The organism is Nocardia sp. NPDC059154 (assembly GCF_042755705.1).
Classification (GTDB): Bacteria; Actinomycetota; Actinomycetes; order Mycobacteriales; family Mycobacteriaceae; genus Nocardia.
Genome location: NZ_JBHZCS010000059.1, coordinates 1 through 56563 on the forward strand (window position 1 = coordinate 1; position 56563 = coordinate 56563).

53 protein-coding genes, 4 tRNA genes and 1 pseudogene (1 of these 58 cut by a window edge) are annotated in these 56563 nt (G+C 67.8%); 31 read left to right on the top strand and 27 right to left on the bottom strand.

The window, feature by feature from the left end:
- Positions 1-262 precede the first annotated feature (262 nt).
- The 3 genes from ACFXN1_RS37410 (at position 263) to ACFXN1_RS37420 (ending at position 2040) form a co-directional block, all read left to right on the top strand.
- Positions 263-391: a hypothetical protein gene (locus ACFXN1_RS37410; RefSeq protein WP_379437202.1), complete on the top strand. Its 129-nt coding sequence runs from the start codon at positions 263-265 to the stop codon at positions 389-391.
- Between the two features lie 421 nt (positions 392-812).
- Entirely contained in the window at positions 813-1556 is a 744-nt protein-coding gene (locus ACFXN1_RS37415) for a DUF2637 domain-containing protein (protein WP_379437242.1), read from the top strand.
- A 58-nt stretch (positions 1557-1614) separates the two neighbouring features.
- Entirely contained in the window at positions 1615-2040 is a 426-nt protein-coding gene (locus tag ACFXN1_RS37420) for a hypothetical protein (RefSeq protein ID WP_379387585.1), read from the top strand.
- Between the two features lie 154 nt (positions 2041-2194).
- Here the strand turns inward: ACFXN1_RS37420 and ACFXN1_RS37425 are convergent, their stop codons facing one another.
- On the bottom strand, positions 2195-3604 hold the full coding sequence (locus tag ACFXN1_RS37425) for a wax ester/triacylglycerol synthase domain-containing protein (protein WP_379463814.1): 1410 nt from the start codon (positions 3602-3604) through the stop codon (positions 2195-2197).
- A 97-nt stretch (positions 3605-3701) separates the two neighbouring features.
- On the opposite strand from ACFXN1_RS37425, the gene ACFXN1_RS37430 reads away from it, so the two are divergent.
- A complete protein-coding gene (locus ACFXN1_RS37430) occupies positions 3702-5321 on the top strand; it encodes a cytochrome bc complex cytochrome b subunit (RefSeq protein ID WP_379437205.1) in 1620 nt (539 codons plus the stop codon).
- Between the two features lie 99 nt (positions 5322-5420).
- On the opposite strand, the gene ACFXN1_RS37435 is transcribed toward ACFXN1_RS37430, so the two are convergent.
- A complete protein-coding gene (locus ACFXN1_RS37435; RefSeq protein ID WP_354838731.1) occupies positions 5421-5630 on the bottom strand; it encodes a DUF397 domain-containing protein in 210 nt (69 codons plus the stop codon).
- A gap of 394 nt (positions 5631-6024) precedes the next feature.
- Here ACFXN1_RS37435 and ACFXN1_RS37440 point away from each other — a divergent pair, with 394 nt between their 5' ends.
- The 3 genes from ACFXN1_RS37440 (at position 6025) to ACFXN1_RS37450 (ending at position 8464) form a co-directional block, all read left to right on the top strand.
- Complete coding sequence (locus ACFXN1_RS37440) at positions 6025-6522, top strand: DUF309 domain-containing protein (protein ID WP_379393215.1); 498 nt, start codon at positions 6025-6027, stop codon at positions 6520-6522.
- A 173-nt stretch (positions 6523-6695) separates the two neighbouring features.
- Positions 6696-7601, top strand: coding sequence for a tRNA glutamyl-Q(34) synthetase GluQRS (gene gluQRS / locus ACFXN1_RS37445; RefSeq protein ID WP_379437243.1), 906 nt, complete (start codon positions 6696-6698; stop codon positions 7599-7601).
- 50 nt (positions 7602-7651) lie between these two features.
- Entirely contained in the window at positions 7652-8464 is an 813-nt protein-coding gene (locus tag ACFXN1_RS37450) for an RDD family protein (RefSeq protein WP_379437207.1), read from the top strand.
- A gap of 148 nt (positions 8465-8612) precedes the next feature.
- On the opposite strand, the gene ACFXN1_RS37455 is transcribed toward ACFXN1_RS37450, so the two are convergent.
- Complete coding sequence (locus ACFXN1_RS37455; RefSeq protein WP_379437208.1) at positions 8613-9158, bottom strand: DUF4190 domain-containing protein; 546 nt, start codon at positions 9156-9158, stop codon at positions 8613-8615.
- A gap of 72 nt (positions 9159-9230) precedes the next feature.
- Here ACFXN1_RS37455 and ACFXN1_RS37460 point away from each other — a divergent pair, with 72 nt between their 5' ends.
- Positions 9231-10010: a queuosine precursor transporter gene (locus ACFXN1_RS37460; protein ID WP_379437245.1), complete on the top strand. Its 780-nt coding sequence runs from the start codon at positions 9231-9233 to the stop codon at positions 10008-10010.
- Positions 10011-10046: 36 nt separating this feature from the next.
- Here ACFXN1_RS37460 and tgt read toward each other — a convergent pair whose 3' ends face one another.
- From tgt to ACFXN1_RS37485, 5 genes are all read right to left on the bottom strand, one after another.
- Positions 10047-11297: a tRNA guanosine(34) transglycosylase Tgt gene (gene tgt / locus ACFXN1_RS37465; RefSeq protein WP_379421224.1), complete on the bottom strand. Its 1251-nt coding sequence runs from the start codon at positions 11295-11297 to the stop codon at positions 10047-10049.
- Between the two features lie 98 nt (positions 11298-11395).
- A complete protein-coding gene (locus tag ACFXN1_RS37470) occupies positions 11396-13363 on the bottom strand; it encodes an ABC transporter ATP-binding protein (RefSeq protein WP_379437210.1) in 1968 nt (655 codons plus the stop codon).
- Positions 13360-15093 (bottom strand): ABC transporter ATP-binding protein, encoded by a 1734-nt coding sequence (locus ACFXN1_RS37475; RefSeq protein ID WP_379393205.1) that lies wholly within the window; start codon positions 15091-15093, stop codon positions 13360-13362. Before ACFXN1_RS37475 ends, ACFXN1_RS37470 begins: the two co-directional genes overlap by 4 nt.
- A 108-nt stretch (positions 15094-15201) precedes the next feature.
- The gene (locus ACFXN1_RS37480) at positions 15202-15762 is read right to left on the bottom strand and encodes an RrF2 family transcriptional regulator (RefSeq protein ID WP_379393203.1); all 561 of its coding nucleotides are present in this window, start codon (positions 15760-15762) and stop codon (positions 15202-15204) included.
- A gap of 37 nt (positions 15763-15799) precedes the next feature.
- Positions 15800-16387, bottom strand: coding sequence for a TetR/AcrR family transcriptional regulator (locus tag ACFXN1_RS37485; RefSeq protein WP_379437211.1), 588 nt, complete (start codon positions 16385-16387; stop codon positions 15800-15802).
- Between the two features lie 222 nt (positions 16388-16609).
- Between ACFXN1_RS37485 and ACFXN1_RS37490 the strand changes: the two genes are divergently transcribed.
- Positions 16610-18937, top strand: coding sequence for an MMPL family transporter (locus ACFXN1_RS37490; protein WP_379393199.1), 2328 nt, complete (start codon positions 16610-16612; stop codon positions 18935-18937).
- Positions 18938-19012: 75 nt separating this feature from the next.
- On the opposite strand, the gene ACFXN1_RS37495 is transcribed toward ACFXN1_RS37490, so the two are convergent.
- The gene (locus ACFXN1_RS37495) at positions 19013-20122 is read right to left on the bottom strand and encodes an FAD-dependent monooxygenase (protein ID WP_379437213.1); all 1110 of its coding nucleotides are present in this window, start codon (positions 20120-20122) and stop codon (positions 19013-19015) included.
- Positions 20123-20210: 88 nt separating this feature from the next.
- On the opposite strand from ACFXN1_RS37495, the gene ACFXN1_RS37500 reads away from it, so the two are divergent.
- Positions 20211-20777, top strand: coding sequence for a TetR/AcrR family transcriptional regulator (locus ACFXN1_RS37500; protein ID WP_379393195.1), 567 nt, complete (start codon positions 20211-20213; stop codon positions 20775-20777).
- A 215-nt stretch (positions 20778-20992) separates the two neighbouring features.
- Here the strand turns inward: ACFXN1_RS37500 and ACFXN1_RS37505 are convergent.
- The 3 genes from ACFXN1_RS37505 to ACFXN1_RS37515 form a co-directional block, all read right to left on the bottom strand.
- Positions 20993-21080: transfer RNA gene (locus ACFXN1_RS37505), tRNA-Ser, on the bottom strand.
- A gap of 54 nt (positions 21081-21134) precedes the next feature.
- Entirely contained in the window at positions 21135-21572 is a 438-nt protein-coding gene (locus tag ACFXN1_RS37510; RefSeq protein ID WP_364624918.1) for a nucleoside deaminase, read from the bottom strand.
- 26 nt (positions 21573-21598) lie between these two features.
- On the bottom strand, positions 21599-22138 hold the full coding sequence (locus ACFXN1_RS37515; protein WP_379437215.1) for a tRNA adenosine deaminase-associated protein: 540 nt from the start codon (positions 22136-22138) through the stop codon (positions 21599-21601).
- Positions 22139-22196: 58 nt separating this feature from the next.
- Here ACFXN1_RS37515 and ACFXN1_RS37520 point away from each other — a divergent pair, with 58 nt between their 5' ends.
- Complete coding sequence (locus ACFXN1_RS37520; protein ID WP_379437216.1) at positions 22197-23147, top strand: prephenate dehydrogenase; 951 nt, start codon at positions 22197-22199, stop codon at positions 23145-23147.
- A gap of 16 nt (positions 23148-23163) precedes the next feature.
- Here ACFXN1_RS37520 and ACFXN1_RS37525 read toward each other — a convergent pair whose 3' ends face one another.
- Positions 23164-23766, bottom strand: coding sequence for a putative glycolipid-binding domain-containing protein (locus tag ACFXN1_RS37525; protein ID WP_354838690.1), 603 nt, complete (start codon positions 23764-23766; stop codon positions 23164-23166).
- A 275-nt stretch (positions 23767-24041) separates the two neighbouring features.
- On the opposite strand from ACFXN1_RS37525, the gene ACFXN1_RS37530 reads away from it, so the two are divergent.
- From ACFXN1_RS37530 to ACFXN1_RS37550, 5 genes are all read left to right on the top strand, one after another.
- Positions 24042-25184 carry a DNA cytosine methyltransferase gene (locus tag ACFXN1_RS37530; protein ID WP_379393608.1) on the top strand — a complete coding sequence of 381 codons (1143 nt, stop codon included), beginning with the start codon at positions 24042-24044 and terminating at the stop codon, positions 25182-25184.
- 50 nt (positions 25185-25234) lie between these two features.
- The gene (locus tag ACFXN1_RS37535; RefSeq protein ID WP_379437218.1) at positions 25235-25657 is read left to right on the top strand and encodes a very short patch repair endonuclease; all 423 of its coding nucleotides are present in this window, start codon (positions 25235-25237) and stop codon (positions 25655-25657) included.
- Between the two features lie 122 nt (positions 25658-25779).
- On the top strand, positions 25780-26541 hold the full coding sequence (locus ACFXN1_RS37540) for a DUF998 domain-containing protein (RefSeq protein WP_379437219.1): 762 nt from the start codon (positions 25780-25782) through the stop codon (positions 26539-26541).
- A gap of 27 nt (positions 26542-26568) precedes the next feature.
- Positions 26569-27282, top strand: coding sequence for a maleylpyruvate isomerase family mycothiol-dependent enzyme (locus ACFXN1_RS37545; RefSeq protein ID WP_379437221.1), 714 nt, complete (start codon positions 26569-26571; stop codon positions 27280-27282).
- A gap of 455 nt (positions 27283-27737) precedes the next feature.
- A complete protein-coding gene (locus ACFXN1_RS37550) occupies positions 27738-27869 on the top strand; it encodes a hypothetical protein (protein WP_379437223.1) in 132 nt (43 codons plus the stop codon).
- Positions 27870-27935: 66 nt separating this feature from the next.
- Here the strand turns inward: ACFXN1_RS37550 and ACFXN1_RS37555 are convergent.
- The 3 genes from ACFXN1_RS37555 to ACFXN1_RS37565 form a co-directional block, all read right to left on the bottom strand.
- Positions 27936-28008, bottom strand: a tRNA-Arg gene (locus ACFXN1_RS37555).
- A gap of 36 nt (positions 28009-28044) precedes the next feature.
- Positions 28045-28134 (bottom strand) — tRNA-Ser (locus tag ACFXN1_RS37560).
- Positions 28135-28222: 88 nt separating this feature from the next.
- Positions 28223-28912 carry a dienelactone hydrolase family protein gene (locus ACFXN1_RS37565; protein WP_379393182.1) on the bottom strand — a complete coding sequence of 230 codons (690 nt, stop codon included), beginning with the start codon at positions 28910-28912 and terminating at the stop codon, positions 28223-28225.
- A gap of 166 nt (positions 28913-29078) precedes the next feature.
- Here ACFXN1_RS37565 and hisC point away from each other — a divergent pair, with 166 nt between their 5' ends.
- Positions 29079-30158 carry a histidinol-phosphate transaminase gene (gene hisC, locus ACFXN1_RS37570; RefSeq protein ID WP_379437224.1) on the top strand — a complete coding sequence of 360 codons (1080 nt, stop codon included), beginning with the start codon at positions 29079-29081 and terminating at the stop codon, positions 30156-30158.
- Between the two features lie 8 nt (positions 30159-30166).
- On the opposite strand, the gene ACFXN1_RS37575 is transcribed toward hisC, so the two are convergent.
- The 5 genes and pseudogenes from ACFXN1_RS37575 to ACFXN1_RS37595 form a co-directional block, all read right to left on the bottom strand.
- Complete coding sequence (locus ACFXN1_RS37575; RefSeq protein ID WP_379437226.1) at positions 30167-31216, bottom strand: alpha/beta hydrolase; 1050 nt, start codon at positions 31214-31216, stop codon at positions 30167-30169.
- A 120-nt stretch (positions 31217-31336) separates the two neighbouring features.
- Positions 31337-31441 (bottom strand): annotated as a pseudogene (locus ACFXN1_RS37580) (HoxN/HupN/NixA family nickel/cobalt transporter); the annotation flags it as partial.
- 77 nt (positions 31442-31518) lie between these two features.
- Positions 31519-31603: transfer RNA gene (locus ACFXN1_RS37585), tRNA-Ser, on the bottom strand.
- A gap of 64 nt (positions 31604-31667) precedes the next feature.
- Complete coding sequence (locus ACFXN1_RS37590) at positions 31668-32102, bottom strand: MarR family winged helix-turn-helix transcriptional regulator (RefSeq protein WP_379387693.1); 435 nt, start codon at positions 32100-32102, stop codon at positions 31668-31670.
- Positions 32103-32274: 172 nt separating this feature from the next.
- Positions 32275-33453 (bottom strand): lactate 2-monooxygenase, encoded by a 1179-nt coding sequence (locus ACFXN1_RS37595; RefSeq protein ID WP_379437227.1) that lies wholly within the window; start codon positions 33451-33453, stop codon positions 32275-32277.
- A gap of 348 nt (positions 33454-33801) precedes the next feature.
- Here ACFXN1_RS37595 and ACFXN1_RS37600 point away from each other — a divergent pair, with 348 nt between their 5' ends.
- Entirely contained in the window at positions 33802-34794 is a 993-nt protein-coding gene (locus tag ACFXN1_RS37600; protein ID WP_379437228.1) for an NAD(P)H-quinone oxidoreductase, read from the top strand.
- On the opposite strand, the gene ACFXN1_RS37605 is transcribed toward ACFXN1_RS37600, so the two are convergent.
- Positions 34791-35996 carry a cysteine desulfurase-like protein gene (locus ACFXN1_RS37605; RefSeq protein ID WP_379393172.1) on the bottom strand — a complete coding sequence of 402 codons (1206 nt, stop codon included), beginning with the start codon at positions 35994-35996 and terminating at the stop codon, positions 34791-34793. The genes ACFXN1_RS37600 and ACFXN1_RS37605 overlap by 4 nt on opposite strands.
- Positions 35997-36342: 346 nt before the next feature.
- On the opposite strand from ACFXN1_RS37605, the gene ACFXN1_RS37610 reads away from it, so the two are divergent.
- The 7 genes from ACFXN1_RS37610 to ACFXN1_RS37640 all read left to right on the top strand — a co-directional run bounded on the left by ACFXN1_RS37610 (position 36343) and on the right by ACFXN1_RS37640 (position 42984).
- Positions 36343-36939, top strand: a complete 597-nt coding sequence (locus ACFXN1_RS37610; RefSeq protein ID WP_379393170.1) for a bacterial proteasome activator family protein — start codon at positions 36343-36345, stop codon at positions 36937-36939.
- A gap of 123 nt (positions 36940-37062) precedes the next feature.
- On the top strand, positions 37063-37917 hold the full coding sequence (locus tag ACFXN1_RS37615) for an ABC transporter permease (RefSeq protein ID WP_379438684.1): 855 nt from the start codon (positions 37063-37065) through the stop codon (positions 37915-37917).
- 7 nt (positions 37918-37924) lie between these two features.
- The gene (locus tag ACFXN1_RS37620; protein WP_364624829.1) at positions 37925-38746 is read left to right on the top strand and encodes an ABC transporter ATP-binding protein; all 822 of its coding nucleotides are present in this window, start codon (positions 37925-37927) and stop codon (positions 38744-38746) included.
- Entirely contained in the window at positions 38743-39666 is a 924-nt protein-coding gene (locus ACFXN1_RS37625; protein ID WP_379393166.1) for a glycosyltransferase, read from the top strand. Before ACFXN1_RS37620 ends, ACFXN1_RS37625 begins: the two co-directional genes overlap by 4 nt.
- A 225-nt stretch (positions 39667-39891) precedes the next feature.
- Complete coding sequence (gene rsgA / locus ACFXN1_RS37630) at positions 39892-40998, top strand: ribosome small subunit-dependent GTPase A (protein WP_379438682.1); 1107 nt, start codon at positions 39892-39894, stop codon at positions 40996-40998.
- Positions 40999-41020: 22 nt separating this feature from the next.
- Positions 41021-42349 carry a sensor histidine kinase gene (locus tag ACFXN1_RS37635; protein ID WP_379438680.1) on the top strand — a complete coding sequence of 443 codons (1329 nt, stop codon included), beginning with the start codon at positions 41021-41023 and terminating at the stop codon, positions 42347-42349.
- Complete coding sequence (locus tag ACFXN1_RS37640; RefSeq protein ID WP_379393160.1) at positions 42337-42984, top strand: response regulator; 648 nt, start codon at positions 42337-42339, stop codon at positions 42982-42984. Before ACFXN1_RS37635 ends, ACFXN1_RS37640 begins: the two co-directional genes overlap by 13 nt.
- On the opposite strand, the gene ACFXN1_RS37645 is transcribed toward ACFXN1_RS37640, so the two are convergent.
- A complete protein-coding gene (locus tag ACFXN1_RS37645; protein ID WP_379438679.1) occupies positions 42985-45591 on the bottom strand; it encodes an alpha/beta fold hydrolase in 2607 nt (868 codons plus the stop codon).
- A 265-nt stretch (positions 45592-45856) separates the two neighbouring features.
- On the opposite strand from ACFXN1_RS37645, the gene ACFXN1_RS37650 reads away from it, so the two are divergent.
- Complete coding sequence (locus tag ACFXN1_RS37650) at positions 45857-46705, top strand: SDR family oxidoreductase (RefSeq protein ID WP_379438677.1); 849 nt, start codon at positions 45857-45859, stop codon at positions 46703-46705.
- Between the two features lie 252 nt (positions 46706-46957).
- Complete coding sequence (locus ACFXN1_RS37655) at positions 46958-47176, top strand: hypothetical protein (protein ID WP_379438676.1); 219 nt, start codon at positions 46958-46960, stop codon at positions 47174-47176.
- 59 nt (positions 47177-47235) lie between these two features.
- Here ACFXN1_RS37655 and ACFXN1_RS37660 read toward each other — a convergent pair whose 3' ends face one another.
- Positions 47236-49131: a glycosyltransferase gene (locus tag ACFXN1_RS37660; protein ID WP_379438674.1), complete on the bottom strand. Its 1896-nt coding sequence runs from the start codon at positions 49129-49131 to the stop codon at positions 47236-47238.
- A 129-nt stretch (positions 49132-49260) separates the two neighbouring features.
- Positions 49261-49758: a GtrA family protein gene (locus tag ACFXN1_RS37665; RefSeq protein WP_379393150.1), complete on the bottom strand. Its 498-nt coding sequence runs from the start codon at positions 49756-49758 to the stop codon at positions 49261-49263.
- Positions 49759-49854: 96 nt separating this feature from the next.
- On the opposite strand from ACFXN1_RS37665, the gene ACFXN1_RS37670 reads away from it, so the two are divergent.
- From ACFXN1_RS37670 to ACFXN1_RS37680, 3 genes are all read left to right on the top strand, one after another.
- Entirely contained in the window at positions 49855-50826 is a 972-nt protein-coding gene (locus ACFXN1_RS37670; protein ID WP_379393148.1) for a glycosyltransferase, read from the top strand.
- A gap of 62 nt (positions 50827-50888) precedes the next feature.
- Complete coding sequence (locus tag ACFXN1_RS37675; protein WP_379438673.1) at positions 50889-52433, top strand: DUF2142 domain-containing protein; 1545 nt, start codon at positions 50889-50891, stop codon at positions 52431-52433.
- A gap of 50 nt (positions 52434-52483) precedes the next feature.
- Positions 52484-53482, top strand: a complete 999-nt coding sequence (locus ACFXN1_RS37680) for a hypothetical protein (RefSeq protein ID WP_379438671.1) — start codon at positions 52484-52486, stop codon at positions 53480-53482.
- On the opposite strand, the gene rfbB is transcribed toward ACFXN1_RS37680, so the two are convergent.
- Positions 53479-54483 carry a dTDP-glucose 4,6-dehydratase gene (rfbB, locus tag ACFXN1_RS37685; RefSeq protein WP_379438670.1) on the bottom strand — a complete coding sequence of 335 codons (1005 nt, stop codon included), beginning with the start codon at positions 54481-54483 and terminating at the stop codon, positions 53479-53481. The two genes, ACFXN1_RS37680 and rfbB, sit on opposite strands and share 4 nt — an antisense overlap.
- 434 nt (positions 54484-54917) lie before the next feature.
- Here rfbB and ACFXN1_RS37690 point away from each other — a divergent pair, with 434 nt between their 5' ends.
- Positions 54918-55622, top strand: a complete 705-nt coding sequence (locus tag ACFXN1_RS37690; protein WP_379438668.1) for a hypothetical protein — start codon at positions 54918-54920, stop codon at positions 55620-55622.
- A 169-nt stretch (positions 55623-55791) separates the two neighbouring features.
- On the opposite strand, the gene ACFXN1_RS37695 is transcribed toward ACFXN1_RS37690, so the two are convergent.
- Positions 55792-56563: the 3' portion of an alpha/beta hydrolase gene (locus tag ACFXN1_RS37695; protein WP_379438667.1), read on the bottom strand. It continues 236 nt past the right edge of the window; the window shows 772 of its 1008 coding nt (coding positions 237-1008); its start codon lies off the right edge, out of view — the gene reads right to left on this strand; the stop codon is at positions 55792-55794.

Below are 56563 nucleotides of genomic sequence, written 5' to 3' on the forward strand. Positions count from 1 at the left end.
GCGAGACGTATCGAGATGTCTTGTGGCGTCGCGTTCGCGCAGGTCAGGGGCGTTTTCGCTGGTCAGAGGTGGGGTTCAAATCCCCTATCCTCCGCTTCGAAGGCCCCGGCCGGACTTAGTCCGGCCGGGGCCTTCCGCATATCCCGGCCCGGCGGTCGTGGGTGCGGTCGCCATCGCTGAACCGGTGCCGTTCATGGTGTCGGCGGCATTGCCGCCATGCTTGGCGCCGCGGTGCTGCTCGGCGTGCTGGCCGCGGTCTTCGATGCTTTCTCGCGCTCTGGTGCCCGATCTGGTGAACGTGGACCAGCGGCACGCGCTGGTCGCGGCTACGGGTCTCAACGGCCGGCTCGCACGGATCGCGGGCACGTACTGGCCGGTGTCCTGCTGCTGATCGTGCCCACATCAGCGCTGTTCATCGCGGGCACAATGACTTTCGTGGTGTCGGTGGCGGCACGCCCCTCCCGGGGCCGATGGGCTTTGGCCAAGTTGCAGTTGGGTTCTCGTCAGGGCGCGACGAGATGACCGACCAAAACGGATGATTGGCACGAAACACCTACTGGTTGGGTACTTGCGCCGGCCCGATTGGTGCGGCCAGGCGTGATGTGTTGCAGCCCTTGGGATTCGAGTTAATCGACGGCTAACTGTAGAGAGCACGACTGTGCGCGGCCGCGCAGCACCGAATCTGAAACTGGCGCGGTGCACAAACCGGGGACCGGCCGCACAGTACCCTCGCCGCCATGATGGAGATCACATCCGCGAGATCCACAGATGGCGACGTGCAAGCGCCCGCGCTGCACAGGGCGGGGGGCGTCATGGGACGACTGAGTTCGTTCAGACCCCGGTTGGCACATGCTTCGCTAATTGTCGCGGGCGTAGTAGCAGTCAAGTCATTTCAAATGTCTTTCGCCGCCCTGCACCAACTCTCGATACGCAATCTGGTACCGCCCGACCTGGCCTCGAATGTGCCGATCGCCATCGACGGCCTCGTGATCGGTTCGATCATCGCCACCGCCTCGTTCCGGCAATGGAGCGTGGGCTGGTGGTATTCGACCGTGTTGTTCGTTCTTTCGACCATGCTCTCGATTGCCGGGAATATCCAGTACGCCCACGAGATCGGTGGCGGTGTCGTGGCCATGTTCATTTACGCCGGCATGCCGCTGACCATGCTGTTCGCGGTGCACCTCACGTTGATGCTCTGGCAACGCGGCAAGCAGGTCGCGGCCGAGCTCGCAGCCGAGCTCGAGGCCACCGAGCGCGAGGCCACCGGCCTTGGAGCCACCGGGCTTGGAGCCACCGAGCGCGAGCCCGACCTCGAGGCCGTCGAGCCCGAAGCCGGCCTCGAGGCCACCGAGCTCGAGGCCGAGTCGTTCGCCTCACCGGATCTGGAGCGCTCCGCGGAACCCTTTGCAGCGCGTCAGCCCAGGCTCTACCCGCTCGAATCCATCGGGCCCGGATATTCCCGAGGGCAGACCGCAGGCATCGGCGCACAACACAGGTCAGCTGCGCCGGACGCCGTCGAACGACCCCAGGTCTCGATGACCGCCGCGCAAATGTAATGGCGGATGCAGCTCGATCGACCCCTCAGTCACCTCTGAACCCTCTCTGGAGCGAAGAATGGCGATGACCATGTGGCAGGACCAAGGAGTAGATCAGTTCCGGGAAATCGCGAGCCGGCTGGCTTCGATCATCCAGAACAGTCTGGACCGATCGGGTGCGATGACACAGTTCACCGACGCAGTCGGCAACGTCGAAGCATTCACCGATCTGATGATCGAATACTCCGGTCGGTGGTTCAGCGAGACGGGCGGACGTTCGACACTGATGGGGCCGGAACTGTTCTGGATGCTGTCCGAGCCCGGACCGCGGCGCGGCCCGGTGGTCAGTATGCGCAGCCAGGAATCCGGTGTCGAATCCGAAGTCAATTCCGGGCATCGCGCCCGAAAATTGTTGTTGATCTGCGTTTTCGAAGCACTCGCACATAGTCAGTGGGGCGTCCCCGAGGGCGTCTCGGAGCATCCGCTGGTCAACGGTATGGTCTGATCCGCCGTTGAACTCGACGATCCATTCGCTTGATCGAAAGCATCAGAGGTGATCCGGGCAAACAGGCAGCATTGCTGGGCCCGCAAGGCTCCGGCCGGACTCGGTCCGGCCGGAGCCTTCCGCATATCCAGCCCCGCGACATATCCAGCTCCGGTCAGCCTGTGGCCCCGGATTCCCGCAATGCGCAGGTGATCTCGTCGATCGCCGAATCCAACAGGGCGCTGTAGCGGTCCACGTCGGGGATTACCGCGGGGTCCGCGTGGATGGAGACGGTGACCGTGTCGCCGAGGCCGTGGATGCCGTGGGTCAGGTGCATGACCGTGCCGAGGGCTGGGAAGCCGGCCGTGAATCGGGCTGCGCCGCCGCCGAATCGGAGGTCTGCCGGACCGCGGTCGACGCTGGAGACGACGGTATGACCCGAAACTCGTTCGGGGAGCACGTCTATCGGGGCGTGCATCACGTCATGGTGCAGCAGCGGGGCGGGGAGGACGGCGGTCACCGAATCCTGCGCGTCCTGGAGTGGATGTGCGGCGCGCGTGCGGCGCGCAGCGAGGTCGGCGGCGATGCGGTCGGCGCGGGTGCGCGGCAGGGGTGCGGCGACGGCCAGATCCACCGACAGGTCGCGGTAGCCGTTGCGGCCGTCTGCTGCGGTGGCGATCGCCATGGGGACCTGGGCGCGCAGCTCGGCGACCGCGGCGCCGCGCTCCGAGAGATGGGTCTCCAACGCGAGGGAAATGGCGGTGAGCGTCACCACCGTTATCGAGTGGTCCGGTACCCGCAGCCGATTCTTGTCGCACACCAGCATGCGCACGATATGCGCGGCAGGCGGTGCGCCGGTGCCGTTCAAGGCCGTCGGTTCGGTATCGGGTGCGGGTGGCGGCAGTTCCCCCGCCGCCGTGAGCTCGGCCAGCCGGCGCTGGGCGCGGGCGGCGGCCAGACCGCGAACGACGGTGCGCGCCATGCCGATCGGGATGCCGGGCAGCGCAACAGAAGCGGCGAGGGCGCTCGTCACCGCATCACGAAGGCTGCGCGGCAGGAACCGATCGACGGGCCGGCCCGAGCGAACTCCGGAGGTAGATGCCGGAAATTCACTGCTGCTGAACAACGCTCGCACGATGGCGGCGGCGCGGCGGCCATCGGCCAGGGCGTGGGATAGCTGGATCACCACTACCAGGGCGGACTCTCCGGTAGCGAATCCCGGGACTTCCCGGACATTTCGGAACACGTGCAGTCGCCACGGGCGGTCGTTCGCATTCAGGCCCGCGCCGAGCAGATCGCCCACGGCGGCGGTGACATTCACCCACGTGGCGTCGGAGAGATGATGGTCGACGAACTGCTCGTTCGTGAATTCGCAAGTCGCCCAAATCGGATACGCAATATTTGCAGGAGTATCCAGCACACGTATCAGCAAATCCGGAATGTGGACCACCCGGCTCGCGACGGCCGCCCGCAGCTCGCCGGCCTCGCAGCCGGTGTCGGCGAAGCAGTAGAGCAGGAACAGGTCGTTGCGGGTACGTGCGGACAGCCAGTACATGGTGGCGTCCCGGGCGGCCAGGGATTTCACCCGATGACCATAACGAAACACCGTACGGCGCAGTGGCTCCGGGTGCTACCGTTTGTAGTAGAAGCCTTACCATTCTCCCGGGGGCGGGGTGACCGCGATGGCAACCACCAGCAGGCTCGCCGGTCGACTTGCGCAACAAGCCGATGGCATGGACGAGCGCTACAAAGGCGCCGCATTCCTCAAAAGATCGATCAACAAGGTATTTCCGACACACTGGTCGTTCCTGCTCGGTGAAATAGCGCTGTACAGCTTCATCATTCTGCTGCTGTCCGGCGTCTATTTGACCTTGTATTTCGACCCGTCCATGCAGGACGTCACCTACAACGGCGCCTATCAGCCGCTGCGCGGGGTCACCATGTCGCGCGCCTACGAGAGCGCGCTGAACATCTCCTTCGACGTCCGCGGCGGACTCTTCGTCCGGCAGGTGCACCATTGGGCCGCACTGCTGTTCACCGCGGCCATGATCATCCACATGTGCCGGGTCTTCTTCACCGGCGCCTTCCGCAAGCCCCGCGAGGCCAACTGGGTGATCGGCGCACTGCTGTTCATCATGGCCATGTTCGAGGGCTTCTTCGGCTACTCGCTGCCCGACGACCTGCTCTCCGGCACCGGCCTGCGCGCCGCCTTCGCCGGAATCACCCTGGGCAGCCCGGTGATCGGCACCTGGCTGCACTGGCTCATGTTCGGCGGGGACTTCCCCGGCAGCATCATCATCCCGCGCCTCTACATCGCGCACGTGCTGCTGCTCCCCGGAATCATGCTGGCGCTCATCGGAGTTCACATCGCGCTGGTCTGGTACCAGAAGCACACCCAGTACCCGGGCCCGGGCCGCACCGAGAAGAACGTCATCGGCACCCGCATCGTGCCGGTCTTCTCGCTGGACCAGGGCGCGTACTTCGCCTTCACCCTCGGCGTGCTGGCGCTCATGGGCGGGCTGCTGCAGATCAATCCGATCTGGAACCTGGGGCCCTACAACCCCTCTCAGGTCTCCGCCGGCACCCAGCCCGACTTCTACATGATGTGGACCGACGGCTTCCTGCGCCTGTTCCCGGCCTGGGAGGCCTATCCCTTCGGGCACACCGTCCCGGGCGCGTTCTCGGTGGCGCTGTTCATGCCGCTCATCTTCACGCTGATCATCACCTACCCGTGGATCGAGAAGCGGCTCAGCGGCGATCGGGCCCGGCACAACCTGCTGCAGCGGCCGCGCGACGTGCCGGTGCGCACCGCCATCGGGGCCATGTCGCTGAGCTTCTACCTGATCCTCACCCTGGCCTGCGTCAACGACATCATCGCCTTCAAGTTCGACATCTCGCTCAATGCCACCACCTGGGCCTTCCGCATCGCGCTGCTGACCGTCCCGCCGCTGGCCTACACCATTGCCTACCGGCTGTGCCTGGGTCTGCAGCGCGCCGACCGCAGCGTGCTCGAGCACGGCATCGAAACCGGTGTGGTGCGACGACTTCCGCACGGCGAGTACATCGAGGTGCACCAGCCGCTGGGGCCGGCGGACGAGCACGGCCACCCGATTCCCCTGGCGTATCAGGGCGCCCGGGTACCCCGGAAGATGAACGAACTCGGGATCGCCGGCCGCCCCGGCACCGGCGCGTTCTTCTGGGCCGATCCGCCCGAGGAACGCGAACTCAACGCCACCAACGATCATGCGGCCGAGCACGCGCAGCTGACGGTGCTGCGCAAGGTCCAAGACCGCGCCCACTGAAACCGCCCGGAGCGAAGCGGAGGGCAAATTGAACGCAGAGCGAAGCCCCCGAGTCTCCGGGACTCGGGGGCTTCAATTTTTTTCCCGGTGGTGCAGCGGTCAGGCCCGCTTGAACTCGCCATCGGAGACGCCCGCCACGAAGGCATCCCATTCACCGGGGGTGAAGGCCAGGATCGGCCCGCCACCGTGGTCCTTGCTGTCGCGGACCGCGACATTGCCGTCTCCGAGGAAAGCGACCTCCACGCAGTTGCCGTTGGGCCCGCTGTGTTTGCTCTTGCGCCACACGGCGCCGGTGAAATCCACCTTCACGGTACTAGCTCCTTTTCTGCGTCAAGCTTGGAATCTTGCTGGCATCGATCTTGGCGACCTCGGGATCCATCCCTGATCACGAATCCCAGGTGTGCTTCGGGTCGCACGCAAACGCTCCGTACAACCCGTTCTCTGCACTTCGCGATGGGAATGCACCCCCGATGGCCGTTCCCGCGCTAAACCCTAGCAGGGTTCGTCATAGGGAGATCGCATTCTTTCGTTTTCAACCAGCAAATTTGCAGCAAGGTTAGCCAGCTAATTATTTGCACAGAATTTGCTTTAATTTGAGGCTATTCAATTTCAGAAGTCCGAATTCCGTTACCCAGCCATTCGCGCACCCGCAGGCAAACTCCGCGCGCGCCGCCGGCACCGGCCATGGGGAATCATGGAGTGTATGCCCCAGCCGACCCAGGACGACACCGGACGGGACCGCGACGAGAACGGACGCGCCCGGAATGCCCGACCTCGTGACCGTTTTGGGCGACCCCTCCCATTCGGCAGCGCCGGCATCCCCCGCATACCCGATGATCTCGACCTGCCGCCCCTCGAAACCCTCGACTACGCCCAGCGCCTGCTCGACGACGGCCTGGCCTTCAACGCCCATGAGGTCCTCGAGGCCGCCTGGAAGAGCGGTCCGTTCGCCGAGAAATCGCTGTGGCAGGGTCTCGCGCAGTTTGCCGTTGGACTGACCCACATTCAGCGCGGGAATCCGAAGGGCGCGCGCACCCTGCTCGAGCGCGCGGCACAGCGGCTCGCCGCATACGGACCCGCGCCCTACGACATCGACACACCCGGCCTGGAGGCCCGCGCGCACGCCCTGCTCACCGCGCTCGACCAGGGAAAACCCATCTCCGACAACGATCTTCGGCCCCGGCTCACAATCCCACACTGAATTCACAAGCCCGCTGTCACACCGCACCCGGTGTGTGCGCCCGCAAGAAGGCGAAGGACCAGCGGCGCTGCAAAGTATGCGAACTACCATCGACAACCGTGCCCACCGACCCCGCCACAGCAACAACCGGCCGTCGGGATCCCCACCCCGGCCACGGTCCGACCACGCGCGGCGTGGGCCGCTTCGCGCCCAGCCCGTCCGGCGACCTGCACCTGGGCAACCTCCGCACCGGACTGCTGGCCTGGCTCTTCGCCCGCTCCACCGGCCGCGGATTCCTCATGCGGGTGGAAGACCTGGATCGGGTGAAAAAGGGTGCGGCACAGCGGCAACTGGAGGATCTGGCGGCCATCGGGCTGGACTGGGATCCGCCGGAGGTGTGGCAGTCGCAGCGGCTGCCGCTCTACGCCGCCGCCATCGAGCGCCTGACCGCCGACGGCCATACCTATGAATGCTTCTGCACCCGCAAGGAGATCCAGCAGGCGGTGACCGCCCCGCACGGCCCGATGGGCGCCTACCCGGGGACCTGCCGCGACCTCACCGAGCACGAGAAACAGCGCCGGCGCGACGCGGGCCGGCCCGCCGCGCTGCGGCTGCGCGCCGAGGTCGGCGAATTCACCGTCACCGACCGCCTGCTCGGCGAATACCGTGGCGCGGTGGACGATCTGGTGCTGCGGCGCGGCGACGGCACCCCCGCCTACAACCTCGCGGTGGTGGTCGACGACGCCGAGCAGGGCATCGACCAGGTGGTGCGCGGCGACGACCTGCTGCCCTCCACACCACGACAGGCGTATCTGGCGACCCTGCTCGGGCTGCCCGTACCCGAATACGCCCATGTCCCCTTGGTACTCAACACTTCCGGGCAACGGCTCGCGAAACGCGACGGCGCTGTCACCCTGCGCGACCGGATGGTCCTCGGCGAATCCCCGCAACACGTGCTGGGACTGCTCGCGGCGTCATTGGGCTACTCGGGCGCAACTACGCCGTCCGCCTTGCTGGCACAATTCGATCCGGAAAACCTCCCACGTGAACCGTGGACACTCGACCCCGACGGGTTGTTGCAACCCAGTTCGTATCCGTAACGTACGCACTCGACCAGATCCCGAACGAATTCGACGAGGACGGCGAAACAATGACGAGCGGTGGGTACGACCCCAACCAGTATCCGCAGGGTGGCCAGCCGTACGGGCAGCCGCATCAGCCCCAGCAGCCGTACGGGCAGCAGCCCTACGGACAGCAGTCCGACCCCTACGGCCAGCAGCCGCAGCAGCCCTACGGACAGCAGTCCGATCCCTACGGCCAGCAGCCGCAGCAGCCCTACGGACAGCAGCCCGACCCCTACGGCCAGCAGCCGCAGCAGCCGTACGGCCAGCAGCCCTACGGACAGCAGCCCGACCCGTACGGGCAGCAGCCGCAGTCGTTCGGTCCGTCCGACGCCTATGGCCAGCAGCAGCCCTATGGCCAGCAGCCGTACCAGCCCTACCCGGGCGGCGGCCAGCCCGGGTTCGGCGCCGGCGGTTTCGGTGGCGCGCAGCCGGGTGACCTGTGGATCCGGTTCGCCGCCCGCATCATCGACGGCCTGATCATCGGTATCCCGGGCGGCATCATCGCGGCGCTGCTGCCCAACAGCATCGCCTGGGCCTGGGACGTGCTGCTGCCGATCATCCTGTTCGGCTACTTCATCCTGATGGAGACCCAGCAGGGCGGCCAGACGCTCGGCAAGAAGCTGCTGGGCCTGCGCGTGGTCGGCCCCGGCGGCGGCCCGCTCGACCCGGCCACCTCGGCCAAGCGCAACCTGTACGTGGTCGTCCAGCTGATCCCGTGCCTGGGCTGGCTGATCGGTCTCGGCATGGCGATCTACATCGCCGTCACCATCGAGCAGGACCCGAACAAGCAGGGCTGGCACGACAAGTTCGCGGGCGGCACGCAGGTGCTGAAGGGCTGAGCCCGGCTCCGCTGAGCGCGAAATGGGGACGCATCCCGACGGATGCGTCCCCATTTTCATTGCCGCGCACAGCCCTTATTCATTGCTGCGCACAGTCCTTATTCATTGCTGCGCACAGTCCTTATTCATTGCTGCGCAAAGCCTTTCGTCAGGACGACCCGGTCGATCCCGCGATGATCAGGATCAGGAACAGCGCGAGACCGATCACGATGCTGATGGCGCCCACCCAGACGCCACCCAGCGCCAGCCCGCGGCCCTGCTGCTGTGTGCTCTTGAGCTGGTTCAGCGCCACGATGCCGAGCACCAGGCCGACGATCGAGACGACCGGCAGGAAAGCGCAGAAGAACATGGCCGGCACGCCGATGATCGACACCACCAGCGAGGCGATGGCCAGCGAATTGGTCTGCTGCACCGGCGGACCGTAGCCGTAGGGCTGATAGCCCGGATACCCGTAGGCCGGGGGTTGCTGCCCGGCGGCCGGATAGGACGGCGTCGGATTCGCCTGCGGCGGCGGATAATTCGGATACACCGGCTGCGGCGGCGGGGTCAGCGGCGGATTCTGGTACTGCGGAGCTGAGGTGTAGCCGGCCGGGGGCGGCGCCGGCTGCTGTGGCGTTGCGGGCGGGGTCTCGGGCGTCACGCCCTCACCGCCGTACTGCTTCCACCACTCGTCGGAATCGCCGGGATTCGTCATTCGCTCAGCCTAGGGCAACCCATCGGTCCATACCCATCGGTCGAGGCAGGGATACTTTTCAGCGTGAGTGAAATCGAAAAGAGTGACATCGAGAAAAAGGTCGACACCGACCGATCTGGGCACCCCACGCCCGCACACGCGGCATTCGCGGACGCGGCGGGGGGATATTTCACACCGGTGGCAGTGGCCTTCACCGCTGTCCTGCTGATCTCGAACGTCTGTGTCGCCAAAGGCGTCCAATTCTTCACCGGACACCATGTGTCCTTCGGCCCCATCACCGTGCTGCCGCTCACCATGGACGGCGCATTCTTCCTCTTCCCGCTCGCCTACGTCATCGGCGACGTCCTCAGCGAGGTCTACGGGTTCCGCGCGACCCGCCGCATCGTCTACTACGGGTTCGGCGCGCTGCTGCTGATGATCGTCTGCTTCCAGATCGTCATCAAGCTGCCCACCGGAGACCTGGATCAGAACGGTTCGGCGTTCGGGGACGTGCTCGGCCACACCCCGCAGCTCGCGTTCGCCGGCATCGCGGGCTACTTCGTGGGTCAGTTCCTCAATTCCGTCACCCTGGTGCTCATCAAGGAGCGCACCAAGGAGAAGCACCTGTGGGCGCGGCTGCTGGGCTCCACCGTGGCGGGCGAATTCGGCGACACCTTCGTGTTCTGCTCCATCGCCGCCACCGCCATCGGCATCCACACCTGGGGCGACTACATCAACTACACCCTGGTGGGCTTCATCTGGAAGACCCTCGTCGAGATGATGGTGCTGCCGATCAGCTACCGCTGCATCGCCTTCCTGAAGAAGCGCGAGCCCTCGTACCGCCCGCGTGAACGCTCCGCCATCTACGAGTGACGCGACCGGCTTTCGGCGCGGCCGGATCGAATTCCCCTACAGGCCAGGGGCTTTGATGCGGCCGCGCCAACGGCCGAGGAACTCGTTCTTGTAGTCGTCGAAATACCCGCCGTCGATGCTCTCCCGCACCCGATCCACCAGCCGCACCGTGAACCGCTCGTTGTGGATGGTGCACAGCGTCGAGGCGAGCATCTCCTTCGCCTTGAACAGGTGGTGGATGTAGGCGCGACTGTAGTTGGCGCAGGTGTAGCAGTCGCAGGTCGCATCGACGGGCGTGAAGTCCCGCTTGAACCGGGCCGTATTGATATTGAAGCGGCCCTCGTCGGTGTACAGCGCCGCATTGCGGGCCACGCGTGAGGGATTCACGCAGTCGAAGGTGTCCGCGCCGTTCTCCACCGCGGTGAAGATGTCCTCCGGCTCGCTGATGCCGAGCAGGTGCCGCGGCTTGCCCTCGGGCAGCTCGTCACAGCACCAGCCGACAATGGTGCCCAGATTGTGCTTCTCCAGTGCGCCGCCGATGCCGTAGCCGTCGAATCCCGTTCCGGCCGCGCCGCGCAGGTCCTCCAGATCGCGACATGCCTTGCGGCGCAGGTCCTCGTACTGCGCGCCCTGGATGACGCCGAACAGCGCCTGGTACGGCCGGTGTGAGCGGGCCGCGGTGAGCCGCTCGTGCTCGTCGAGGCAGCGCTGGGCCCACAGCCGCGTGCGCTCCAGCGATTCCTCCTGGTAGCCACGGGTGTTCATGAGCGTGGTGAGCTCGTCGAAGGCCATCATGACGTCCGCGCCCAGCCGATGCTGGATGCCCATGGACACCTCGGGCGTGAAGCGGTGCCTGGAGCCGTCCAGGTGCGAGCGGAAGGTGACGCCGTCGTCGTCGACGTGCGCCAGCCGCTCCTTGCCCTTGGCGATCACATCGTCGTTCTGCACGCCGACCGACTCCATGGCCAGCACCTTCTTGAAGCCGACACCCAGCGACATGACCTGGAAGCCGCCGGAGTCGGTGAAGGTCGGGCCGTGCCAGTTCATGAACTCGGCCACACCGCCGGCCTCGTCCACGATGTCGGGGCCGGGCTGGAGGTAGAGGTGATAGGCGTTCGCCAGCAGGGCCTGCGAGCCGAGCTCCTTCATGGTCTCGGGCAGCACCGCCTTGACCGTGGCCTTGGTACCGACCGGGATGAAGGCGGGAGTCGCGATGTCACCGTGCGGAGTGCTGATCACACCGGTTCGGCCGTGCCGCCCTTCCAGGCGCGCACCGACCTTGAACGAGAACTCCGAAGCAGCAGACACGCAAGCCATCCTCTCACCCGGCGAAAAATGGCCTGGCCCGCACCATTGGGTGCGGGCCAGGCCGGGCGAGGGACCGTCCTCAGCGGACGATCGAGCCGTCAGCTCTTGCTGAGCACCACGGCATCGGGTTCCGGATCGTCCACATTGTTGCCCTCGCCATCGGTGAGGGCGGCGGCGAACTGCGCGTTGTAGAGCCGGGAGTACGCGCCCCGGGACCGCAGCAGCGTCTCGTGCGTCCCCTGCTCGACGATCCTGCCCTTCTCCATCACCACGATGGTGTCGGCATCGCGGATCGTCGAAAGCCGGTGCGCGATCACGAAACTCGTGCGATCCCGGCGCAGCGCCGCCATGGCGTGCTGCACCAGCAGCTCGGTGCGGGTGTCGACCGAGCTGGTGGCCTCGTCCAGGATCAGGATGGACGGCTTGGCCAGGAAGGCGCGGGCAATGGTGATGAGCTGCTTCTCACCGGCGCTGACGCCGGAGCCCTCCTCGTCGATGACGGTGTCGTACCCGTGCGGCAGCGCGTGCACGAACCGGTCCACGTAGGCGGCCCGGGCGGCCTCGAGGATCTCCTCCTCGGTGGCGCTGGGATTGCCGTAGGCGATGTTCTCCCGGATGGTGCCGCCGAACAGCCAGGTGTCCTGCAGCACCATGCCCATGCGCGACCGCAGATGGTCGCGGGTGATGCGGGTGATGTCGACGCCGTCGATGGTGATGGCGCCGGAATCCACCTCGTAGAACCGCATGAGCAGATTGACCAGCGTGGTCTTGCCCGCGCCGGTCGGGCCGACGATGGCCACCACGTGCCCGGGCTCGGCCACCAGCGAGAGATCCTCGATGATCGGCGTCTCCGGCTCGTAGCGGAAGGACACGTCCTCGAACGCCACCCGGCCACGATCCACCGGCCGCGAATCCTCCGGATCCGGGTCCGCCGACTGCTCCTCGGCGTCGAGGATCTCGAAGATCCGCTCCGCCGAGGCCACACCCGACTGCAGCAGGTTCATCATCGAGCCGATCTGGGTGAGCGGCTGCGTGAATCCGCGCGAGTACTGGATGAACGCCTGCACCTCACCCAGCGACAGATTGCCCGAGGCCACCCGCAGACCACCGACCACGGCGATCAGCACGTAGTTCAGATTCCCCAGGAACATGATGGCGGGCATGATCAGGCCGGAGATGAACTGCGACTTGAACGAGGAGTTGTAGAGCTTGTCGTTGGTCTCGTCGAACTTCTCGCCGACCTCCCGCACCCGGCCGAAGGCGCTGACCACCTCGTGCCCGGTGAACGCCTCCTCGACCTGAGCGTTGACCTCGCCGGTGAGCTTCCACTGATCCACGAAGTGCGGCTTGGAGCGCTTGGCGATCTGCGCGGTCACGATGACCGCCAGCGGCACCGTCAGCAGCGCGATCAGGGCCAGCAGCCACGAGATCCAGAACATCATGATCAGGATGCCGATCACCGACAGCACATTGATGATCAGCTGGGACATGGTCTGCTGCAGCGTCTGCGCCACATTGTCGACGTCATTGGTGACGCGGGAGAGCACATCGCCGCGCGGCATCGAGTCGAAGTAGCGCAGCGGCAGCCGGTGGATCTTCTCCTCGATCTGCGCGCGCAACCGCTTCACGGTCCGGTTGATCACGATGATCAGCAGTTGGGCTTCGAGCCAGCCGAACACCGAAGCGCCGATATAGAGCGCCAGCACCCCGGCCAGCACATGGCCGACCGCGGTGAAATCGATTCCCGTACCGGGAATCACGTTCATGCTGGACAGCATGTCCGCGAAGGTGTTGTTGCCGTTCGCGCGCAGCCCCTCGACCAGCTGGTCCTTGCTCTGCCCGGGGGGCAGCTGCTTGCCGACCACACCGTCGAAGATGAGGTTGGTGGCCTTGCCGAGGATCTGCGGGCCCAGGGTGTTGAGCACCACCGAACCCACGGCCAGCAGGAAGACCACGACCAGATAGATCCGGTCGGGCGCGAGCATGCGCAGCAGGCGCTTCAGCGACGGGCCGAAGGACTTCGCCTTGGCATCCGGCGCACCGGGATTGACGGCTCCGGGCCTCATCGCACCTCCTCCGCGCTGAACTGCGATTCCACGATCTCGCGGTATTCGGGACAGTCGCGCAGCAATTGCTCGTGGGTGCCGATGCCGGCCATCGCGCCGTCCTCCAGCACCACGATCTGATCGGCGTCGCGGATCGTCGAGATCCGTTGCGCCACAATGATGACCGACGCGTCCGAGGTCTCCGGCCGCAGCGCCTCGCGCACCCGCATGTCGGTGGCGACGTCGAGGGCGGAGAAGCAGTCGTCGAACAGGTAGATGCGCGGCTTGCGCACCAGCGCGCGGGCAATGGCCAGACGCTGGCGCTGACCACCGGAGACGGTCGTACCGCCCTGTGCCACAGGCGTTTCCAGGCCCTGCGGCATCTCGCGCACGAAATCGGCGGCCTGCGCGATCTCGAGCGCGTGCCAGAGCTCCGCATCGGTGGCGTCCGGCTTGCCGTAGCGCAGATTGGAGGCCACGGTGCCGGAGAACAGGTACGCCTTCTGCGGCACCAGGCCGATCTCGGAGCGCAGTGTCTCCAGGGGCAGGTGCCGGACGTCGGTGCCGCCCACGTAGACCGCGCCGTCGGTGACATCGATCAGCCGCGGAATCAGGTTGATCAGCGTGGTCTTTCCGGCACCGGTCGCGCCCACGATGGCGGTGGTGGTGCCCGGCCGGGTATCGAACCGGATGGCCCGCAGCACCGGCTTCTCGGCGCCCGGGAACTTGAACTCCGCGAAGGCCAGGTCCACCGTGCCCGGATCACCCTTGAACGGCTGCGGCAGCCGCGGTTCCGACACCGAGGACTCGGTGTCCAGCACTCCGCCGATGCGCTCGGCCGAGACGGCGGCGCGCGGGGCCATCATGGCCAGGAAGGACGCCATCATGACCGCCATCAGGATCTGCATGATGTAGGCCAGCATCGCGGTGAGCGAGCCGATCTGCATCTCCCCGTTGTCGATCGCGTGGCCGCCGAACCAGATGACGCCGACCGTGGTGATGTTCGAGATGAGCATGACGGCCGGGAACATGAGGGCCATGTACTTGCCGACATAGAGCGACTGCTCGGTCAGCTCGGTATTGGCGACCCCGAAGCGCCAGGTCTCCTGCCGCTCCCGCACGAACGCCCGCACCACGCGGATGCCCGTGATCTGTTCGCGCAGTACCCGGTTCACCGCGTCGATGCGCTCCTGCATGCGCCGGAAGCCCGGCACCATGCGGCTGATGATGAAGGCCATCGACAGGCCCAGCGCCGGCACCGCGATCAGCAGCAGCCACGACAGCTGCAAGCTCTCGCGCAGCGCCATGAAGATGCCGCCGATGCACATGATCGGCGCCATCACCAGGATGGTGGCGCTCATCAGCACGAGCAGCTGCACCTGGCCGACGTCATTGGTGTTGCGGGTGATCAGCGACGGCGCGCCGAACACGCCGACCTCCCGCGCGGAGAAGGTGCCGACCCGGTGCAGCAGCGCCGCGCGCATATCGCGGCCCGCGCCCATGGCCGCTTGCGCGCCCAGGTACACCGAGACGGCCTGAGCGACGATCTGGATGCCCGTCACCAGCAGCATCCACCCGCCGGTGGACCAGATATAGCCGATATCGCCCTTGGTGACGCCGTTGTCGATGATGTCGGCGTTCAGCGTGGGCAGGTACAGCATGGCGATGACCGAGATCAGCTGGAGCACGACGACCCCCGCCAACTGCTTGCGGTAGGGCCAGAGGAAGGTGCGTAGAAGTCGGATCAACATGATGGTGGCAGGCTACCGTCATCCTCCGGAGCTCGCCGCGACGTTTTGCGGCACTGCTGGGCAACGGCCCGGGTCACGGCGCGGATCGGCCGCTCTCGGCAGGTTCGCTCAGATGTCGGGCTGATCCAGATCTCGCCACCCGCCCGCCGCGGGCGCGCTCGGCGATCCGCCATTGGACGCCGATCCGGCCGCGACCGGTCCGCCCGCGGGACGGGGACGGCGGGTCCAGGCATCCGGATCGTGCAGTAGCTCGTCCAGGAAGGACGGCAGCAGATCGTGGGCGATATCGGCGACGGTGATCCGCTCCAGCACCGAGCGGATGTTCACCCGCAGCCCGATCCACACCCGCTGCAGCGGTTCGGCCGCACCCGGGTAGCTGACATCCTCCGGCCGCTGCCCGCGCACCGAGGCCAGCGGACCCTCCACCGCGCGAATCACATCCGCGATGCTGATCTCGGCGGCCGGGCGGGCCAGGCGATAACCGCCGTCGGGACCGCGGCGGCTGACCACCAGTTCGCCCTTGCGCAGATCCGCCACCACCGATTCCAGCACCTTGGGCGGAATGTCCTGGGCGGCCACAATGGCGTCGGCCTTCACCGAATCCGGTTGTGCCTTCGCGATTTCCACAAGGGTGCGCACCGCGTAATCGACCTTCGCGGTGATGTGCACGAGAACTCCTGAGACAGATCGGTGGTGAGCGAGAACCCTATCGCGCCGGATTCAGCACGCCGAGTGCGGCATTCAACAATGTCGTCTCGACGTGATCGGCATCGGCGTCGGGCACGATCTCCTGGGACATCATCGCGGTGCTGAGCACCTGCATGGCCGCGGCGGCGCGCAGCAGGGTGTCATCGTCGGCATCGGGCCCGGCCATCCAGCGGCACATGCGGTGATGCAGTTCGATCATGTCGGGATAGCGGTTGCCGAGGGCATTCACGATCGCGACGGTGTCCCGCATGCAGAGCACGCCGACCTGACGGTTGGCCAGCGTCGACTGCAGGCGCCGGCGGATCATCTCGCGCACGTTCTCGGGAGTGTGCGGAATGTCATCGAGCCCTTCGACCTGATCGCGCACTTCGTCGAACATCGGCTCGATGATCGCTACCAGAAGATCGACCTTCGAGGCGTAGTGATAGTAGAGCGAGGCTTTTGTGATTCCCACCGCATCGGCGACCTCGCGCAGGCTGCTGTGATCGAACCCCTTGGTCGAAAACAGCTGTAGAGCGGCGTCCCGGATCGCATCCTTGGTGCTTCTACCTGCGACAATTGTTCCGGAACCGACCTGGCCACCCATGTTCTCATCCTCTCACCCGCGCTCGGTGTGCGATCAACGCCACCTAGAGTCGAGGTTGTTCCTCCGCTTATCCGCTCGGTAGTCTACCTACCGCACGGTAGGCAGATTTTAGTTTCGTGGAGGCGGGGAGCCCGCAGAGCTCCCGGCGGCAGTGCTGTCTACGCGCTCGCACACCAGCACCCTGTTTTCGCCCGCACAAACCATCGCCCAGGAGAACCCCTCGTGTCCGTATACCTCTATCGGTGGGGAAAGTTCGCCTTCCGCCGGAAATGGATAGTCATCACGGCGTGGATCGCCGCGCTACTCGTCATCGGCGGACTCGGCGGGGCCCTCGCCAAGCCGTTCCAGGACTCCTTCACCATGCCGAACCTGCCTTCGGAGCGGGCCACGGAAATCCTCGACGCGCATTTCCCGGGGGCATCCAAGGAGTTCGACCCCAATGCCGTCAGCGCCACCTATGTGATCGCCGCGCCGGAGGGCCAGAAGCTGACCGATCCCGGGCCGCAGGCCGCGCTGTCGCAGTTCCTGACCAAGCTCGGTGACCTGCCCATCGTGGACAAGTCGTCGCCGCTGATGAACCCCATCGACACCACCGAGAAGATCGGTCAGCAGGCCGGCATCGACTGCCTCGGCAGCGACCGTTCCAACCCGAACTTCTCCGCGATCTGCTCCAGCGCGCCGCTGAACGTGCTGAACAAGACCAACCCGGATTCGGTGGCGACGGTCCAGGCCAAGTTCACCATCGCGAAGTTCTCCGACATCAAGCAGGCCGACCGCGACGCCGCCTACAAGGTGGGCGACGAGGCGCGCGCGGCCGGGCTGCAGGTCGAGCTCACCGGTTCGATCGCGCAGGATCCGGGCGGCTCGAACGGCTCCTCCGAGCTGATCGGCATCGCGGTGGCGCTGGTGGTCATGGTGATCGCGTTCGGCGCGATCGTGGCGGCCTTCGTGCCGATCCTCACCGCGCTCGTCGGTGTCGGCACCGCCATCTCCATCATCATGTTCGGCACCCACTTCCTGACCGTGCCGACCTTCACCCCGATCCTGGCCTCCATGATCGGCCTGGCGCTGTCCATCGACTACGCCATGTTCATCGTCTCGCGCTACAAACACGAACTGGCCGTGTCGAATTCGCCGGAGGAGGCCGCGGGCACCGCGGTCGGCACCGCGGGTTCGGCCGTCATCTTCGCGGGGCTGACCGTCATCATCGCGCTGGCGGGCCTGAGCTTCGTGGGTGTCAGCTTCCTCACCTACATGGGCATCTTCGGCGCGGTCTCGGCCGCGATGGCGGTGCTGGTGGCCGTCACCCTGATGCCGGCGCTGATGGGCGCGTTCGGCCGCTTCCTGTTCAAGCCGAAGCTGCCGCTGGTCGCCAAGCACGATCCCGAGGACGAGAACTCGGTCACCAACGGCATGCGCTTCGCCCGCCTCATCGGCAAGGCGCCCGCGCTGACGCTGGGCATTTCCATCGTGCTGCTGGGCCTGCTGGCCGCGCCCGCGGTGAACCTGCAGCTGGGTCTGCCCGGCGGCGACTCCATGCCCGAGCACACCACCGTCCGCAAGGCGTACGACCTGCAGACCGCGGGCTTCGGCGAGGGCGCCAACGGCACCCTGCTGGTGGCCGTCGACCTCAGCAAGACGCCGGAGAACCAGCGCACCGAGGCCCTCGACGCGCTGCGCTCCAAGCTGGCCTCCTACCCGGGCATGGACTACCTGACCCTGGCCCGGCCCAGCGAGGACAAGCAGGCCGCCATGTTCATGGGCGTGCCCAAGTCCGGGCCGAACAACCAGGAGACCAAGGACCTGGTCAAGAACGCCCGCAATGCCGAGTCCGAGTTCCATGACCGGTACGGCATGGAGTACGGCATCACCGGTACCACCGCCATCTACGCGGACGTCTCGCAGGCGCTGCTGAACAAGATCATTCCGTACCTGGCGATCGTGGCCGGCGCGGCATTCATCCTGCTGCTCCTGGTGTTCCGCTCCATCCTGGTGCCGCTGACCGCCGCGTTGGGCTTCCTGCTCTCCATGGCGGCCACCTTCGGCGCGACCGTGCTGATCTTCCAGGAGGGCCACTTCGGTCTGGTGGAGGCGCACCCGCTGGTGAGCTTCCTGCCGATCATGCTGATCGGCCTGGTCTTCGGTCTCGCCATGGACTACCAGGTCTTCCTGGTCACGCGCATGCGTGAGGAGTACGTGCACGGCAAGTCCGCCAAGGACGCCATGATCAGCGGCTACCACCACGGCGCCCGCGTCGTGACTTCCGCCGCCATCATCATGATCTCGGTGTTCAGCGCCTTCATGCTCGACGACAACGTGGTGGCCAAGTCCATGGGCTTCGCCATGGCGGCGGGTGTCTTCTTCGACGCCTTCATCGTCCGCATGGTCCTCATCCCGTCCCTGCTCGCCCTGCTGGGCAAGTGGGCCTGGTGGCTCCCGAAGTGGCTGGACCGCATCCTCCCCGACATCGACGTGGAAGGCGCCAAGCTCGCCGAGCTGAAGCAGTCCGCCACCCCCGTCGAGGACAAGCAGCCCGTCACGGTCGGCTGACCTCCGCACGAAATCCACTCGGCCCCCACCCGATTCCCCGGGTGGGGGCCGAGTTCTTTTGTGTCACCGCTCGTTTCACCGCAGCAAACGAGTGACGGCATTGCGGACCACGATGCCCGCGGAAGTAGCGGGCACCATGAGCGCCGATGCGGCGCGCATACCGCGCTGCCTGGGCTCGACCAGTTTCCGGTGCCGCTGTTCGTAGGCGGCGAAGGCGGTGTGCGGGCGACCGGGAGTGCGGGTCAATTCCTCAGCGAGGGTGTGGGCGCCCGCGATGGCGAGGGTGGAGCCGTCACCGAAGAGGGAGAGGCAGGATCCGGCGTCGCCGAGCAGGGCGACGCGACCATCGGACCAGCGCGGCAACCGGACTCGGCTCACCGAGTCGAAATAGAGGTCGTCGGCGGCCTTCAACTGGTCGAGCAGGCCGCCGAAGATGCCGATCGGCCCGGAGAAGGTGTCGGCGATGAGCCGCTTGTGCCCGTCGAGATCGCGGTGGCCGAGGCCCGGGATCGCGTCATGGCGGAACATGAAGGCCGCCATCGCCTTTCCCTTCGAAGGGTGCACGGTGATGGCCTGTCCCGGGCGGTTGAACATGACCACCTCGCGCTCGTCGCCGAAGGCCCGGTCCACCGGCAGGGTCGCCACGTACATGCCCAGGTGGCGGAGGAATTCGGCCTCCGCGCCGAAGACGAGCCGACGAACATTCGAGTGCAGGCCATCGGCCCCGATCAGGTAGTCATAGCGCCCACCTGCGCCGTTCTCGAAGACGACATCCACGCCGTCCGAATCCTGCGTGATCCCGGAAATCGAATCGGCCCAGCGGATTTCGGCATGGTCGCGAGCCGCGTCGAGGAGAATGGCAGCCAGATCGGCGCGCGCGAGCTCGATCTCGCGGTCACCCGCGCCACCCTGAAAAGCGCTGAGCCGCAACCTCGATCGCTCCCGCCCCGCCGCATCGACGAAGCTCATTCGCTCCACCCGCGACGCGGCCGCCCGCAGCCGCGGCATCACCCCCATACCCTCGGCCACATCGACAGCCGGTCCCTTCACGTCGATCGGGTTACCGCTGGACCGCTGCGCACCCGCCCGCTCCACCACGGTCACGTCGAAGCCGTCGCGCCCCAGCCAGTACGCCAGGGTCGATCCCGCGATGCCCGCCCCGGAGATCAGCACCGTCCTGCTCATCGTCATCACCCTCGATTCAAGTGGACGATTTTCGTCCACTTCCAAAAAGGTACGCTAACCGGAAGATTTTCGTCCAGTTTTATCGGAGGTGAGGACAACGGCCGAGCTCAGAGCCGACGCCCGTAGCAATCGCGACCAGATCCTGACCGCGGCCCAACAGGTCTTCCGCGAGCAGGGCGTCAGCGTCTCGATGAAAGACATCGCCGACGCCGCCGGTGTGGGTGTGGGCACCCTCTACCGCCGCTTCCCCGACCGCGGCGCCCTCATCACCGCCGCCGCCCACTCCTACCTCTCGGCCCTCGCCGACCTGGCCGCCACCGCCGACCGCGAATCCCCCACCGCCTGGCAAGCCCTCACCCACATCCTCCGCGAATGCGCCGAACTCCGCCTGGGCGCCCTGGCCGCCGCCATCGAACCCACCCTCCACGCCGACATCAAGTCCGACCCCGCCCTCACCGAAGTCCGCACCACCATCACGGACCGCATCGCGGAACTGACCGCGAGGGCCCACACCGAAGGCGCCCTCCGCCCCGACGTCACCCCCGAAGACATCGCCCGCCTGATGACCCTGCAGATCTACGCCGCCCCCACCGAGCCCTACCCCGCCGCGATCAACCGCGTCCTCGACCTTCTCCTCGACGGCCTCCGCCCCTGAAAAACCAAGCCCCGAACCGGTTTCCCGGTGCGGGGGTTTCTGCTGGATCCCCAGCGATCTGGATCAGAAGCGGCTCGCGCGGAAAGTCCCGCGCCGCAAGGAATCCGGGGCGGCCGACCTCAACCCAGCCTTGTCGTCCGAATAAAGGGTGATCGCGCGTATGGAGGACATGGAAAGAGCCCCTCGCCTGTCGGAACAGGTGAGGGGCTCCTCAGCGGTGGCGGAGGGATTTGAACCCTCGGAGGGGGGTTACCCCTCACACGCTTTCGAGGCGTGCTCCTTAGGCCGCTCGGACACGCCACCGCTGGTGACTTTACCTGAGCACCCGCCGGATCCTGAAATCGCCTGGAGAGAGGGCTAGGGGCGGTGGGAATCGAAGAAATCGGCGAGGAGAGCGGCGCATTCGGGTTCGAGGACGCCGGCGCGGACCTGGGGGCGGTGATTGAGACGTCGGTCACGGACCACGTCCCAGAGAGAGCCGACGGCACCGGTCTTGGGTTCCCAGGCGCCGAAGACCAGGCGGCCGATACGGGAGAGGACCAGGGCGCCGGCGCACATGGTGCACGGTTCGAGGGTGACGACCAGGGTCGCGCCCTCGAGGCGCCAGCCGTCGCCCAGCACCCGGGCGGCGGCGCGCAGGGCCAGGACCTCGGCGTGGGCGGTCGGATCACCCAGGGCCTCACGGGCATTGGCGGCGCGCGCCAGCTCCCGGCCCTGGGCATCGAAGACGACCGCGCCGACGGGGACATCGCGCGGGTCGGCGGCAGCTGCCGCGGCGATGGCGGCCCGCATCATCGCCTCGTCCGAGGCGAGCGAGCCGATCAACGCGGGAGCTTGTCCAGGACCGCGGAGAATTCGTTGGCGAAGCCGAGGCGCTGGGCGATCATGCCGAGCTGCTCGTCCGGGTACAGGTCGGTCTCGGCGAGGATGACCGCCAGCACCGGCTCGGGCAGGCCGAGATCGGCGAGGACGGCCAGGTCGCCCTCCTCCCAGGGCTCGACGTCGTCGATCTCGTCCGGGTCGATGTCGGGAATCTCGATATTGAGTTCCTCGAGCACGTCGGCCGCGATGTCGTAGTCGATGGCGGCCGTGGCGTCGGACAGCAGGATGCGGCTGCCGGTCGGACCCGGGCGCAGGATGATGAAGAATTCGTCGTCGACATCGAGCAGGCCGAACACCGCGCCGGAACTTCGCAATGCACGCAACTCGTGCTCGGCCGCGGACAGACTGGACAGTGAGGCGTCGCTCAGGGGCGTCACTTTCCAGTTGGCTTCCTCGCGGACAACCGCCACTGCGAACCCTTCCACGTCGTCGAACTCATCCGACGTCGCCCTGTTCGTGCTCGAGCGCTGTGCTGCCATGGCCGCAACGGTAGTCCGCTTCGGGGGAAATGTTGAAGTCGTATGCGAATCTGATCGCATGACGGGCACTCCGAAACCAGCTGTCTGCGTCCTGGGTACCGGTTTGATCGGCGGTTCGGTGCTGCGCGCCGCCGCCGTCGCCGGGTACGAGGCGTTCGGCTACAACCGGTCCGAGGTCGGCGCGAAGGCCGCCCGCTTGGACGGACACGACGTGATCAGCGATGTGGAGGCGGTGCTCACGCGGGCGGCCGATCGCGATGCGCTGGTGGTGATCGGCGTGCCCATGCCCGCCATCGACGCCGTGCTCTCGGATGTGAAGACCTTTGCTCCCGACTGCGTGCTGACCGATGTGGTGAGCGTGAAGGCGCCGGTCGCGGCGGCCGTGCAGCGTCACGAACTGGGCGCCCGCTACGTGGGCGGCCACCCCATGGCCGGGACCAGTGAATCCGGTTGGGCCGCATCCTCTCCCGACCTGTTCAAGAACGCGGCGTGGGCGGTGAGCGTCGATCCGGGCGTACACGCCGACCCCTTCCGGCGTGTCGCGCAGCTCGCGCTGGACTGCGGCGCGGTGGTGGTCCCGGTGCTGGCGGTGGAACACGATCGCGCGGTCGCGCGCATCTCGCACCTGCCCCACGTCCTCGCCGAGGCCCTCGCCATCGAGGGCTCCAACGGTGGCCCGCTGGCCCTCGGACTCGCGGCCGGTTCCTTCCGCGACGGCACCCGCGTCGCCGCCACCGCCCCCGACCTGGTCCGCGCCATCTGCGAACCGAACGCCGCCGCGCTGCTGGACGTGCTCGACGACACCCTCGAGGTCCTCACCCAGGCCCGGGACAGCCTGCGCGCGAACGGCACCATCGCCGAACTCACCGAAGCCGGGCACGACGCCCGCAACGACTACGAGGGCAACGAGCGCTGGGTCATCACCGATGTCCGCCCCGGCGACCACAACTGGCTCACCAAGCTCATCGACGCGGGCCGCTCCGGCGGTGTCCTGACCACCCTGGACTAGGCGCGCCCGGCCCCGGCTAGATCCGTTCGGCCAGGCCGGGGTAGTCGAGCAGGAAGCCGTCCTCGTCGACGGTGACGGTCGCGCTGGAGACGGGCGAGAGCACGTGGATGCCGTCGGGGCCGCTGCTGTAGACGAGGCCGGCTTCCTGCACGAGGAGATCGGGCAGGCGCACGTAGACGACGGGAACCTGCACGTCCTCACTGGCATGGGCCAGCCCGTAGCGGCGGATGGGCAGGGTGTTGAAGAACGGGCTCAGCACCACGTCCACATCCAGCGCGCCGCCGAAGGTGGAGCGCACGTGGGTGTTTCCGGCGTCGATGAGCCAGTAGTTCTCCTCGTCGCGGGCGATGGAGGCGTGGCGTTCGCCCGAAGCGAGGGTGCTGCGCAGCGACAGCCGCTTGGTGACCCCGGATTCGTCGGTGACCAGGTCGTAGGACGCGCTGAAGGCCGGGTGGTCCTCGCAGTCGCCGGCGATGATTCGGCCCGCGGCGCGAATCCGGTTGCCGCTCAGCACCACCCGCACCGACTCCATGCGCGACGCGTTGTGCGCCCGCCAGGTGAGAATGGCCGGCCACCGCGGCGCAGCCGGGTTGGCGTCCTCACTCCCGTTATCCGTCACGCCTATAACCGTAGTTCCCCGCGCCCGCGCACCCGCGATCCCCGGCCGGTATCACCGCCCCGGCGGCACATCGTGATCAACATGCAATGGTGCCGACCGGTTCTCGCTGTTGCGCACGACATCGACTACCGCCCACCCGCCCGAGTCATAGCAAGGGGCTCTGGCCCGGCGGTGGGCAGGGGTGTTGGTCACGGTGGGGGTGCGGGGACTCGAGTAACGTGCTCTGGGGCACGGGGGACTCCGGGGTGAAAGGGACTGTTGTGACGGGCGCGCGGATGGTCGGCCTGTTCGCCGGCATCGGCGGGCTGGAGCTCGGGCTCGCGGCGCACGGATGGCGCAGTGAACTGCTGTGCGAGATCGACTCCGGAGCGCAGGCGGTGCTGGCCGCGCATTTCCCGGACGTGCCACTGCATTCCGATGTGACCAGGCTGCGCGCGCTGCCGTCGGGGACGGAGCTGGTGGCGGCGGGCTTCCCCTGCCAGGATCTGTCGCAGGCCGGGCGGACGGCCGGAATCACCGGGGCCCGTTCGGGTTTGGTGGACGAGGTGTTCCGGCTGGTCAAGCGCAAGAAGGGCCCGCGCTGGCTGCTCATCGAGAATGTGCCGTTCATGCTGCAGCTCGGCGGCGGAGCGGCGATGCGGCACATCACCGCCGCGCTCACCGACCTCGGCTACACCTGGGCCTACCGGGTGGTGGACGCCCGCGCCTTCGGGCTGCCGCAGCGGCGGGAGCGGGTGCTGATGCTGGCCTCCCGCACCGAGGATCCGCGGCCGATCCTGTTCGGCACGGACGCCGGGCCCCGCGAGGTGGGCGACCCGGCGCACGATCCGTGCGGCTTCTACTGGACCGAGGGCACCCGCGGCCTGGGCTGGGCGGTGAATGCCGTGCCCACTCTGAAAGGCGGTTCGGCCCTGGGCATTGCGAGCCCGCCCGCGGTCCGGCTGCCCTCGGGTGAACTGGTCACGCCCGGCATCACCGACGCCGAGCGGCTGCAGGGCTTCGACCGGGATTGGACCACAGCCGCTCTCGCCGTGCCCGGGGTGCGGCCGGGACATCGCTGGAAACTGGTCGGCAATGCGGTGAGCGTGCGCATGGCGTCCTGGATCGCCGAGCGCGTCACCAACCCGTCCGACGACCCGATCCCGGACGGCGCACCGCTGACCCGCCGCAGCTGGCCGACGGCGGCCTGGGGGCATCGCGGCGAGGTGTATCGGGTGCCGGTGTCCACCTGGCCCGTTCACGCGCCGTACGAGGATCTGCGCTGGTTCCTCGACGACTCCCGGCTGCTGTCCGCACGGGCGACCGCGGGCTTCCTGCGTCGCACCCGAATGGGTTCGCTGCGCTTCCCCGAGGGCTTCCTCGACGATGTGGAGAACCATCTCGAGCGCATGGGGGGCGCACCGCGCGAGGCCGCATGACAGCTCCGGGGCACCTTGCCGGCGGTGCCGGGCGCGGCGAGGATGGCCCGATGGCGGATGCGCGACGACCGGGCACCGATGCGGCCACCAGCGCGCGCATGGCCAGGCAGCCGCGCGTGGGGACGAAGCCGGAGCTGGCCCTGCGGCGGGAATTGCATCGGCGCGGAAAACGCTTCTTCGTGGACCGGGCTCCGCTGCCGGGGCTGCGGCGGCGGGCCGATCTCGTGTTCCCGCGGCGGAAGGTGGCGGTCTATGTGGACGGATGCTTCTGGCACAGCTGCCCGCAGCACGCGACACGCCCGAAGAACAATGCCCAGTGGTGGGCCGACAAACTGGCGGGCAATGTGGCGCGCGATCGCGACACCGATGCCCGGCTGGCCGCGGCGGGCTGGACCGTGGTGCGGGTCTGGGAACACGAGGCCGCGGATTCGGCGGCCGACCTGGTGATGCGGGCTTTGGCGCGCGGCGTCTGACATCCGCGCCGGCGCATGGGAGACAATGGTCCTACGACCGGACCAGCCGACCAGTTCGGGCAGATCGGAAGCTGCGGGCAGGGCAGTACGAGTAAGCGAGGCCAGCGAAAGCGAGCGCGGTGATGCCAACCGAGCAGAAACTAGCCGAGGCGGCCCCCGTGGAGGACACCCTCCAGCCGCGATGGCGACGGGTGCTGCGGTGGTTCATCGCGATCTTGATCGCGGTCGCCGGACTCGGCTATTCCTCCTGGGTCCTGGAATTCATCCTCCCGATCCAGAGCAATCCCACCAACACCTTCCTGAGCCAGCTGGCCGAGAAGGGCGCACCGTTCAGCTGGGTGTTCACCACCGGCGACACCGGGTCCGGCGCGCTGCTGGTGGTGGCGGGACTGGGCGGCCTGCTGCTGTTCTCGCGGCGGCGGTACTCCACCATCGGCTGGGCGGCGCTGGCCTGCTTCGGCGCGTCCACCATCGCGGACGCGCAATGGCCCATCGTGCCGGACGATCCGAACGGGCCCAAACGGTATGTGGACACCGGCCTGTTCCCGCAGTTGCATCAGATCCATGCGCTGACCAGCACGCTGGCGGTGTTCTCCATCTACATCGCGATGATCGCGTTCACCGTGGCCGCCTTCAAATACCGGCGCTGGCCGATTCTGCGGCACACCGGACTGTGGATTCTGATCGTCGGTTCGGCGGTGACGGCGTGGATGCTGATCGCCGACAATCTGCCCGGCAACTACGGCCTGGGCATCGCACAGCGCATCCAGGTCGGGGCCATGTCGCTGTGGCTGGTGGCGCTGGCGGTGCAAATCGTTGTGGCCGAACGGGATTCCGGAATCCCGACCCGGCGGCGGCACACCACGGGCTCATCCGGTCACTGACCGCTCCGACTGGGTAGGGTCGGACTCGTGACCAGCGATGCGCAACTCGCCGACACCGCAGCCCTGCTCGACACCGTCGCCGCCGCGACCGAGCGCCTGCTCCCCGCGATCGCCGCCCTCGGCGACGCCGACCTGGTGGAACCCTCACTGCTGCCCGGCTGGACCCGCGGCCACGTGCTCGCCCACCTCTCCCGCAATGCCGACAGCCTGGTCAATCTGCTGCTGTGGGCCCGCACCGGCATCGAAACCCCGCAGTACGCAAGCCAATTCCTCCGCGAGGCCGACATCGAGGCGGGCGCCCCCCGCCCGCTGCGCGACCAGCTCGAGGACTTCACCGCCTCCGCCGAACGGTGGCTGGACCTGGCCCGGGTCATGCCCGCCGACCGCTGGCCCACCCTCGTCCGCAACCGCCAAGGCGGCGAGATCCCCGCCACCCGCATCCCGTGGATGCGCCTGCTGGAAGTCGAGATCCACCACGTGGACCTCGATATCGGCTATACCCCCGCCGACTGGCCGGCCGACTTCGCCGCCCGCCTCCTGGCCCAGTCCATCACCGAGGTCGAGCCCGCCGAAGACACCGGCTTCACGGTCACCGCCACCGATTCCGACTACACCGGCACCGTCGGCGTCCCGACCGCGACCATCACCGGGCCCACCGCCGCCCTCGCCGCCTGGCTGATCGGCCGCTCCCCCGGCACCGACCTCACCGGCGACCTCCCCGACCTCGCCGCCTGGAAGTAACCGGGCGAGTCGGGTTTCCGTGGGGGGGTCGGCGCCCTTCGGTCGCCCCGGTCGTGCCGGAGGTCTGCGAAACCGGTTCCGACAGAAGAGATCTCGACGCTCGCCGCGCCGGCATCGCTCATGCCGATATCGGTCATGTTGATGCCGGTCATCGGGCCAGAATCTCGTCGGCGGTGCGGCGGCCGGATCGGACCGCGTCCCGGCGGGGAGCTTCTGGGTCAGCTGGTCACGCCAGGCGGGCAGCACTCGCTGTGCCTCCAACTGGGGCCGACCACGCAGTGCAGACGCCGGCCTCATGAGCAATGGATGCCTCCGGTCGGCCGCGCGCGTGCGACAAAGGTTGTGATCTTGTTTCACACTGTCGGTGGGGCGTTGTAGCACTGCCCAAGAATGGCGCGGCCATGGTCCAGTGGACCCCTACGAGCACAGGAACACACCACATCACGGCAGTCGCCATGCTTGTTTCCGCACAGGGACCGATACTGGGTCCGCTGGACATCCAGGTGACCACCGCCCCTGCGGCGGGTACCGGTAGCGCCGACTCGATTCCGGTCATCGGCGGCATCCTGAAGACCCTCGGCCTCTAACCGCCGGCGTCACGCAACAAAAGCCAACGGCCTCACACCTTCTGGTGTGAGGCCGCTGACCTGAAGCGCGCCCGGAGAGACTCGAACTCCCAACCTTCTGATCCGTAGTCAGATGCTCTATCCGTTGAGCTACGGGCGCATGGCTATTCAAATGTGCACCCGGCGTACCGGGCGGTGGCGGAGGCGAGAGGATTTGAACCTCCGGTCCCCGTGAAGGGACAACTCATTAGCAGTGAGTCCCATTCGGCCGCTCTGGCACGCCTCCTGGTGCCCCTCTTCGAGGGCGCCGGTTCCTTTCGAACCGCCGGGACAGAAGATTACACAGCGGGTGACCAATAGGCCAAATCGGCTGGTCAGCGTAGGTGCGAGTCGAACCATTCGTAGATTCTGGTTTGCGCGTCGAGGACCGAGACGTCGTCGAGGGCGGCGGGGTCGAAGCCGGGGTGGTCGGGGCGGTGGTGGAGACCGGGGTAGGTGACCACGAGGGTGGCGACGTCGGCGTGGGCGGCAGCCTCGCGCAGGCGGTCGACCTGGTCGGGCGGGGTCAGCGGGTCATCCTCGCCGAAGAGGCCGAGCCAGGGGGCCTGGAAGGCGGGGGCGGCGGTGAGCAGCGCGACGGCCTGCGGGGTGAGCGGGGTTTCGATGCCGGGCGCCGCGACGCTCACGGCCGCGCCGATGCGGCGATTGGTGGCGACCAGGGCGGCGGCGGTGCCGGCCGAGTCGAAGCCGAGCACGCCGATGCAGTCCTGGAAGACGCCGTGTCCGGTGAGCCACTCGAAGCAGGCGTCGAAGGCGGCGAACAGGTCCTCGCCGAAGATCGGGTGGGTGCTGCCGTTGGCGGGGCGGTGGAAGAGGTCGGGGGCCAGGACGGTCCACCCGTCGGCGGCGAGCGCACGCATGAGTTCCAGCAATGGCTCGGTGAATTCACGTGATTCGTGCAACACCACGATGCCGCCGCGCGCATGCCCCTCGGGTTCTAGCACAGTGAGCGGAACCGTGGTCGTGTCGTGCACAGGGGCGAGATCTCGATAGATGCCCGACATAGGGCCACTGTAGTTGCGCTAGGTAAAAACGAGATAAATCTTTCCCAGGGTCCGATATCCCGGAGATATTCCGGCCGAGTCCCATTCGGTCCCACGCGACTCCCGATCGGGCAGACCAGTCGGCACCCCGGAGCGGCCGCGAGCGACCGGGACATAGGGTGGAGGGGTGAGCGCGCACATTCGCCCGGACCTTGATGCCATCCCGGCGTACGTCGCCGGCAAGACGCACCCCGGCGCGGTGAAGCTGGCCAGCAACGAGACCACCTTCCCGCCGCTGCCGTCGGTGACCAAGGCCATTGCCGAGGCGGTCGAGCTGTCGAACCGGTACCCGGACAACCACGCCATCGAATTGCGTGGCGCCCTCGCGGATTTCCTGGGTGTGGAGCTCGAGAACGTGGCGGCCGGCTGCGGCAGCGTGGCGCTGTGCCAGGAGCTGGTGCAGATCACCTGCCGCCATCCCGAGGACGAGGTGCTGTTCGCGTGGCGCTCGTTCGAGGCGTACCCGATCGTCGCCCAGGTGGCGGGCGCCAAGGCGGTGCAGGTGCCGCTGGACGGCGAATTCACCCATGATCTGGACGCTTTGGCGGCGGCCATCACCCCGAACACCCGGGTGGTCTTCGTCTGCAACCCGAACAACCCGACCGGCACCGCCCGCGGCAAGGCGGAGATCGTCGAGTTCCTCGACCGGGTGCCCGCCGACGTGCTGGTGGTGCTGGACGAGGCGTACTTCGAGTACCTGCGGATGCCCGCCGAGGACTTCCCCGATGGCGTCGAGCTGGGCCGGACCCGGCCGAATGTGCTGGTGCTGCGCACGTTTTCGAAGGCGTACGGCCTGGCGGGCCTGCGGGTCGGGTACGCGGTCGGCGCGCCCGAGGTGATCACCGCGCTCATGAAGGTGCACATCCCGTTCAGCGTGAGCCGGGTGGCGCAGGCGGCGGCCATCGCCTCGCTGGAGGCGCGGCACGAACTGCTGGAGCGCACCGATGCCGTTGTGGCCGAACGCGATCGCATGCGGGAGGCGCTGCTTACGGCGGGCTACCGGGTGCCGGTGAGCCACTCCAACTTCGTCTGGCTGCCGCTGGGCGACCGCAGTGCCGAGTACGGCGCGGCGAGCACCGAGGCGGGGGTCATCATCCGGCCCTACGGCGCCGACGGCGTCCGCATCACCGCGGGCGACCCGCACGAGAACGACGCCTTCCTGCGCTTCGCCACAGATCCGGAGATCGTCGCCCGTTTCGTCGGCTGAACGGCCCGCTACCCGATGCCCAGTCCCGCGGCCATGGTCGGCCAGGAGCGGGGCAGTTCGTCGGCCCAGTAGGGCCAGGAGTGCGTTCCGGTGGGCCGGCGGTCGACCGTGGCCGGGATCTCCAATTGCGCCAGCCGGTCGGCCAATTGGCGGGTGCACATGTCGGCGCCCGCCTCGATGGGCCCGCCGAACAGCACGGCATTGCGCAGGTCCGGATTGCCCGGGGTGTCGTGCTCCCCGGGCAGCCCGCTACCGGACGACAGGTAGATCGCCTTGCCGCGCAAGGCTTCCGCTCGGGCCAGCACGTCGTGGTCGGCCCACTGGGGATCGCCGGACGGGCCGAACATATTGTCCGGATCCCCGCCGAACGTCCCGACCACGGCCCGGGCCTGCGCCTGCCCGAAGTCGGAACTCATTGCGTAGCAACCGCTGTGCGCCGCCACCGCGCGATACAGGCCCGGGTTGCGGGTGGCCAGCATCATGGCCGCCTCCGCGCCCATGGAGACGCCCTCCAGGCCGTTCATGCCGTCCCCGCCGAAGCGGGTGTCGATGAGCGGCGGCAGCTCGCGGGTCAGGAAGGTCTCCCAGCGATTGGTGCCGAGCTTGGGATCGCTGCGCTGCCAGTCGGTGTAGTAGCTGGCGGGGCCGCCGAGGGTGAAGACCACATTCACGTTCTTGTCGGCGAAGAAGGGCAGCGCGCCGCCGCGGGCGGTCCAGTTGTTGACATCGGGTGCGGCGCTGCGTCCGTCGAGCATGTAGACGGTCGGACGGGGGCTGTCACGGTGCGCGGGGAGCAGCACCTGCACCTCGACGGTGCGGCCCATGGCCGGGGAGGCGACGAAGACGGCGAGCAGGTTCCCGGCCACGGTCTCGACCCGTTCGATGCGAGCCTGCGCGGGGTGGACCGGATCGAGGCCCGGCGCGGACTCCTCATTGGAGCCGGTCTCCACGGGTGGATCGGTCACGGCGAGTGGGGCGTCGACGGTCGCCGCGCCGGCCAGTAGGGCAGCGCTCGCGAAGGCACCGAACAAGCGACTCGCGATGCGACGGCTGGCCACCCCGCCACATTTACCAGAAACCGTCGGTCAGCGTTCAGCAGACAACGTCGGTCCACATTCGCCGGGAACCGGCACTCCGCGGCGAGCTCGCGTTCCCCACGAGGGAAACCAGATTCGGCAGTCCGCCACCAGCTTTCGCGTGGTGTTGTCGATGGCGGCGATGTGATCGGCGTCGAAGGCGTCCTGCATGCCGGGGGTGTAGGCCGTGATACCCGGGCCGACACCCACCCTCATCCGTCGACGACGTTGACCACGCAGGCGTTATCAGGCTCGAAAGACCTTATCCACCTGCGGGTTCTCAGCGGAAGCGGAGGGATTTGAACCCCCGGTCGCTTTCACGACGCTCGCTTTCAAGGCGAGTGCATTCGGCCGCTCTGCCACGCTTCCAGGCGATCGATCCTAACTGATGGCGTGTGCGGTCTGCCTCCCACTTCCGATTCGGGTGGACCGGTCAGTCGAGATCGGCTGTCGCGCGGGCGCCGGCGCGGTGGTCGGCGGCCAGGTTGACCAGGTCCAGGGCGGCGGCCACGGCGGCCAGCTGCTGCGGGGTGAGCAGGTCCACGAAGAAGCGGCGCACCGCGGCGACATGGCCGGGAGCGGCGGCCCGCAGGCGCCGCAGGCCCTCCTCGGTGAGCTGGGCCAGCACGCCGCGGCCGTCGTCCTCGCAGGCGATGCGGCGGACCATTTGCTGCGCCTCCATGCGGCGGATCTGGTGGGTGAGCCGGCTGCGGGAGGAGAGCACGCCGTCGGCGAGGTCACTCATGCGCAGCGAGCGGCCGGGCGCCTCGGACAGCTTCACCAGGATGCGGTAGTCGGCGAAGGACAGGTCGCAGTCGCGTTGCAGCTGCCGGTTGAGGTCGGCCATGAGCCGCTGGCTGCCGTCCATGTAGGCCCGCCAGGCGCGCTGCTGGTCCGGGGTGAGCCACCGCGGTTCGGCCGCGGCCCGGCCTCCGGACTCGGCCACCGGCTCGTTGTTGTGACGGCGTTTGATCGCTCCTCCTCAGCTCGCGGCCCGGACGAACGCGTTCCCACAGCAGGATGCCTTCCGCTCGGAAGGCCTAAACGCGATAGGTGGAGATCATGGTCCGGCTCAGGTCGTGCAGGCTGGTGCAGCCCGAAAGTCCCATGGCCGCATCGAAATCCGCGAGCAGGCAGCGCAGCGCGTGGCGCACGCCGTCGGCGCCGGCCAGGCCGAGGCCGTACGCCCAGGGGCGGCCGTAGAGGACGGCCTTGGCGCCCAGCGAGAGCGCGATCATGACATCGGAGCCAGTGCGAATGCCGGAGTCGAACAGCACATCCGCGCGATCGCCGACGGTGGCCACGATGGTCGGCAGCGCGTCCAGCGCACCGACCGCCCCGTCCACCTGGCGGCCGCCGTGATTGCTCACCACCACCGCGTCCGCGCCCGCGTCGACCACCTGCCGGGCGTCGTCGGGGTGCAGCACGCCCTTCACCGCGATGGGCAGTTCGGTCCAGTCCCGCAGCCGCGCGATGTCGGCCGGGCGCAGACCGTGGTTGCCGAACAGTCCGATCCAGGTGAGTACGGCGGCCCGCATCGCCTCCTCGCTCTCCTCCGGCGGGGCGCTGAGCTTGGCGCGGAAGACCGGATCGGACAGATAGTTGGCAATGCCCTTGCCCTGCAGGAACGGCAGGTGCCCGAGCTGCAGGTCGCGCGGCCGCCAGCCCAGGCTGGGAGTGTCGGCGGTGACGACGATGGCCTTGGCGCCGGACTCCTCGGCGCGCTCGACGAAGGACCGGGCCAGCTCCATGTCGTTGGGCCAGTACAGCTGATACCACCAGTTGCCCGCCCGCGCCCCGACCTCCTCGATGGTGGAGGAGGCCGCGGTGGACAGGCACATGCCGATGCCCAGTTCCCGGGTGACCTCGGCGACCAGGGTCTCGCCGCGCTCGTGCAGCAACCCCAGCACGCCGATCGGCGCGGTGAGAATCGGTGCGGCCAAATGGGTTCCGAGCACATCCACCGACAGGTCGCGCGCCCCGGGCCCGGTGGCGCCGCGCAGTACGCGCGGCAGCAGCCGGTATCGCTCGAAGGCGGAGAGATTGGCGTGCGCGGTGCGTTCGGTGGACGCACTGCCCGCCACATAAGCGAAGGCCGCCGGATCCAGCACCTCCCGAGCCTTCTCCTCCAGGCCCGCCGCCGTCATGGGTAGCGCCGGGACGATGCCCGCGAGGCCGGAGAGATAGATCTCGTTCTGGAAATCGACGAAACTGCTCATGCCCCGGAACGCTAGTACCTTCCACCCCGGCGTGGAGGGGGTCGAAGTTACTTTCCCCGGGCGTAACCTTTCCGGCCCGGACGTGCCGCGCTATCAGGGTTTACGCAGCGCCCCGGTTCAGCGCTTGCGGATACGGACCAGAGCACGCGGCGCATCGGTCGCGATGAATCCGGACATCGCCATAGCCGCCAGGATGACCATGCCGCCGAGGACGGCCAGGGTGGTGATCATGGAATCTCCTTTCGAATCCCTCCACTCCACGGTGACGGCCGATGCTGAGAAGATGCTGGGCCCACGCCGAGGACGGCCTGACAGTAATCGGTGAGCTCCGGCCGTACGCTCGTTTTCATGTATGCGGTGACGCTCGACGGTTTCGGTGGGCCCGAGGTCATGAAATGGGCGCAGGTGGACGACCTGCCCGCGCCCGGACCGGGCGAGGTTGCGATCGATGTGGTGGCCGCGGGGGTGAATCGCGCCGACCTGCTGCAGCGGCGAGGTTTCTATCCGCCGCCGCCGGGAGCCAGCGAGATTCTGGGCCTCGAAGTGTCCGGGATGGTCGCGGAAGTCGGTCCGGGCGTGCGGGATTGGCGGGCCGGCGATCCGGTGTGCGCGCTGCTGTCCGGCGGCGGCTACGCCGAGCGGGTGGTCGCGCCCGCGACCCAGCTGCTGCCCGTGCCGGAGGGACTGGATGTGGCCGCGGCGGCGGCGCTGCCGGAGGCGGCGGCCACGGTGTGGTCCAACCTGGTGATGACCGCGGGCCTGCACAGCGGGCAGTTGCTGCTGATTCACGGGGGCGGCAGCGGAATCGGCACCCACGCCATCCAGGTGGCGCGGGCGCTGGGCGCGCGGGTCGCGGTCACGGCGGGTTCGCAGTACAAGCTGGACCGGTGCGCGGAATTGGGCGCGACGCTGCTGATCAATTACCGCGAGCACGATTTCGTGACCACGCTGCACAGTGAATATCCGGGCGCGGACATCATTCTCGACAATATGGGCGCGGCGTATCTGGAGCGGAATGTCGAGGCGCTCGCCGAGGACGGGCACCTGGTGGTGATCGGCATGCAGGGCGGGGTCACCGCGGAATTGAATCTGGGCACGCTGCTGGGCAAGCGGGGATCGATTCACGCCACCAATCTGCGGCGGCGCCCCGAGACCGGGCGCGGATCGAAGTCGGAGATCATCACCGAGCTGCGCCGCCACCTGTGGCCGCTCATCTCCGACGGGACCGTCGTGCCGGTGGTGTCGGCGGAGGTGCCGGTCACCGACGCCGCCGAGGCCCACCGCCTGCTGGACTCCGCCGAGACGGTCGGCAAGGTGATCCTGCAGATTCGCGAGCTCTAGGTGTCCAGCGCCACCAGCGCGCGGCCCAGCTGGTCGATCTCGAATTTCGTTGTGTAGGGCGCGAGTCCGATGGTCACGGCGCCGCCTTCGTCATTGACGCCCAGCGCGTCGAGCAGGCGGCTGCCGCCGTGGGAGCCGCTCAGCGTGCCGATGCGGGCATCGGCCAGCTTGGCCGAGACCTTCTCCGCCTGCATGCCCGAGATGGTGAAGCTCACCGTCGGGATGCGGGTGGAGGCCCGGCCGATGACGGTCAGGTTGGGGATGGTGTCGAGCACGGACATCAGGTGCTCGAAGAGATGGTCGTGATAGTCCTGCAGGGACGTGATCGACATTTCCAGGCGCTCGCGCCGGGTGCCCTCGGCGCGCTCGTCGAGCGAGGCCAGGTAGTCGATGGAGGTGGTGAGGCCGGCCAGCAGGGCGTACTGGTGGCCGCCCACCTCGAGCCGTTCCGCGCCCTTGGCATAGGGGTTCAGCGACATGGACGGGATCCGGTCCAGGAACGCAGGATCGCGGAAGACCAGCGCGCCGATCTGCGGACCGCCCCAGGCCGGGGCGCTCAGCGCGATCACGTCGGCATTGAGTTCGTCGATGTCGAGGAGCGCGTAGGGCGCGGCGCCGAAGCAGTCGGCGACCAGCAGCCCGCCGACCTCGTGCACGCGGTCCGCGGCCACCCGCACCGAGGGCGCGGAGCCGACGATGGGTGAGGCGGCGGTCAGCGCCACCAGCCGGGCGGTGGGTCCGATGAGCTCCTCGAACTGCCAGGCCGGCATCTCGCAGGTCTCGATCTCCACTTCCGCCCAGCGCACATGCGCGCCATAGCGATTCGCTATCCGCAGCCACGGCGCCACATTCGCCTCGTCATCCAGACGCGACAGCACGATCCCGGTGCCCAGACCCAGCCGGGAGCTCAGCGATTCGGCCAGCCAGGCCAGCAGCACCGCGCGATCGGGTCCGAGCACCACGCCCGCCGGATCGCCGCCGACGAGATCGGCGACGGCCTCGCGCGCGGCCTCCAGGATCGCGGCGCTGCGCTTGGCGGCGCCGTGCCGATTGCTGTGCGAGAAGGCGGAGGTCCGGAAACCTGTTGAGACGGCCCGGGATACCGAATCCGGGACCAGCATGCCCGCTTGCGGGTCGAGGTGGATCCAGCCGTCGCCCAGGGACGGTATGAGGCCCCGCACCCTTGCGACGTCGTAAGTCATGGTGGCCACTCTAAAGGGAGAGGGCACAACAAGGTAACGGTAGGGAGGGAAGCAACCTACAAGGACCAGGACGACCAGCGCCTACCGTACAAACTGGACGGGCTGTGCTTGTTTTGCCCCTCCGCTTCGCTACGGGGCGGGTTCGCGGCCCCGAGGTCTCGATTCTTCCCTCCTCCGCTCCTCCGCTTCGCTCCCCCGCTCCAAGGCGGAGGTCTATTCCAGCCGCAGTCCAGAATCGAGACGGCCGCGAACCATCTCGACTTGTCCCTTCGTGTCGTTTATTCGGCGTGTTACGAACTTGGGGTGGCGCTTAGCGGGTTCGGGGGAAGTTGGGCAGGATGGGGGCATGACGCAATCGGATGGGGTTCCGGAATCCATCGTCGTGATCGGTCCCGAGGGAAAGCCGCTGTTCATCCCAGCGGCGGCGCAGATCGGCGGGGAGCCGCTGGAGATCACCGGACAGGTTGTCGGTGAGGATCTTTCGGACGGGTCGGGCGACGCGCACGACAAAGAGGAGTCGCTCGCCGACATGGTGGAGCAGCCCGCGAAGGTCATGCGCATCGGCACCATGATCAAGCAGCTGCTCGAGGAGGTCCGGCACGCACCGCTGGACGACGCCTCCCGCACCCGGCTGCGCGAGATCCACCGCACCTCCATCCGCGAGCTGGAAACCGGCCTGGCCCCCGAACTCCGCGAGGAGCTGGAGCGGCTGGCGCTGCCCTTCACCGACGACACCGTCCCCTCCGACGCGGAACTGCGTATTGCCCAGGCCCAGCTGGTGGGCTGGCTGGAGGGCCTGTTCCACGGCATCCAGACCGCGCTGTTCGCTCAGCAGATGGCCGCGCGCGCCCAGCTCGAGCAGATGCGCCAGGCGCTGCCCCCGGGCATGAGCCACGGCGACGCCCGCGGGCAGCAGCATCCGGGCGGCGGCCAGTACCTCTGACGGCGTGGCCGTGGGCACTCCTGCCGCCGAGATGTCCGCGTCGGCGGCAGGTTCTGCGCGCAATGCGATAGCAATTAGATAAGGTCGGGTGCTGTGCCTGCTGCTGCTCCCCCCGACTCGGCGATGACCGACGTGCGCCCGGACAATGAACCGGTGCCGCTCGTGTCGGACTCCCAGTCCTTCGGTCGCGCATTCAAGGATTTCCGCGACGGATTCTCCCAGCGTGAACTGTGGCTGGCGCTGGGCTGGCAGGACATCAAGCAGCGGTACCGGCGCTCGGTGCTGGGTCCGTTCTGGATCACCATCGCCACCGGTTTGCAGGCGGCCGCGATGGGTGTCCTCTACGCCACCCTCTTCGGGCAGTCGCTGAGTTCCTATCTGCCCTATGTGACCGTCGGCTTGATCGTCTGGAATGTGATCAATGCCAGCATTCTCGAGGGCTCGGATGTCTTCATCGCCAATGAGGGCCTGATCAAGCAGCTGCCGTCGGCACTGAGCGTGCACGTGTACCGCCTGGTGTGGCGGCAGTTCCTGTTCTTCGCCCACAACCTGATCATCTACGTGGTGATGGTGGCCGCCTTCAGCATCTGGCGGCACCTGCACTGGTCGGCCCTGCTCGCGATTCCGGGTCTGCTGCTGCTGTTCCTCAACGCCATCTGGGTGACGATCGTGTTCGGCATCTTCAGCACCCGCTACCGCGATCTGGCGCCGATCCTGGGCAGCACCACGCTCATGCTGTTCGTCCTCACCCCGGTCATGTGGAAGACCTCGGCGCTGTCGGGCGCCGCGAGCGATCGCGCCAAGCTGGCCGAGCTCGTCCCCACCTTCCACTATCTGGAGATCGTGCGCGCGCCCCTGCTGGGCGACCCGATCCACCTACGCAGCTGGGTGGTGGTGCTGTCGATCACCATCGTCGGCTGGATAGTCGCGATACTGGCTATGAAGAAGTTCCGTTCCCGAGTCCCCTACTGGGTGTGAAGGCTCAATGACCGACCATGTGAGTATCGAGACCCAGAACGCGTGGGTGGAATTCCCGATCTTCGACGCCAAATCCCGATCGCTGAAGAAGGCGGTGCTCGGTTCGGCCGGCGGCGCCATCGGGCGCAATCAATCCGATGTGGTGGTCGTCGAGGCGCTGCGGGACATCACGCTGTCGCTGAAGGAAGGCGATCGCGTGGGCCTGGTCGGCCACAATGGCGCGGGCAAATCCACACTGCTGCGGCTGCTGTCGGGCATCTACGAACCGACCCGCGGCAGCGCGCGCATCCGCGGGCGGGTGGCTCCGGTCTTCGATCTCGGCGTGGGCATGGACCCGGAGATCTCCGGCTACGACAACATCGTCATTCGCGGCCTGTTCCTCGGGCAGACCCGCAAGCAGATGCTCGCCAAGATCGACGAGATCGCCGAGTTCACCGAATTGGGTGACTATCTGGCGATGCCGCTGCGCACCTACTCGACGGGTATGCGCGTGCGCCTGGCCATGGGCGTGGTCACCTCCATCGATCCGGAGATCCTGCTGCTCGACGAGGGTATCGGCGCGGTCGACGCGGAGTTCATGAAGAAGGCCCGGATCCGGCTGCAGGAATTGGTCTCGCGCTCGGGCATTCTCGTCTTCGCCAGCCACTCCAATGAATTCCTGGCCCAGCTGTGCGATTCCGCGATGTGGATCGATCACGGGCAGATTCGCATGCAGGGCGGCATCGAGGATGTCGTGCGCGCCTACGAGGGCCCGGAGGCGGGTGATCACGTGGCGCAGGTGCTGCGGGATCTGGAACGTGAACGTGAACCGGAACGGAATCCCGCATGAGTGAACAGTCCACCCCCGTGTACGGCGATGATGCGCGCATCGTCGCCATCGTGGTCACCCATAAACGCCGGGAGCAGCTGGCCGAGTCGCTGAAGGTGCTGGGCAGCCAGACCCGGCAGATCGACCACCTGATCGTGGTGGACAACGGCAATGAGGCCGAGGTCGGCGAGCTGGTGAAGCAGCAGCCCATGGAAACCACCTACGTCGGTTCGGAACACAATCTGGGCGGCGCGGGCGGGTTCGCGCTCGGCATGCTGCACGCGCTCACCATGGGCGCGGACTGGGTGTGGCTGGCCGATGACGACGGCCGCCCCGAGGGACCGGACGTGCTCGCCAAGCTGTTCGATTGCGCCAAGCGGCACGAGCTGGTCGAGGTGTCGCCGGTGGTGGCCGATATCGACGACCCGGATCGGCTGGCCTTCCCGCTGCGCCGGGGTGTGGTGTGGCGGCGGCTGCGGTCGGAGCTGGGTGACGAGGACTTCCTACCCGGGATCGCCTCGCTGTTCAACGGTGCGCTGATCTCGGCCGAGGCCGTGGACAAGATCGGCGTGCCGGATCTGCGGCTGTTCGTGCGCGGCGACGAGGTGGAGGTGCACCGGCGGCTGGTGCGCTCGGGGCTGCCGTTCGGCACCTGCCTGCAGACCGCGTACCTGCACCCGAACGGGTCGGCCGAGTTCAAGCCGATCCTGGGCGGGCGCATGCACACCCAGTACCCGGACGATCCGATCAAGCGGCACTTCACCTACCGCAACCGCGGCTACCTGATGGCGCAGCCCGGCATGCGAAAACTGTTGCCGCAGGAGGTCGCCCGATTCGGATGGTTCTTCCTGGTCCAGCAGAAGGATCCGGCCGGGCTGATGGAGTGGCTGCGCCTGCAGCGGATGGGCCGTCGCGAGCAGTTCGACAAGCCGAAATCCTGACCGGAAAATACGTTGCGCCGACGGGGACAGCCTGACAAGGTTGTCCCCGTTCTTGTTCGGCGCGGTCACCACGGTGACGGCATGAGGAGAGATGGGAGGTGGAGTTACGTGACGACGGCAGTGCGGATTGCCGTGCCCGGGCGAGTGTTCGCCCTGCACGCATCCACCTCGAATTCCTCTCGCTGAGTCCGTGATCCGGGCTCGGCCCGTCAAAGGACTCCACACATGGCTTCGGTCGATTTCGACCTGCTCGTTCCCTATGGCTGGAACGCCGCCCTCGCCGCCGACTACCGGCCGCTGCTGGGTGACGATCTGATTCCGGCCCGCGTGATCCGCATGGATCGCAGTGAATGCGATATCGCCGCACCCCTTCCCACCGCCGACTACCGGAGCCGCCTGACGGCCGCGGTGGTGCGGGCCCGGCTCCCCCGCTCGGATTCCGAGGTCAGCGGGCTGTGCACCGGCGACTGGGTGGCCATCGACGCCGGGCGCACGGTGCGGGCCCTGCTGCCACGCCGCACCGCCATCGTCCGGGCCGCCGTGTCCGGGCAGCCCGATGCCCGCGCGAAATCGGCCGATCAGGTGCTGGCCGCGAATGTGGACACCGTGCTGGTGTGCACCGCCGGCGACGGGGATGTCGATCTCGGGCGCATCGAGCGGCTGCTCGCGCTGGCCTGGGAATCCGGTGCCCAGCCGACCGTGGTGCTCACCAAAGCCGATCTGGCGCACGATATTCCGATCGAGGACGTCCGAGCCGCCGCGCCGGGCGTCACCGTGGTGGCGGTCAGCGCCACCGGTGGTGTCGGCATCGAGGTGCTGGCCTCGCTGCTCTCCGGCACGGTCGCATTGATCGGGCCCTCGGGCGCGGGCAAATCCACCCTCGCCAACGCGCTGCTCGGCGCGGAAGTCTTCGCCACCAACGCGGTTCGCGAGGGCGACAAGCGCGGCCGCCACACCACCGTGCACCGCGAACTGCGGCCACTGCCCGGCGGCGGCACCCTCATCGATACCCCGGGGTTGCGGTCGGTCGGGCTCTGGGATGCCGCCGAGGGGCTCGGGCGGACCTTCAGCGATATCGAATCCCTGTCCGGGCAATGCCGTTTCACCGACTGCTCGCACGAGAGCGAGCCGGGGTGCGCGGTGCTGGCGGCCATCGAATCCGGCGCGCTGCCCCGGCGTCGCCTGGACAGCTACCGCAAGCTGAGCCGCGAGAACGAATGGCTGGCCGCCCGCAGCGACGCGCGCATGCGCGCCGAGCGGGCGAAGGTGTGGAAGCAGATCAACAAGGACCAGCGCCGCATGTACAAGGAGCGCGGCGGCAAGCAGCGCTGACCGGATCAGTAGGTTTGGTGGCATGAGTGCCGACCCCATCCCGGAGCGCGGTCCCGTGGCCGTGCGGCGGTGGGTCGCGGGTCGGCTGCGGGCGCTGCCGGGGACCATCGGCTATTTGCTGGTCGGCGGCGCTACCGGCGTGGCGGCCACATTCGCCACGGTCGGTTTGCTCGTGGTGGCGGCCACCAGCCTCGGCGGAGTGGGCATTCCGGCGATTCCCGAATACCTGCGGCTGATCCGCCCGCTGACCGAGTTCGAACGGCGGCGGGCGGGCAAGCGGCTGGGCGCGCCGATCGTGGTGACCTACCGGCCGATGACCGGCGGGCTGCGGCAACGGCTGGCCGGCGCCTTCCGGGATCCGGCGAACGGCCGGGATATCGCATGGCTGTGCGTGCACGGGGTACCCGGCATGGTGGTGGCGTTGTTCTCGATCGGACTGCCGTGGGGTGTGCTGAATCAGCTGGCGATTCCGGTGTATTGGCAGCTCGTGCCGCCGGGCACCGTCGACAGCTTCGGCTTCGTGGTCGATTCCTGGCCGCTGGCCGGGCTCAGCGCCCTCATCGCGATCCCCCTGGCGGCCCTGGTGCTCCGGCTGCCCACGGTGGCCCGCTGGCAGGCGCTGCTGGCACGGACGCTGCTCGGTCCGGCGCCGGGCACCGAGCTCGCGGTGCGGGTGGCGGAGCTGACCGCCACCCGGGCCGCCGCGCTCGACGCGCACGGGGCGGAACTGCGGCGCATCGAACGCGATCTGCACGATGGCGCGCAGGCGCGGATCGCGGCGGTCATCATGCAGCTCGGGCTGGCCGACCAACTGCGCGAACGGGATCCGGCCGCATCGTCCGACCTGGTACGCAAGGCGCAGGACACCGCCGAGGCCGCGTTGGCCGAACTCCGAGACGTGGTGCGGACGGTGTATCCGCCGGTGCTCGCGGATCGTGGTCTGGCGAGCGCGATTTCGGCGCTGGCCGCGCGCTCCCCGATTCCCGTCGAACTCGCTCTCGGCGGTACTGTCACGCTGCGCGCGGGTACGACCGAGGTAGCGAATTCGAGCAGATCGGGACCACGGTGGCCCGCGGCCGTCGAGGCGGCCGCGTATTTCGTCATCTCCGAGACGATCACCAATGCGACCAAACATTCCGGGGCCGAACATCTTCGGGTTACCCTCGGAGGCGATGCCGGGCTGCTGGCCGTCGAGGTCCTGGACGACGGGGTCGGTGGGGCGCGGGAGACCGAGGGCGGCGGGCTGGCCGGGATCCGGCGGCGGGCCGAGGCGCTGGACGGGCGGATGCTGCTCAGCAGTCCGGCGGGCGGTCCTACTGTGGTGCGGGTGGAGCTGCCGTGCGGGTCGTGATCGCCGAGGATGATGCCCTGCTGCGGGAGGGGCTGGCGCTGCTGTTGCAGACGGCGGGGATCGAGGTGGTCGCCGCGGTCGACAATGCGGACGATTTTCTCGCGGTGGTGACCGCCGATCGGCCCGATGCCGTGGTCGTGGATGTGCGGCTGCCGCCCACCTTCACCGATGACGGATTGCGAGCCGCGGTGCGGGCCCGCGAGATTCACCCAGGCCTGCCGGTGCTGGTGCTCTCGGCCTGGGTCGAGGACAGCTATGCCGCCGAACTGCTCGGCGATGGGGCGGGCGGGATCGGATACCTGCTCAAGGAGCGGGTCGGGAAGGTGGATCGGTTCCTGGACTCGCTGCGGCGGGTCGCCGAGGGTGGGACCGCCATGGATCCGGAAGTGATCTCGCAGCTGCTGGTGCGGCGCAAGACCGACGATCCACTGGCCGCGCTGACCCCGCGGGAACGCGAGGTGCTGGCACTCATGGCCGAGGGGCTCGACAATGCGACCATTGCCGAGCGCCTCGTGGTCACCGAAGGTGCTGTGCTCAAACACATTCGGAGCATCTTCGCCAAGCTGGGGCTGTTCGCCGACGAGGTGGGCCACCGGCGGGTGCTGGCCGTGCTCACCTACCTGAATGCCGGATGATCACTCGTCGCGACAGGTGAGGTCGGCGGCGGGCAGGGTGCCTTCGGCCAGATAGGCGTTCACGGCGTCGTACACGCAGGAATTCGGGTAGCGGCCGAGGATCGAGTGGATGGCGACGTCCTGCAACGTGACCATGCGAGAGCCGGTGAGCGCCCGGTGCATGGCGAGCGCACCGCCGTAGTTGGTGCGGGTGTCGCCGGTGGCCTGAATGATCAGATTCGGCACCGAATTGCCGAGCGCGGTGGGGGATTCGGCGGGCGGGGCCCAGAACGCGCACGGCGTGATGTTGTTCGCCATCGCGCCGAAGACCGGCTGGGTGGCGCGGGAGGCTTCGATATTGCGCCGGTACCAGTCGGGGTCGCGGGGTGCGCCGACATCTCCGCAGAGGATGGCCATCTGGGGTGACATATCGCGCGGCTGCGCGCGCAGCATCATGGCCAGCTTGCCCGCCAGATCCTCGTCCGGCCGCACCGGTTTCCCGTCGGCGGCGTCGGCCAGCTCCCGGATCTGCTGCGCGGCAAGACCGTAGTCGTGCGGTGAATTGAAGGCGATGTACAGCACCAATGGCAGGGAATGCGCGTCGACGTCGTAGTCGCCGATCCGGATCGGCTGGGCGGCAGCGTGTTCGATCAGCCGCTCGACCAGGCCACGCACGGCCGCGCCGGTGGTGCCGAGGTGATATTCGTCGTCGCGCTGCGCGGTCCAGGCCGCCCAGGCATCCAGTGCGGCCTCGTTGGGCGAGCCCATGTCCTGCACCATGCCGACCGCACCGTAGCGGTCCGGGTCCACGCTGCCGTCCAGCACCATTCGGTCGGAACGATCCGGGAACATCTGCATGTACACCGCACCCAGGTAGGTGCCGTAGGAGGTGCCCACATAGCTGATCTTGGTTTCGCCGAGCACCGTACGAATCACGTCCATGTCCCGAGCGGTATTGCGAGTCGTGAAGTGCGGCAGGCGATCTCCTTCCGCCGTGGCGCAGCGCGCCGCCAGATCGGCTTGGTCGGCGACGGATTCGGCGAACCCCTCGGCATCGATACCGGCGAACTGCAGGCCGAAACCGTGCGGCCAGTGGCAGTTCACCGCCGAGGAGCGGCCGACACCGCGCGGGTCCATCCCGATCAGGTCGTAGCGGGCGCGGACCTCGGGAGTCATGGCCTTGCTCGTCTCCACGAAGTAGTCCAGGCCCGCGCCGCCGGGACCGCCCGGGTTGGACAATATGACACCGCGCCGCTGGGCCGGATCGGTGGCGGGGATGCGCGAGATGGCGACGGTGATCGTGCGGCCTTGCGGCTCGGCATAATTCAGCGGCACGGTGACATCGGCACACTGCGCGCCCATCTCGTCCAGGCCCGGCGCATCGCAGGACTTCCAGGTGAGCGTCTGGTGGTAGTAGCTGTCCAAGGGCTCGGCCGCGGTGGCGCGATCGCAGATGGCGGCATCGAACAGCTTCGACACCGCGTCGGAGCCGGCATCATCGGCCGCGAGCTGATTGACGGTCACCACGACGGCGGTGCCGTCGGAGGCCACGCCATTGCGGGTGCCGAAGCCGGGAATGCTGCCGCCGTGACCCCACACCTGCTTGCCGCAGGAGACCGGGTGGTGGATCAGGCCGAGTCCGTAGCCGGACCCGGGTTCGCCACGGTCCCAGGGGACGGTCTGTTTCATCTCGTCCAAGAGGGCCGCGGGCAGCAGTTTCCCGGCGAGCAGGGCGGTGAAGAATCGGTTCAGGTCGGCGGGGGTGGCGACCATCGCGCCCGCGGTGTCGGCCCAGGACGGGTCCAGATCGGTGAAATCGATACGCTTGCCGTCGGTTTCCTGATACCCCCGCGAATGCGGGCCCCGGATGCCGGTCTCCCGCGCGTCCGGGAAGTAGGTGTCGCGCAGACCCAGCGGTTCCAGGATGCGGCTGCCGATCTCGGCGGCCGCCGGGCGACCGGTGACCTTTTCGATCAGCATGCCCAGCACGATGTAGTTGGTGTTGGTGTAGACCGAGCGCGCGCCGGGCTCGAAGCGCGGCGGCATCGACATGGCGATGCGCACCAGGTCCGCGGGTTCGTAATGGCCCCAGCGGATTCCCTCGGTGTCGGCCGTCAGCTGCAGGGAGCCGGGCACGGGGGTCGGGTCGGGTCGGCCACCCGCCAGGTAGTCGGGCAGGCCGCTGGTGTGCTGCAGCAGCTGACGGACCGTGACGCGGTTGCCGTCATTGCCATTGCCCCGCACCACGCCCGGCAGGTAGCGCTCGATCGGGGCGTCCAGTTCGACCTTGCCCTCGCCGGCCAGTTGCAGCACCACGGTGGCGACGAAGGTCTTGGTATTGCTGCCGATCCGGACCCGGGCATTGTCGGGGATGGGTGCGCCGGTCTCCAGGTCGCCGGCGCCGGCGGTGAGGACGTGATGGCCGTCGGGGCCGTCGATGACGACCTGGGCGCCCGGGAAGCCGCTGCGGATCACGGTGTCGAGGGCCTGCGTGACGGTGCGGTACAGCTCCTTGCGCGCCGGCTCACCACTTCCGGATTCGGTGCCGCACGCCTGGGCCGCGAGTACCGCCAGCACTCCGAAACCGGCCAGCACGACTCGGCCGCGCGGCCGCCGCAATGCGCTCATGGAAGGCATTCCTCCTGTTCAGGCCGGGTTCTCCGGCCTGTTCGAGCCTAGGAACGCGGGGGCCGGCGGCCCATGCCCCGCGCACCCCGGATCGAGGTCGCGCCCGGTACCGCGGCGGAGGTGGTGCCAGCGCTACCTATATGCACCTTGTTGCATATAGGTTATTTCTCACCTACTGTTCGAGTTGGGAGAATTTCCGCCCCACTCGGCCTCCGAGACGCGGATGATCGAACCCGGGGCGACACACAGCAGACGGGAGCGGACTATGACCGACGCATCGAAGCAGCTGGCGGGCCGGACCATGATCATGTCGGGCGGGAGTCGCGGCATCGGGCTGGAGATCGCCAAGCGGGCGGCGGCCGACGGCGCGAACATCACCATCATCGCGAAAACCGATGCGCCACATCCGAAATTGCCCGGCACCATCCATACCGCGGCGGCCGAGCTGGAGCAGGCGGGCGGCACCGTGCTGAAGTACCTCGGCGATGTGCGCGACGACGAGGCGGTGGCGGACGCGGTCCAGCAGACCGTCGAGCGCTTCGGCGGCATCGACATGGTGGTGAACAATGCCTCGGCCATCGATCTGTCCCCCACCGAGTCCCTGCCGATGAAGAAGTACGACCTCATGCAGGACATCAACTGCCGCGGCAGTTTCCTGCTGTCCAAGCTCAGCATCCCGGCGCTGCGGGAATCCGCCGAGGCCGGTCGCAATCCGCACATCCTCACCCTGTCGCCGCCGCTGAACCTGGATCCGAAGTGGGCGGGCACGGCGCTGGGCTACACCATCGCCAAGTACGGAATGTCGCTCACCACACTGGGTTTGAGCGAGGAACTGCGCAAGTACGGGATCGGCGTGAACTCGCTGTGGCCGCGCACCACCATTGCCACCGCGGCGGTGAAGAACCTGCTCGGCGGCGAGGAGATGGTCGCCACCTCCCGCACGCCGGACATCTACGCCGACGCCGCCTACCTGGTACTCACCTCGCCGGCCAAGGACACCACCGGCAACTTCTTCATCGACGACGAGGTCCTTGCCTCGCACGGGATCACGGATCTCGACAAGTACCGGGTGGTGCCCGGCGACGGCCCGCTCACCACCGACCTGTTCCTCTGACCTCGATCGGCTGCCTCGGCTGAGCTCGCTCAGCCGAGTCCGGCTGGCGCACAAGGGAATACGTGCGATCGTGCGTGGTTGACCGGACACATGAGCATTGCCCTCGTAACAGGTGCGAACCAAGGGCTGGGGCGGGCCGTCGCGGCTCTGCTGGCCGAGCGGCTCGAAGCCTGATCCACCATCTATGTCACCGGACGCAACGCCGAGCGGGTCGCGGAGGCGGCGGCAGGGATTCCCGGTGCGGCGCCGCTGGTGCTGGATGTCGGCGATGACGAGAGTGTGGCGGCCGAGGCCTCGCGGCCGTGGTTCACCGATATGTCGCAGCCGCCCGAGGCGGCGGCGGTGGATGTGGTGCCGCTGCTGGTGGATCCGGTGAATCCGGCCTTCGCGGGGCAGCTCGTCCAGCATCGGGTGGTGATCGGCTGGGCTGCCACCGAGGATGGCGGTCCGGAGCAGCCCGGTCGGCGCTGAGACGAAACATGGCCCGGGACGCGGGGTCCCGGGCCACGTTCAGGCGAATATCCTGGCCGCTAGTCGATTCCGTAGAGGCGTTCCCAGTTCTCGCGGCTGGTGAGTTCCGGCATGGCGGCTCGCCAGCGGCGCTGCAGGTCGGGGAGGTCCTTGCGGAGCTGCCGGAGCACGCGGACGGTGCGGAGCAGCAGGCGGCGGGCGGTTTCCTTGTCGCGCACGCGGACCCGGACGCCGGACTGGGAGGCGTCGGTGACGACCACGTGGTTGAACAGGCCGACGTGCCACCAGTGCGCGTCCTCGCGGGTGACCGCGACCGGGCCGGGGATGACGCGGCCGGTCCACTGGTTGAGGGCGCGCTTGTAGAGCACCAGCAGCGGGTGGCTCGGCTCGCCGCCGGCGCGGCGAACGTGCAGGTGCGCGTTCGGGACCGGGGAGGTGGCGGCCGGATGCTTGACCGTCTCCGGGTAGTCCGAGCGCGAGCCGCGGGCCTTGGCCAGCGCCTCGATACCGCCGTCGCGCAGGATCTCCGGACCCCGCAGGTAGTCCTCGATGCCCTGCAGGGTGGTGTGCGCCAGGCCGTACTGCATGCCGACCAGGTACTCACCGATCTCCCGGAGCAGCTGGCGGGTAATGAATTTCCCGTCCAGGTCGTGGTGCAGCGAGGAGACGATGAGCGAGTTGCGCGAGGAGAAGTAGCGCGCCCAGTCGTCGAAGTCCTTCCAGTAGAAGTCGGCGTGCCACACCGCGGCGTTGGGCAGGGTGACGGTGACGAAACCGTTCTCCCGCGCGCGCAGGCCGTATTCCACGTCGTCCCACTGGAAGAAGATCGGCACCGGCAGCCCGATCTTCTTGACCACCTCGGCCGGGATCAGGCAGGTCCACCAGGCCTGGTAGCCGGCGTCCACGCGGCGTTCCTGGTGCTTCTTGAGCATGCTGGTGTTGCGCAGCGCCTTGGCCACCTTCTGGCCGTGGCGCAGCTTGCCCAGATTCGTCTCCTCCGCACCGACATTCAGGTAGTCGGGGTTGAACAGGAACAGCATCTGCGCACCCACCAGGGTGGGTTCCACGGTCAGGTTGGCGAAGGCGTTGAGTCGCAGCACCGTTTCCGGCTCGCACAGGATGTCGTCGTCCATGAGGATGACGTCGGCGTGCTCGTTGGCGCCCGACACCTCGTAGAGGCCGCGTGTGAAGCCGCCCGCGCCACCGAGATTCGGCTGCCGGATGTAGCGCAGCTTGTCGCCGAACTTCGGCCGGGTCTCGGTGAACAGCGTCTGGTCCTGCACCAGGTCGGTGCCCTGGTCGACCACGTAGACGGCGTCGATGAGCGACAGCACGGTCGGGTCGGAGGCCAGGGCCGCAACGGTATCGGCGCAGTCCGCGGCGCGGTTGAAGGTGCAGATGGCGATGGCCACCGGGCGCACCTGCTCGGGCGCGGCCGCGGTCCACTCCAGATCGGTGATCACGGCCTCACTGCCGAGGGCCTCGATCTCCAGCCACAGCGCGCCGCCGTCGATGTACATGTCCAGCGGTGCGCGCAGCACCACCCGTCCGGTCTCCTTGACCACGGCGGTGTCGACCACCCGGCGGTGCCCGGCGATATCGGAGGCGGCCAGCCGGATCCGTACCTTGCCGGTCGCCTCGAGGGTCATGCCCACCTCGACCTCGGTGACCTTGGTCCAGCGCTGCCAGTAGGCGGCGGCGAAGCGCCCGAAGTAGGTGTTGGTGTTGACCGACGCACCCTTTTCCAGGCGTAGCATCTGCCGCTCGCGGGTGACCTTGCCCTTGGCCACCGCATACAGGTCGTCGCTGATCTTCGGCGCGGGTCCGCAGAAGATGCCGCGGGCCAGCACCAGTCGCTCCGGCGCGGTGTGTTCCGCGCGCAGGGTGGTGGGAGCCTCCTCAGCGTTCTCCCGGTCCTCGGTTTCGGTCACGGCCTGCCCAGCCGACGCATCCATGAATCCCTCGACATCCTTTGAATACTTAAGACACCGGCTCATCCGACGTGGTCGCACCGCCACTGTCACTGTCTTGCTCGGCGGGGCGAGAATATCAATCGCTATTCGCCGCGGCAGCGCGAACCCGCGCTAACGGGCGTCCTCGCGTGTTCCGGTGAAGACGAATTTCCCATAGGCCCAGAATCGGAAACCCATGGCCACCGCCTGGCCGATGAGTGTCCCGGAAACGTTGTCCGCCAACGGACTGTCCAGTCCGAGAACGTAGCGTGAAAATCCGAGACACCCCAGCTGCAGGCCGATGGCCAACACATTCAGCAGCGCGTAGACGAGGATGTGCCGCGCCCCGGTATCGCCCCGATGGTCGGAGTAGGTCCACCACTTGTTGCCGAAATAGGTGACCACCGTGGCCACCCCGATGGAGATGATCTTGGCGACCAGCGGGGCGTGGAACAGCGGGCCCTCGCCGCCGACGAAGACCAGCAGGTTGTAGGTGCCCGCATCGACCACGAAGCCGATCGCGCCGACCACCAGAAATGCCCCGCCCCGCTGCAGCAGGGCCCGGACCTTGCCGGTCAGAGAAGCATTCGGGGTGGGTTCATCCACCGCCGTGGACTCGTTCGCAGGCACCGGCCGACGGTACCGCAACCCGCCGCACCCCTATGCCTGTGAAGGTCGGGTACCCTCCCGGTGTTCATATTCGCCTCCGATCAGAGGATTGACCGGGTGGACTCCACCGAGCTTCGTATTGCCGCCATTGTGCCGTGCCACAACGAAGAGGCCGCCGTCGCGAAGGTCGTCACCGACCTCAAGGCCGCCGTCCCGGGCATAGTCGTCTACGTCTACGACAACCTGAGCACGGACGCCACCGCCGACAAGGCGCGCGCGGCCGGGGCGATCGTGCGGACCGAGAACCGCAAGGGCAAGGGCAATGTGGTGCGGCGGGCCTTCGCCGACATCGAGGCCGATGTGTACCTGATGGTCGACGGCGACGACACCTACGACGCCGCCGCGGCCCCCGAGATGATCCGCACCCTGCTGGCGGGCCCGTACGACCACGTGCTGGGCGTGCGCCGCGAGGTCGAGGCCGGTTCGGCGTACCGGGCCGGGCACGAGACCGGCAACAAGATCCTCAATGGCGTGGTGGGCAAGGTCTTCGGCGAGAACGTCGAGGACATGCTCAGCGGCTACCGGGTCTTCTCGCGCCGATTCGTGAAGTCGTTCCCGGCGGTGTCGCGGGAGTTCGAGATCGAGACCGAGCTGACCGTGCACTCGCAGCACCTGAGGGTCCCGCAGACGGCGGTTCCGGTCGGATTCCGTGATCGGCCGGCGGGCAGCGAGTCCAAGCTGCGCACCTACAGCGACGGCTTCAAGATCCTGCGCCTGATCATCGGCCTGGCCCGGCACGAGCGGCCGGTCGCCTTCTACGGCCTGTTCGGCACGCTGGCCTGGATCGTCTCGGTCATCCTCATCACGCCGATCGTGATCGAGTTCTATGAGATTCACCAGGTCCCGCGGTTCCCGACGCTGTTCCTGGGCTTCACGCTGCTGCTGCTCGGCAGCCTGGCCTGGACCGCCGGCCTGATCCTGGACGGCATCCGCCGCTCCCGGCACGAGGCCGCCCGCCTGATGTACCTGCGTTATTCGGCGGTCGGCGAGACCGGCCCCGATGCCCGGCCGGGCGGTTCGCTGCGATGACGGTGCGGCTTGCCGGGCAGAATCCCGACGGCAAAGCAGAATCGGACACCGTGGTAACCGAAGTGAACGACAGCACGACCATCCCAGCCCCGGCATCGGCCCCGGCCGCTCCCGCGCCGAAGACGGCCGGGCTGCGGCGTGCGGTGATCGGCATCGAGCGGCGGTTCGGTTCGGCCGCCGTGGTTTTCGTGCTGATCGCCGGCATCTTCGGTGCGGTGTGGTCGGTGCTGACGCCTCCGTTCTGGGGCCATGACGAGATCACCCAGTTCGGCCGGGCCTACCAGGTCGCGCACGGCGGCTTCCTGCCCGAGAAGATCCACGACGATCGCGGCCCGGCGTGGGGCGGCGACGTGCCGGTCAGCATCGACGCGCTGATGAGCTACGCCTTCAACGACTATCAGGACAACCCGGATGAGCCGGAGCCCATGGTCGAGGATCCGCACGTCTACGACCAGCTGGGCGGGGCCGCGGTCTCCGATCAGACCAAGCAGGTGTGGTTCACCAATACCGCGGCCTACTCCCCGGTTCCGTATCTGCCGCCCGCCGCGGGTATCCGCATCGCCGAGACCTTCGACCTCAGTGTCGGCGGCATGGTGCTGGCCACCCGCTGGGCCGGGCTGATCGCCTACCTGGTGATCGTCGGTTTCGCGCTGCGCGTGCTGCGCGGCCACCGCGTGCAGTGGCTGGCCTTCACCGTCGCGGTGCTGCCCATCGCGCTGTTCCAGGCCGGGACCGTCACCGCGGACACCGTCACCAATGCGCTGGCGCTGCTGGTGTCGGCGCTGGTGGTGAAGGGCCTGTTCCTCGGTGAGCGACTGACCCGGCCGGAGACGGTGGCCGCGCTGGCCACCACCGTGCTGCTGCCGGTGTGCAAGCCGACCTACGTCCTGATCGCCATGCTCACCGTGCTGATCCCGGTGCGCCGCTTCGGCTTCGGCGGCACCGAGCGGATCGCCGTGTGGCAGCGGGTGCTGCCGTGGGCGGCCGCGGGCGTCGGCGCGATCTCGTTCGCGGTGTGGATGAAGATCGCCGCCCCGACCGGTGACGGCATGAGCCTGATGCGGCCCGAGAAGCAGTGGGGCACCGTGCGTCCGGGCGACCAGCTGCACGGCATCCTCACCGACCCGTTGCACTTCCTGCGGATATTCGGCGACAGCATCGCCCGCCGCGACCAGCACTGGTTCACCCAGTTCTTCGGCGAGCTCGGCTTCTCCTACGTCGAGGTACCCGCGCTCACCATCCTGGCGAGCCTGCTGGCCTTCACCATGAGCATCGGTGCGGCCGAGCGCTTCCCGGCGCGCGGCGCGGACCGCACGCGCACCTGGCTGGTGCTGCTGACCATCGCGGCCAGCGTGGCCATGATCTACGTGACGCTGTACATGTCCTTCACGCCGGTCGGCTACTTCATCATCGACGGAGTGCAGGGCCGCTACTTCGTGCCACTCGCGGTACTGGGCCTGGCGGTGGTGCTGCGCTGGATGCCGCTGCGGCTCACCGGCGCCGCGGGCCGGGTCCCGGTGCGCGGCGCGGCGATCACGGTGGTGGCGGCCACCTCGGTGGCGCTCATCGCTGCGGTGATCAAGTATTCGACTATCGTCTGGGGATGACCCGCTGGGGAGTCCGATGGCGTCGATGGTCACGGGCGCGGCGAATTGCCATGGTGTTGCTAATCATTGTCGCCATCCTGCTGACTCCCGTTGCGGCGGCCGCAGTGTTCCTGCGCCTGCAGGACGCCGGCACCCTGCGGGGCGATGCCCGCACCCGCGGCCACGACGCCGTCTGGCTGGGGCACGCCTGGGTCGACGGCCGTAAATCCGACGCCGATATCGCCCAGCTGGGAATGCTGCTGGCCGGGACCGGAATCAAGGATCTCTACGTGCACACCGGGCCGCTCGACAATGACGGCACGCTGTCTCCCCAGCTCTATCCACAGGCCCGCTGGTTCCTCGAGGCCGTGCATCGGACGCTGCCCGGAATTCGTGTACAAGCGTGGCTCGGAGATGTGCTCACTCCCGAATTCGACGGTCTGAATACCGATGATCCGGGGACTCGCGATCATGTCGTCACGACATCGTCGCAGGTACTCGATCTCGGATTCGACGGTATTCACTTCGATTTCGAACCGGTGCGCTCGGGATCGGGCGGCTACATCACCATCCTGGATCGGGTCCACGCCGTCACTTCGGCCCGGCACGCGCTGCTGTCGGTCTCCGCTCCGGTTATCGATCCGCTACCCGGATTGCATTCGCTCGGCGTGGCCTTGTTCGATCACGGGAAATGGTGGTCGCAAGCCTATTTCGCGGAGGTGGCCCGGCGCGTGGATCAAATCGCCGTGATGTCCTATGACACCGCCATGCCGACCCGCGCACTGTACGGCGGATATGTCGCGCAGCAGACCGGTCTGGCCCTGCAGGTCACGCCGCCCGGCACGGATCTGCTCATGGGACTGCCCGCTTTCCGGGCCGAGAACGCGGCCCATCACGGTGCGGCCGAAACCGTCGCCGCCGCGCTGCGCGGCGTGCGCCTGGGGCTGGGCCGCACCGCGCGCGACCGCCGGACGTTCGGGGTCGCGCTCTACGTGGATTTCGCGGCCACTCAACAGGATTGGGCCGACTATCGGCAGGACTGGGCCCAGTCCGACGTCCTCAGCGGCTAGATGACCTTTTCACCCGCGGCGACGTAGGCGGATTCGGTCCCGGCCTTCTGTGGGCGCCACCAGGATTCGTTGTCGCGGTACCAGTCGATGGTGGCCGCCAGGCCCTGGCGGAAATCGTGGTACCGCGGCTCCCAGCCGAGTTCGGTGCGCAGCAGGGAGGCGTCGATGGCATAGCGCAGATCGTGGCCGGGACGGTCGGTGACGTGATCGAAATCGTCTGGGGCACGGCCGAATGCCTCCAGAATCAGCTCCACCACGGACTTGTTGTCCCGCTCGCCGTCCGCGCCGATCAGATAGGTCTGGCCGATACGCCCGCGCTCCAGGATTTCCCAGACCGCGCTGTTGTGATCGTCCACGTGGATCCAGTCGCGCACCTGGTGACCCGCGCCGTAGAGGCGGGGGCGGATACCGTCGATGAGATTGGTGATCTGCCGCGGGATGAACTTCTCCACATGCTGGTAGGGCCCATAGTTGTTGGAGCAGTTGGAGATTGTGGCCCGCACCCCGAACGACCGCACCCAGGCGCGGACCAGCATGTCGCTGGAGGCCTTGCTGGCCGAGTACGGACTCGACGGGTTGTAGGGGGTGTTCTCGCCGAATGCCGAGGGGTCGTCGAGTTCCAGATCGCCGTACACCTCGTCGGTGGAGATGTGGTGATAGCGCACCTGATGGCGGCGCACCGCCTGGAGCAGCGAATAGGTGCCGACGATATTGGTCTGGACAAACGGCCACGGGTCGGCCAGCGAATTGTCGTTGTGCGATTCGGCGGCGAAATGCACCACCGCGTCCACGCCGCCCACCAGGCGATCCACCAGCGCGGTGTCGGCGATGTCGCCGTGCACGAACTCGATTCGGTCCGCGACCGGGTCGAGTGAGGCGCGGTTGCCCGCATAGGTGAGTTTGTCCAGCACGGTGACTTGCACACCGGGACGCGCAGTCACGGTCTGGTGAACGAAGTTCGCGCCGATGAACCCGGCGCCGCCGGTTACGAGCAGTCGCACAGGGAAACACTACGTCGGCCGGGGCGAAGGCCCGCGATGGGTACGGGAAGTTGCGTCCTTTACACCAGCCGGGCGGTCGTTGTGCGCGGAATCGGACATCCGGTTGAAACAAACGCACGTAATTGAAACGCGGCCACTCGGTCGAAATGTCGGAATTCCACGGTCCTGCCGCGATATTCATGCGACCAGCATCACGACTTTCCACACGACGCGTGTGAGCTTCATCACACGGACTGCTCCGGGTAACGATCAGGCGGATCGTATATCTGCGCTAAAACCTTTCCCTTGCAGCGTGTTTCCACTACCTTGCAGACCGCGCGATCGTCTTGGTGAACAAAATTTGAACGGACGGACACGATGGGTTCACCGCTCGTTAGCTGTTCTCCATTTCGATTCGACGTGTCCCCCCGAGCTCTCCGATGAGGTTTCTACAAATGCTGATGAGGAAATTCGCCGCCACCGCGGCGCTGGCCGTAGCGGCCGTGGCCATCACCGCCGGCACCGTGAACGCCGCGCCCGCCGAGCAGGCCGACAACGGCGTGATCAACTACTCGGCCACCAACACCCCCGACAACGGTGCGATCATCCACACCGACGCCGGCTCCATGGTCATCGAGAACAACACCTTCGAGATCAAGGCCGCCAACGGCACCGTCGTGGCCGGCATGCCGCTGAGCTTCCGGGTCGACGACTTCGAGTTCCCGGTCGCCGCGCAGATCAGCGACGACCACACCGCCAGCATCACCCCGCAGTACGACGTGAACCACGCCGTCTACAAGCCGGTCGCCCTGCCCTTCGAGGACCAGGCTCCGTGGAAGTCGGACTACGACCGTGAGCAGGCCGCCTGGAACCGCCTGAAGGACACCATCGCCACCGGTGCCACCATCGGCACCCTGGTCGGCGGTCTCGGCGGCGCGGCCATCGGCTGTGTCGCCGGCATCGGCGTGGGTCTGGTGGCCACCGGCGCGCTGTTGACGCTGTTCGGCGCGGGTCCGCTCGCGGGCTGCGTGGTGGGTGCGGCCACCGTCGGCTTCCTGGGCACCCTGGCGGGTCAGCTGTTCGTGACCGCGCCGGTCGCCATCGGCGCCGCGATCCAGTACTTCTCCACCATCAACGAGCCGCACATCCAGTCCAAGTAAGCGGTCCGCTGCATCACGAAACCCCCGCCCGGAGCATCCGGGCGGGGGTTTCGCCGTATCCGGGAACAGCGGCGGCGGAACAGATGTGGGGCCCGAGATCGGCGCCCCGAGCCCCACATCATCAATCAGGCTGCACCCCACCCGAATCGATCGGGCCGCACCCACCCGATCACGCCGTGCGGGCGACCTGCCCGGCCTCGACGCGGTCGCGGACGAAGCGGGCCACGTGGGCAAGGGCGGCCCGGCTCTCCGGCATGGCGGGGAAGATGGCCATGAAGGCGTGCACCTGGCCGCGCCAGATCTCGAGCGTGGCGGGCACGCCGGACTGGGCCAGGCGCTGGGCCATGATCTCGCTGTCGCGACGCAGCACCTCGTCCTCGGCGACGATGAGCAGCGCGGGCGGCAGGCCGGCCAGCACATTGTTGACCGGCGACAGCCGCGGATCCAGGCGGCCGTTCACCTCGGCGCCCAGCTTGATCACGGACTCCAGCGTGGACAGCGGGATCAGCGCGTCGCGGCGGTAGTTGGGGTGGGCGCGCTTCTCGGTGCAGTCCAGGTCCAGTGCGGGGCACAGCCCGACCAGTCCGGCGGGGACCGGCAGTCCGGCGTCGCGGGCGCGCAGGGCGGTGGCGAAGGTCATGTAGCCGCCGGCGGAGTCACCGGCGAACACCACCTTCGAGGCCGGGACGCCGTGCGCCAGCAACCATTTGTAGGCGGTCAGGCAGTCGGTGACGGATCCGGCGATATCGGTCTCGGGCAGCTGCCGGTACTCCACGCTCACCACCGGCAGCCCGGTGCGCCGGGCGATGGCCGCGACCACGGGGCGGTGGGTGTCGAGCCCGCACAGGAAGAAGCCACCGCCGTGCATGTACAGGACCGCGCCGTCGCGCAACGCCTTGCGGGCCCCGGCGGGCCGCACGATCTCCATGCGGAAGCCATTG

Coding starts and splice junctions, on each gene's coding strand:
- ACFXN1_RS37410 (WP_379437202.1), top strand. CDS start 263: ATGCTTTCTCGCGCTCTGGTGCCCGATCTGGTGAACGTGGACCAGCGG.
- ACFXN1_RS37415 (WP_379437242.1), top strand. CDS start 813: ATGGGACGACTGAGTTCGTTCAGACCCCGGTTGGCACATGCTTCGCTA.
- ACFXN1_RS37420 (WP_379387585.1), top strand. CDS start 1,615: ATGGCGATGACCATGTGGCAGGACCAAGGAGTAGATCAGTTCCGGGAA.
- ACFXN1_RS37430 (WP_379437205.1), top strand. CDS start 3,702: ATGGCAACCACCAGCAGGCTCGCCGGTCGACTTGCGCAACAAGCCGAT.
- ACFXN1_RS37440 (WP_379393215.1), top strand. CDS start 6,025: ATGCCCCAGCCGACCCAGGACGACACCGGACGGGACCGCGACGAGAAC.
- ACFXN1_RS37450 (WP_379437207.1), top strand. CDS start 7,652: ATGACGAGCGGTGGGTACGACCCCAACCAGTATCCGCAGGGTGGCCAG.
- ACFXN1_RS37455 (WP_379437208.1), bottom strand. CDS start 9,158: ATGACGAATCCCGGCGATTCCGACGAGTGGTGGAAGCAGTACGGCGGT.
- ACFXN1_RS37470 (WP_379437210.1), bottom strand. CDS start 13,363: ATGAGGCCCGGAGCCGTCAATCCCGGTGCGCCGGATGCCAAGGCGAAG.
- ACFXN1_RS37475 (WP_379393205.1), bottom strand. CDS start 15,093: ATGTTGATCCGACTTCTACGCACCTTCCTCTGGCCCTACCGCAAGCAG.
- ACFXN1_RS37485 (WP_379437211.1), bottom strand. CDS start 16,387: ATGGGTGGCCAGGTCGGTTCCGGAACAATTGTCGCAGGTAGAAGCACC.
- ACFXN1_RS37495 (WP_379437213.1), bottom strand. CDS start 20,122: ATGAGCAGGACGGTGCTGATCTCCGGGGCGGGCATCGCGGGATCGACC.
- ACFXN1_RS37510 (WP_364624918.1), bottom strand. CDS start 21,572: ATGATGCGGGCCGCCATCGCCGCGGCAGCTGCCGCCGACCCGCGCGAT.
- ACFXN1_RS37515 (WP_379437215.1), bottom strand. CDS start 22,138: ATGGCAGCACAGCGCTCGAGCACGAACAGGGCGACGTCGGATGAGTTC.
- ACFXN1_RS37520 (WP_379437216.1), top strand. CDS start 22,197: ATGACGGGCACTCCGAAACCAGCTGTCTGCGTCCTGGGTACCGGTTTG.
- ACFXN1_RS37530 (WP_379393608.1), top strand. CDS start 24,042: ATGGTCGGCCTGTTCGCCGGCATCGGCGGGCTGGAGCTCGGGCTCGCG.
- ACFXN1_RS37535 (WP_379437218.1), top strand. CDS start 25,235: ATGGCGGATGCGCGACGACCGGGCACCGATGCGGCCACCAGCGCGCGC.
- ACFXN1_RS37540 (WP_379437219.1), top strand. CDS start 25,780: ATGCCAACCGAGCAGAAACTAGCCGAGGCGGCCCCCGTGGAGGACACC.
- ACFXN1_RS37550 (WP_379437223.1), top strand. CDS start 27,738: ATGCTTGTTTCCGCACAGGGACCGATACTGGGTCCGCTGGACATCCAG.
- ACFXN1_RS37565 (WP_379393182.1), bottom strand. CDS start 28,912: ATGTCGGGCATCTATCGAGATCTCGCCCCTGTGCACGACACGACCACG.
- ACFXN1_RS37590 (WP_379387693.1), bottom strand. CDS start 32,102: ATGGACGGCAGCCAGCGGCTCATGGCCGACCTCAACCGGCAGCTGCAA.
- ACFXN1_RS37595 (WP_379437227.1), bottom strand. CDS start 33,453: ATGAGCAGTTTCGTCGATTTCCAGAACGAGATCTATCTCTCCGGCCTC.
- ACFXN1_RS37600 (WP_379437228.1), top strand. CDS start 33,802: ATGTATGCGGTGACGCTCGACGGTTTCGGTGGGCCCGAGGTCATGAAA.
- ACFXN1_RS37605 (WP_379393172.1), bottom strand. CDS start 35,996: ATGACTTACGACGTCGCAAGGGTGCGGGGCCTCATACCGTCCCTGGGC.
- ACFXN1_RS37610 (WP_379393170.1), top strand. CDS start 36,343: ATGACGCAATCGGATGGGGTTCCGGAATCCATCGTCGTGATCGGTCCC.
- ACFXN1_RS37615 (WP_379438684.1), top strand. CDS start 37,063: ATGACCGACGTGCGCCCGGACAATGAACCGGTGCCGCTCGTGTCGGAC.
- ACFXN1_RS37620 (WP_364624829.1), top strand. CDS start 37,925: ATGACCGACCATGTGAGTATCGAGACCCAGAACGCGTGGGTGGAATTC.
- ACFXN1_RS37625 (WP_379393166.1), top strand. CDS start 38,743: ATGAGTGAACAGTCCACCCCCGTGTACGGCGATGATGCGCGCATCGTC.
- rsgA (WP_379438682.1), top strand. CDS start 39,892: ATGGCTTCGGTCGATTTCGACCTGCTCGTTCCCTATGGCTGGAACGCC.
- ACFXN1_RS37635 (WP_379438680.1), top strand. CDS start 41,021: ATGAGTGCCGACCCCATCCCGGAGCGCGGTCCCGTGGCCGTGCGGCGG.
- ACFXN1_RS37645 (WP_379438679.1), bottom strand. CDS start 45,591: ATGAGCGCATTGCGGCGGCCGCGCGGCCGAGTCGTGCTGGCCGGTTTC.
- ACFXN1_RS37650 (WP_379438677.1), top strand. CDS start 45,857: ATGACCGACGCATCGAAGCAGCTGGCGGGCCGGACCATGATCATGTCG.
- ACFXN1_RS37660 (WP_379438674.1), bottom strand. CDS start 49,131: ATGGATGCGTCGGCTGGGCAGGCCGTGACCGAAACCGAGGACCGGGAG.
- ACFXN1_RS37680 (WP_379438671.1), top strand. CDS start 52,484: ATGGTGTTGCTAATCATTGTCGCCATCCTGCTGACTCCCGTTGCGGCG.
- ACFXN1_RS37690 (WP_379438668.1), top strand. CDS start 54,918: ATGCTGATGAGGAAATTCGCCGCCACCGCGGCGCTGGCCGTAGCGGCC.